The 54,387-nt window shown below is 68.8% G+C and carries 57 protein-coding genes (1 of these 57 only partly in view); 29 read left to right on the plus strand and 28 right to left on the minus strand.

Annotated features, from left to right (window positions below):
* Window positions 1-232: 232 nt before the first annotated feature.
* Window positions 233-1,249, minus strand: a complete 1,017-nt coding sequence (locus WG922_RS02745; protein WP_340280506.1) for a LysR family transcriptional regulator — start codon at window positions 1,247-1,249, stop codon at window positions 233-235.
* Window positions 1,250-1,561: 312 nt separating this feature from the next.
* Here WG922_RS02745 and WG922_RS02750 point away from each other — a divergent pair, with 312 nt between their 5' ends.
* Complete coding sequence (locus WG922_RS02750; RefSeq protein WP_340280508.1) at window positions 1,562-1,921, plus strand: hypothetical protein; 360 nt, start codon at window positions 1,562-1,564, stop codon at window positions 1,919-1,921.
* Window positions 1,922-1,971: 50 nt separating this feature from the next.
* Here the strand turns inward: WG922_RS02750 and WG922_RS02755 are convergent, their stop codons facing one another.
* Both WG922_RS02755 and WG922_RS02760 read right to left on the minus strand, forming a co-directional pair.
* The gene (locus WG922_RS02755) at window positions 1,972-3,042 is read right to left on the minus strand and encodes a GNAT family N-acetyltransferase (protein ID WP_340280510.1); all 1,071 of its coding nucleotides are present in this window, start codon (window positions 3,040-3,042) and stop codon (window positions 1,972-1,974) included.
* Between the two features lie 262 nt (window positions 3,043-3,304).
* Entirely contained in the window at window positions 3,305-3,526 is a 222-nt protein-coding gene (locus WG922_RS02760; protein ID WP_340280511.1) for a hypothetical protein, read from the minus strand.
* A 121-nt stretch (window positions 3,527-3,647) separates the two neighbouring features.
* Here WG922_RS02760 and WG922_RS02765 point away from each other — a divergent pair, with 121 nt between their 5' ends.
* Window positions 3,648-4,301, plus strand: a complete 654-nt coding sequence (locus tag WG922_RS02765) for a trimeric intracellular cation channel family protein (protein WP_340280513.1) — start codon at window positions 3,648-3,650, stop codon at window positions 4,299-4,301.
* Between the two features lie 8 nt (window positions 4,302-4,309).
* Here WG922_RS02765 and WG922_RS02770 read toward each other — a convergent pair whose 3' ends face one another.
* Both WG922_RS02770 and WG922_RS02775 read right to left on the minus strand, forming a co-directional pair.
* Entirely contained in the window at window positions 4,310-5,503 is a 1,194-nt protein-coding gene (locus WG922_RS02770; RefSeq protein ID WP_340280514.1) for a hypothetical protein, read from the minus strand.
* A 456-nt stretch (window positions 5,504-5,959) separates the two neighbouring features.
* Entirely contained in the window at window positions 5,960-7,003 is a 1,044-nt protein-coding gene (locus tag WG922_RS02775; RefSeq protein ID WP_340280515.1) for a hypothetical protein, read from the minus strand.
* A 530-nt stretch (window positions 7,004-7,533) separates the two neighbouring features.
* On the opposite strand from WG922_RS02775, the gene glgP reads away from it, so the two are divergent.
* Together glgP and WG922_RS02785 are read left to right on the plus strand one after the other, a co-directional pair.
* Window positions 7,534-9,210: an alpha-glucan family phosphorylase gene (glgP, locus tag WG922_RS02780; protein WP_340280517.1), complete on the plus strand. Its 1,677-nt coding sequence runs from the start codon at window positions 7,534-7,536 to the stop codon at window positions 9,208-9,210.
* Between the two features lie 90 nt (window positions 9,211-9,300).
* On the plus strand, window positions 9,301-10,098 hold the full coding sequence (locus WG922_RS02785; RefSeq protein ID WP_340280519.1) for a 2-keto-4-pentenoate hydratase: 798 nt from the start codon (window positions 9,301-9,303) through the stop codon (window positions 10,096-10,098).
* Window positions 10,099-10,255: 157 nt separating this feature from the next.
* Here WG922_RS02785 and WG922_RS02790 read toward each other — a convergent pair whose 3' ends face one another.
* Window positions 10,256-11,287: a TRAP transporter substrate-binding protein gene (locus WG922_RS02790; RefSeq protein ID WP_340280521.1), complete on the minus strand. Its 1,032-nt coding sequence runs from the start codon at window positions 11,285-11,287 to the stop codon at window positions 10,256-10,258.
* Window positions 11,288-11,457: 170 nt separating this feature from the next.
* On the opposite strand from WG922_RS02790, the gene WG922_RS02795 reads away from it, so the two are divergent.
* The 4 genes from WG922_RS02795 (at window position 11,458) to WG922_RS02810 (ending at window position 13,756) form a co-directional block, all read left to right on the plus strand.
* Window positions 11,458-12,171, plus strand: a complete 714-nt coding sequence (locus WG922_RS02795) for a haloacid dehalogenase type II (protein ID WP_340280523.1) — start codon at window positions 11,458-11,460, stop codon at window positions 12,169-12,171.
* Window positions 12,168-12,452, plus strand: a complete 285-nt coding sequence (locus WG922_RS02800; protein WP_340280525.1) for a GNAT family N-acetyltransferase — start codon at window positions 12,168-12,170, stop codon at window positions 12,450-12,452. Before WG922_RS02795 ends, WG922_RS02800 begins: the two co-directional genes overlap by 4 nt.
* Before the next feature lie 117 nt (window positions 12,453-12,569).
* Window positions 12,570-13,400 carry a class II aldolase/adducin family protein gene (locus tag WG922_RS02805; protein WP_340280527.1) on the plus strand — a complete coding sequence of 277 codons (831 nt, stop codon included), beginning with the start codon at window positions 12,570-12,572 and terminating at the stop codon, window positions 13,398-13,400.
* Window positions 13,346-13,756, plus strand: a complete 411-nt coding sequence (locus WG922_RS02810; RefSeq protein WP_340280528.1) for an HU family DNA-binding protein — start codon at window positions 13,346-13,348, stop codon at window positions 13,754-13,756. The genes WG922_RS02805 and WG922_RS02810 overlap by 55 nt, the downstream gene beginning before the upstream one ends.
* A gap of 45 nt (window positions 13,757-13,801) precedes the next feature.
* Here WG922_RS02810 and WG922_RS02815 read toward each other — a convergent pair whose 3' ends face one another.
* Window positions 13,802-14,977, minus strand: coding sequence for a serine hydrolase domain-containing protein (locus WG922_RS02815; RefSeq protein ID WP_340280529.1), 1,176 nt, complete (start codon window positions 14,975-14,977; stop codon window positions 13,802-13,804).
* A 291-nt stretch (window positions 14,978-15,268) separates the two neighbouring features.
* On the opposite strand from WG922_RS02815, the gene WG922_RS02820 reads away from it, so the two are divergent.
* Window positions 15,269-15,451, plus strand: a complete 183-nt coding sequence (locus tag WG922_RS02820; RefSeq protein ID WP_340280530.1) for a nickel-binding protein — start codon at window positions 15,269-15,271, stop codon at window positions 15,449-15,451.
* A 15-nt stretch (window positions 15,452-15,466) separates the two neighbouring features.
* On the opposite strand, the gene WG922_RS02825 is transcribed toward WG922_RS02820, so the two are convergent.
* Window positions 15,467-15,679 (minus strand): DUF3606 domain-containing protein, encoded by a 213-nt coding sequence (locus WG922_RS02825; RefSeq protein WP_340280531.1) that lies wholly within the window; start codon window positions 15,677-15,679, stop codon window positions 15,467-15,469.
* Window positions 15,680-15,998: 319 nt separating this feature from the next.
* On the opposite strand from WG922_RS02825, the gene WG922_RS02830 reads away from it, so the two are divergent.
* The 6 genes from WG922_RS02830 to WG922_RS02855 all read left to right on the plus strand — a co-directional run bounded on the left by WG922_RS02830 (window position 15,999) and on the right by WG922_RS02855 (window position 22,232).
* Window positions 15,999-16,649 carry a TetR/AcrR family transcriptional regulator gene (locus tag WG922_RS02830; protein WP_340280532.1) on the plus strand — a complete coding sequence of 217 codons (651 nt, stop codon included), beginning with the start codon at window positions 15,999-16,001 and terminating at the stop codon, window positions 16,647-16,649.
* A gap of 85 nt (window positions 16,650-16,734) precedes the next feature.
* A complete protein-coding gene (locus WG922_RS02835) occupies window positions 16,735-17,721 on the plus strand; it encodes a tripartite tricarboxylate transporter substrate binding protein (RefSeq protein WP_340280534.1) in 987 nt (328 codons plus the stop codon).
* Between the two features lie 27 nt (window positions 17,722-17,748).
* Window positions 17,749-18,924, plus strand: a complete 1,176-nt coding sequence (locus WG922_RS02840) for a Gfo/Idh/MocA family protein (protein ID WP_340280535.1) — start codon at window positions 17,749-17,751, stop codon at window positions 18,922-18,924.
* 18 nt (window positions 18,925-18,942) lie between these two features.
* Window positions 18,943-20,130, plus strand: coding sequence for a dihydrodipicolinate synthase family protein (locus WG922_RS02845; protein ID WP_340280537.1), 1,188 nt, complete (start codon window positions 18,943-18,945; stop codon window positions 20,128-20,130).
* A gap of 11 nt (window positions 20,131-20,141) precedes the next feature.
* Window positions 20,142-21,020, plus strand: a complete 879-nt coding sequence (locus tag WG922_RS02850) for a sugar phosphate isomerase/epimerase family protein (RefSeq protein ID WP_340280539.1) — start codon at window positions 20,142-20,144, stop codon at window positions 21,018-21,020.
* Between the two features lie 66 nt (window positions 21,021-21,086).
* On the plus strand, window positions 21,087-22,232 hold the full coding sequence (locus WG922_RS02855; protein WP_340280540.1) for a YeeE/YedE family protein: 1,146 nt from the start codon (window positions 21,087-21,089) through the stop codon (window positions 22,230-22,232).
* Window positions 22,233-22,417: 185 nt separating this feature from the next.
* On the opposite strand, the gene WG922_RS02860 is transcribed toward WG922_RS02855, so the two are convergent.
* The 12 genes from WG922_RS02860 to WG922_RS02915 form a co-directional block, all read right to left on the minus strand.
* A complete protein-coding gene (locus WG922_RS02860) occupies window positions 22,418-22,960 on the minus strand; it encodes a GlcG/HbpS family heme-binding protein (RefSeq protein ID WP_340280542.1) in 543 nt (180 codons plus the stop codon).
* A gap of 3 nt (window positions 22,961-22,963) precedes the next feature.
* A complete protein-coding gene (gene soxB, locus WG922_RS02865) occupies window positions 22,964-24,706 on the minus strand; it encodes a thiosulfohydrolase SoxB (RefSeq protein ID WP_340280544.1) in 1,743 nt (580 codons plus the stop codon).
* Between the two features lie 211 nt (window positions 24,707-24,917).
* Window positions 24,918-25,583, minus strand: coding sequence for a sulfur oxidation c-type cytochrome SoxX (gene soxX / locus WG922_RS02870; RefSeq protein WP_340280546.1), 666 nt, complete (start codon window positions 25,581-25,583; stop codon window positions 24,918-24,920).
* An 18-nt stretch (window positions 25,584-25,601) separates the two neighbouring features.
* Complete coding sequence (soxA, locus tag WG922_RS02875) at window positions 25,602-26,405, minus strand: sulfur oxidation c-type cytochrome SoxA (protein WP_340280548.1); 804 nt, start codon at window positions 26,403-26,405, stop codon at window positions 25,602-25,604.
* A gap of 61 nt (window positions 26,406-26,466) precedes the next feature.
* Entirely contained in the window at window positions 26,467-26,778 is a 312-nt protein-coding gene (soxZ, locus tag WG922_RS02880; RefSeq protein ID WP_340280550.1) for a thiosulfate oxidation carrier complex protein SoxZ, read from the minus strand.
* Window positions 26,779-26,804: 26 nt separating this feature from the next.
* Window positions 26,805-27,260: a thiosulfate oxidation carrier protein SoxY gene (gene soxY, locus WG922_RS02885; RefSeq protein WP_340280552.1), complete on the minus strand. Its 456-nt coding sequence runs from the start codon at window positions 27,258-27,260 to the stop codon at window positions 26,805-26,807.
* A 102-nt stretch (window positions 27,261-27,362) separates the two neighbouring features.
* Window positions 27,363-28,499 carry a c-type cytochrome gene (locus WG922_RS02890; RefSeq protein WP_340280554.1) on the minus strand — a complete coding sequence of 379 codons (1,137 nt, stop codon included), beginning with the start codon at window positions 28,497-28,499 and terminating at the stop codon, window positions 27,363-27,365.
* Window positions 28,480-29,841 (minus strand): sulfite dehydrogenase, encoded by a 1,362-nt coding sequence (soxC, locus tag WG922_RS02895; protein ID WP_340280555.1) that lies wholly within the window; start codon window positions 29,839-29,841, stop codon window positions 28,480-28,482. The genes WG922_RS02890 and soxC overlap by 20 nt, the downstream gene beginning before the upstream one ends.
* A gap of 357 nt (window positions 29,842-30,198) precedes the next feature.
* Window positions 30,199-30,678, minus strand: a complete 480-nt coding sequence (locus tag WG922_RS02900; RefSeq protein WP_340280557.1) for a hypothetical protein — start codon at window positions 30,676-30,678, stop codon at window positions 30,199-30,201.
* Complete coding sequence (locus WG922_RS02905; RefSeq protein WP_340281158.1) at window positions 30,675-31,634, minus strand: MBL fold metallo-hydrolase; 960 nt, start codon at window positions 31,632-31,634, stop codon at window positions 30,675-30,677. Before WG922_RS02905 ends, WG922_RS02900 begins: the two co-directional genes overlap by 4 nt.
* A 52-nt stretch (window positions 31,635-31,686) precedes the next feature.
* Window positions 31,687-32,052 (minus strand): ArsR/SmtB family transcription factor, encoded by a 366-nt coding sequence (locus tag WG922_RS02910; protein ID WP_340280558.1) that lies wholly within the window; start codon window positions 32,050-32,052, stop codon window positions 31,687-31,689.
* A 70-nt stretch (window positions 32,053-32,122) separates the two neighbouring features.
* Window positions 32,123-32,548 (minus strand): DsrE family protein, encoded by a 426-nt coding sequence (locus WG922_RS02915; RefSeq protein WP_340280560.1) that lies wholly within the window; start codon window positions 32,546-32,548, stop codon window positions 32,123-32,125.
* A gap of 174 nt (window positions 32,549-32,722) precedes the next feature.
* On the opposite strand from WG922_RS02915, the gene WG922_RS02920 reads away from it, so the two are divergent.
* The gene (locus tag WG922_RS02920; RefSeq protein WP_340280561.1) at window positions 32,723-33,046 is read left to right on the plus strand and encodes a c-type cytochrome; all 324 of its coding nucleotides are present in this window, start codon (window positions 32,723-32,725) and stop codon (window positions 33,044-33,046) included.
* An 11-nt stretch (window positions 33,047-33,057) separates the two neighbouring features.
* Window positions 33,058-34,335 (plus strand): NAD(P)/FAD-dependent oxidoreductase, encoded by a 1,278-nt coding sequence (locus WG922_RS02925; RefSeq protein ID WP_340280562.1) that lies wholly within the window; start codon window positions 33,058-33,060, stop codon window positions 34,333-34,335.
* 58 nt (window positions 34,336-34,393) lie between these two features.
* Here WG922_RS02925 and WG922_RS02930 read toward each other — a convergent pair whose 3' ends face one another.
* Window positions 34,394-35,947 (minus strand): sensor histidine kinase, encoded by a 1,554-nt coding sequence (locus WG922_RS02930; protein ID WP_340280563.1) that lies wholly within the window; start codon window positions 35,945-35,947, stop codon window positions 34,394-34,396.
* A gap of 11 nt (window positions 35,948-35,958) precedes the next feature.
* Window positions 35,959-36,546, minus strand: a complete 588-nt coding sequence (locus WG922_RS02935; protein WP_340280564.1) for a methanogen output domain 1-containing protein — start codon at window positions 36,544-36,546, stop codon at window positions 35,959-35,961.
* Window positions 36,547-36,721: 175 nt separating this feature from the next.
* Here WG922_RS02935 and WG922_RS02940 point away from each other — a divergent pair, with 175 nt between their 5' ends.
* The 5 genes from WG922_RS02940 to WG922_RS02960 all read left to right on the plus strand — a co-directional run bounded on the left by WG922_RS02940 (window position 36,722) and on the right by WG922_RS02960 (window position 41,323).
* Window positions 36,722-37,621, plus strand: a complete 900-nt coding sequence (locus tag WG922_RS02940; protein WP_340280565.1) for a LysR family transcriptional regulator — start codon at window positions 36,722-36,724, stop codon at window positions 37,619-37,621.
* Window positions 37,622-37,791: 170 nt separating this feature from the next.
* Window positions 37,792-38,946, plus strand: coding sequence for a mandelate racemase/muconate lactonizing enzyme family protein (locus WG922_RS02945; RefSeq protein ID WP_340280566.1), 1,155 nt, complete (start codon window positions 37,792-37,794; stop codon window positions 38,944-38,946).
* A 66-nt stretch (window positions 38,947-39,012) separates the two neighbouring features.
* Window positions 39,013-39,999 carry a tripartite tricarboxylate transporter substrate-binding protein gene (locus tag WG922_RS02950; RefSeq protein ID WP_340280568.1) on the plus strand — a complete coding sequence of 329 codons (987 nt, stop codon included), beginning with the start codon at window positions 39,013-39,015 and terminating at the stop codon, window positions 39,997-39,999.
* Window positions 39,996-40,718 carry an arylmalonate decarboxylase gene (locus tag WG922_RS02955; RefSeq protein ID WP_340280570.1) on the plus strand — a complete coding sequence of 241 codons (723 nt, stop codon included), beginning with the start codon at window positions 39,996-39,998 and terminating at the stop codon, window positions 40,716-40,718. Before WG922_RS02950 ends, WG922_RS02955 begins: the two co-directional genes overlap by 4 nt.
* Before the next feature lie 110 nt (window positions 40,719-40,828).
* Window positions 40,829-41,323 (plus strand): metallophosphoesterase family protein, encoded by a 495-nt coding sequence (locus tag WG922_RS02960; protein WP_340280571.1) that lies wholly within the window; start codon window positions 40,829-40,831, stop codon window positions 41,321-41,323.
* A gap of 44 nt (window positions 41,324-41,367) precedes the next feature.
* Here the strand turns inward: WG922_RS02960 and WG922_RS02965 are convergent, their stop codons facing one another.
* Both WG922_RS02965 and WG922_RS02970 read right to left on the minus strand, forming a co-directional pair.
* On the minus strand, window positions 41,368-42,873 hold the full coding sequence (locus tag WG922_RS02965; protein WP_340280573.1) for a tripartite tricarboxylate transporter permease: 1,506 nt from the start codon (window positions 42,871-42,873) through the stop codon (window positions 41,368-41,370).
* 13 nt (window positions 42,874-42,886) lie between these two features.
* Window positions 42,887-43,357, minus strand: coding sequence for a tripartite tricarboxylate transporter TctB family protein (locus WG922_RS02970; RefSeq protein ID WP_340280575.1), 471 nt, complete (start codon window positions 43,355-43,357; stop codon window positions 42,887-42,889).
* A gap of 157 nt (window positions 43,358-43,514) precedes the next feature.
* Between WG922_RS02970 and WG922_RS02975 the strand changes: the two genes are divergently transcribed.
* Window positions 43,515-43,946: a MarR family winged helix-turn-helix transcriptional regulator gene (locus WG922_RS02975; protein ID WP_340280577.1), complete on the plus strand. Its 432-nt coding sequence runs from the start codon at window positions 43,515-43,517 to the stop codon at window positions 43,944-43,946.
* Window positions 43,947-44,092: 146 nt separating this feature from the next.
* Here the strand turns inward: WG922_RS02975 and WG922_RS02980 are convergent, their stop codons facing one another.
* Window positions 44,093-45,601, minus strand: coding sequence for a UDP-glucose dehydrogenase family protein (locus tag WG922_RS02980; protein ID WP_340280579.1), 1,509 nt, complete (start codon window positions 45,599-45,601; stop codon window positions 44,093-44,095).
* Between the two features lie 201 nt (window positions 45,602-45,802).
* Between WG922_RS02980 and WG922_RS02985 the strand changes: the two genes are divergently transcribed.
* From WG922_RS02985 to WG922_RS02995, 3 genes are all read left to right on the plus strand, one after another.
* Window positions 45,803-46,969, plus strand: coding sequence for a DNA topoisomerase IB (locus tag WG922_RS02985; RefSeq protein WP_340280581.1), 1,167 nt, complete (start codon window positions 45,803-45,805; stop codon window positions 46,967-46,969).
* A 115-nt stretch (window positions 46,970-47,084) separates the two neighbouring features.
* Entirely contained in the window at window positions 47,085-48,059 is a 975-nt protein-coding gene (locus WG922_RS02990) for a UDP-glucuronic acid decarboxylase family protein (protein ID WP_340280583.1), read from the plus strand.
* Complete coding sequence (locus tag WG922_RS02995; RefSeq protein ID WP_340280584.1) at window positions 48,052-49,011, plus strand: hypothetical protein; 960 nt, start codon at window positions 48,052-48,054, stop codon at window positions 49,009-49,011. Before WG922_RS02990 ends, WG922_RS02995 begins: the two co-directional genes overlap by 8 nt.
* A 64-nt stretch (window positions 49,012-49,075) precedes the next feature.
* On the opposite strand, the gene WG922_RS03000 is transcribed toward WG922_RS02995, so the two are convergent.
* The 3 genes from WG922_RS03000 to WG922_RS03010 form a co-directional block, all read right to left on the minus strand.
* A complete protein-coding gene (locus WG922_RS03000; protein WP_340280585.1) occupies window positions 49,076-49,726 on the minus strand; it encodes a histidine phosphatase family protein in 651 nt (216 codons plus the stop codon).
* A gap of 99 nt (window positions 49,727-49,825) precedes the next feature.
* Window positions 49,826-50,776 (minus strand): beta-xylosidase, encoded by a 951-nt coding sequence (locus WG922_RS03005; RefSeq protein WP_340280586.1) that lies wholly within the window; start codon window positions 50,774-50,776, stop codon window positions 49,826-49,828.
* A gap of 14 nt (window positions 50,777-50,790) precedes the next feature.
* Window positions 50,791-51,924, minus strand: coding sequence for an inositol-3-phosphate synthase (locus WG922_RS03010; RefSeq protein ID WP_340280588.1), 1,134 nt, complete (start codon window positions 51,922-51,924; stop codon window positions 50,791-50,793).
* 192 nt (window positions 51,925-52,116) lie between these two features.
* Here WG922_RS03010 and WG922_RS03015 point away from each other — a divergent pair, with 192 nt between their 5' ends.
* The 3 genes in view from WG922_RS03015 to WG922_RS03025 are tightly spaced (at most 46 nt apart) and all read left to right on the plus strand, a layout consistent with a single transcriptional unit that may run on beyond the window.
* Entirely contained in the window at window positions 52,117-53,232 is a 1,116-nt protein-coding gene (locus WG922_RS03015; protein WP_340280589.1) for an NAD-dependent epimerase/dehydratase family protein, read from the plus strand.
* Window positions 53,229-54,299 (plus strand): NAD-dependent epimerase/dehydratase family protein, encoded by a 1,071-nt coding sequence (locus tag WG922_RS03020; RefSeq protein WP_340280590.1) that lies wholly within the window; start codon window positions 53,229-53,231, stop codon window positions 54,297-54,299. Before WG922_RS03015 ends, WG922_RS03020 begins: the two co-directional genes overlap by 4 nt.
* 46 nt (window positions 54,300-54,345) lie before the next feature.
* Window positions 54,346-54,387 carry the start of an MDR/zinc-dependent alcohol dehydrogenase-like family protein gene (locus WG922_RS03025; protein WP_340280591.1) on the plus strand. It continues 912 nt past the right edge of the window, so only the first 42 of its 954 coding nucleotides appear in the window; its start codon is at window positions 54,346-54,348; its stop codon lies beyond the right edge, outside the window.

Here is a 54,387-nt window from a genome sequence, read left to right on the forward strand (position 1 = left end):
ACCGCAATCGCCGTTCAGCGACCAACTCACCACTTTTCAATGACTCGCCGTTTTCAGCGGAGCCTGCGATTATCACTCGCCTGAGAATTCCCAGTCAACCATCAGGGCATTCAACCTCTGCAGGCATCCCCTCTGGCAGCAGAGGACTGCGAGCGAATTTTGCGCAGCCCATGATTATCGGTCGGGCCCGCGCGCGGAGTCAACCAGTGCCGCCTCCACGCTAGACCGGCCGTCAGCTCACGAGGTGCACGTAGCTCACACACGATGCCGCACCCTCGGCACGTCCCGCAATCCAGCGTTCACGCCGCAGGGGAACTGATCGCTTCGTGGGCTCGCCCTGCCGTAGCTGCGCTGCGGCTGCGTGATCGACGAGAAAGTCCAGGAAGGTGCGCGTACGCAGCGGTATGAACTTCCGGCTGGCGAGGACCGCTACCAGATTGAGGTTTCCGGCACGCCATGCCCCAAGAACGCGGCGGAGGTGTCCCGAAGCCTCCAGTGCCCCGACGACCTCGGCTGGCTGAGCGCTGATCCCGGCGCCTGCAAGCGTTGCGCACAGCAGCGCTTCGATGTCGTTGGATTCAACGGCAGGCGCAAATTCCAGATCCACGCTCCCGTTGTCCGCCGGAACGCACGGCCGGAGGGTCAAGAACCCAGCCTTTCCAGCCGGGCTTCTGAGGTGGAGAAGGCGATGCGCGGCGAGCTCCTGGGGCGAGCCGGGGACGCCACAGCGCGCCAGATACGACGGCGAAGCACATAGTACGAAGTCACTGCGGATGATGGGGCGCCGGATAAATTCGGGGTCGATGCGCGTGGACTCGGACATCAGGGCAAGGTCGTACTTGTGCACCGGCGGGTCCGCCGCCTCTTCCACATGAATTTCAATCGACACGCCCGGGTGCACTCGCTGAAAGCCGGCTGCCGCCGACGCGAGCAGATGCGATGCAGCGTTCGACATCGCGAGCAGGCGCAACTCGCCGTCAATGGACGCAGCCTCCGCACGCACTTGCCTCTCCGCCTCTTGCAGATCCATCAAGATCGGCCCCAGGCGCGACAGGAAAGATGCGCCCGCAGGAGTCAGGGACAGGTGCCGCGTGGTTCGTTGAAGCAGGCGCACGCCCAAGTACCGCTCCAGGTCGCTCACCAGCCGCGTCACGGCTGTGGGCGGAAGGTCGAGCTTGCGCGCGGCCGCCGAGAACCCGCCTTCTTCGGCCACTTGCTGGAAGACGCGCAACGACTGAAGCCGGTCCATTGTTGTGATTCGACGTAGGGACAAGGGCATTCTGCGACTCGATCGGCCTGGTTTGCTTCGAAGTGCGAAGTAGCAGCCTGGTTCGCCAACTCCCGCACGAAACGTGAGGCGGTGACGCGCTCGCGCTCGAGGAACTGCAGGAACTCTGTTGCTTGCCACGCAATAGTGCATGGCGCGCAACGCTGTTTGCTGCGCGCCCGCCGCTTCCTACAGTGGCGGCGCTGCACCAGAAGGACGGATTCTTCGGTGCGGTAGCGCCGTGCGACGCATCGCTCGCCGCCCGGCAATCATTGCCAACACTGGAGCACTGCCATGAACAGCCGACTCGCTCTTTCCCTCATCCTCGCGGCCGTACCGATCGAGAGTGCCCTGGCAGACGGTCCGATCGGGGACTCGCCTAGCTACATGTCCACCGCCGCGCGAAGCGACGTACTAGCGGAGCTTGCGAGCTTCAAGCGCTCGGGACCGAATCCGTGGGCGGCCGGATACGACCAGCTACGCGCCTCGAAGTCGAGCCGCAGCCGTCCCGAAGTTGCAGCCGAATACGTGACACTGCGAGAAGAGGTCCGCGCGCGCACCGGCGAGGATGGAGGCTCCGGCTACTTCATAGGAAACGGGATGCGCCAGCAAGACCAACGACGGTTTGCGCGCGCGCCGCGGGATGCTCGATAGCCGGCATACCACCACCGCCATCCGTGCCGCGTCGCTGCTTGCCACTGCATTCACCGGCGCACCGGTTGGCGCCACCTGCGAATCCCCTGCACCAGGGGCCGCAGCGGCTGCAGTATCGGCAGCGTCCGCAGCCACCGCGGACCCTCGCGTCTGACGCGGCAGAACGCCGTGGCGAAACCCGCACCGGCAACGAACCCTTCGGCCACGGGCGCGCTGGCGTTGACGAGCGCAGCACTTTCGCCGCCGTCATCGGCCCGGCCGAAGTCGGCATGGTCGCAGCCGCTGAGCGCCGCGGTATGCAACACCCGCAGCAGCAACTGCGTGCCCGGCCAGTACTCCTCCCATTGGAGATCCTGGCCTGCCAACCACCGGTGCCACACCCGTTCTGAACGAATGCCGAGATGTGCTGCCACCAGCGTATCGCCGGCGTACAGGGCCGACAGCCGAGGGGCGCAATGCGGCGACTCGGTCGCCAAAAGGTGGTCCAGCAGTGCATGCAGCCACCGCTCCTCATTCAGGCAGTCGCGCTGCCCCGCTCGGCGCAACTGCCTGGAGCGCAGCCGCAGCACGGCGGCCAGGCCGTCGGAAGCATCCGAATGCGGATAGAAGCGTAGCGGCCCACAAGCATCCGCCATTCGGGCCGCGTGACCCTCGAGCCGCACGAGGCACGCAGCGCCCGCCGGGCCGAGTGACGCGCTGAAGTGGTCAAACTTTCGCGACAGCTTCGCCGTCGGAGCGAAGGCCTGCACGCAAGCGCCGCGAGGCGCCTGTGACAGGGGGAGCCGGTCAAAACGCCAGGACGCCAAGCCGGCGTTGCGCAACAGATGCTCCCAGCTCCAGCGCAGCCCTGCGGTGCAGACCATGCCATGGTGGTCGGACAGAGGTGCCCCGACGGGCTCGCCATGACCCCATTGCTGCTGGAACGGCAGCAGACCAACGACGTCGTGCTGCGCATCCTCCAGCACCGCGACACGCACATCCTCTCGCACCGCACCGACCGCGAGAGTGAACTCGGGAGCGAAGAACGGGCTGGCGAGCTCGTGGTTGAACCGCTGCAAGGCGCGCCAGCGTGTCAGCAGCCCGCCATCCAGTTCGGCCACGGAGATGATGCTGACCTTCATGGGGGCCCTCGTCAGTGGTGACAGTTACGTCATAACCGCGAGTTCATCGGGAATGCATTACCTCAGGAAACAACCGCAACTTCTCCTGCACCGCTCCGCCCGCAGACGCCCGTGCCGAACCTGTCGCCTGCCTCCTCGTCTCCACCGCCCGTTGGCTACGCCTCTACCGCTGCCGGTCGTGCAGACACGGGAAGCCAGGCATTGCGCGGCCAGTTGCCGAAGGGCATGAGTCAGCCTCGCAAGCGGCAGGATGCGGGCTGCGTCAGGATTTGCCGGACCTGGGCGACATGATGCCCAGCATCAGGTCGGTGTTCAGCTTGGCCATCTGCTGGACCAGGGACCACTGGCGGGTCATGAGCTGGACAAACTGCGGATTGGTCGGGTTCGCCTGTGCGGACGTCGCCATCTGCACCGTGGCCTGCGCGATCTCCTGCTGCTCGGACATGATCTGTTTCACGGCTTCGTTGTACTCGTCGATGGTCATGGATGCTCCTTGTGTCGGCCCCGTGCCACGCGGTTGTGAGGGCCACGGAGCGCCGTCTGCATCTTAGGGGACGCCTTGCGGCCGCGCAGCTTTTCCAGCCCAGCGGGACACAATCGCGAGCATGCCCGATGCACCGCTCCTGTCCCTGCTGCACATTGCAATGGAAGCATGCGCCACCCTCGCCTTCGCCGTCTCCGGGTTGCTGGAAGCCGCCCGCAAGCGATTGGACGCGGTCGGCGTGTGCATCGTCGCGGGCCTCGCCGCCTTCGGTGGTGGCACCCTGCGTGACATCCTGCTGGATCGACGGCCGTTCTTCTGGGTCGTGCATGCCGACTGGCTCTGGGGACTTCTGCTGCTGTGCGTGCTGGCGATGCTGTTCCTTCGGGCGCACCACTTCGCGCCGACCGAACGTGCGATGCAATGGCCCGACGCGCTCGGCCTCGGCCTCTTCAGCGCCAGCGGCACGCAACTCGCACTCGCGCAGGAGCTGCCCGGCATCGTCGCCGTGCTGATGGGGGTCATCACGGCCACTTTCGGCGGCGTTTTGCGCGACATCGTGTGCAACGAGATTCCGACGGCGCTGCGCGATCACCGGCCGTACGCGCTGTGCGCGTTCGTGGGCGGCTGGCTGCTGGTGCTGGCCACGCACGCAGGCGTGCCGGCTGGCTGGAGCCTGGTGCTGGCCGCGGGCTCGACCTGCGGCCTGCGGGTGGTGGCACTCGTGACCAACTACTCCCTGCCGCGCTGGTCCTCGGGTGCCTTGCCCGGAGACTGAGCCTTCGCTCAGTCCATGCACTGGTCAAGCAACTGCTGGCGGCGCTGCCCCTGGGTGCCGCGCGCCTGGGTCAGGCACGACTGCCACTGTGCGCGTGCGGCCGCAGTAGGCCGTGCCGGCGTCTCGAAGTACAGCTGCGTGAATGCATCGACGCCTGCTCCCCTCGCATCCGTCCATCCCACGGCGAAGCCGCCCTCGCGCAGCGCCGCCAGTTGCGCAGCCGCGGCCCCCGGCTCCAGGGCAAATGCACCTGCAAAAGCTCGCGCGTCACGGTCGAAGAGCTGGGCGCTGGGGGCCACCTCGCCAGGCCACAGCACCACGAAGCTTCCGTCGGCCAACTCACGCGCGGCAATCGGCAGGGCCGGCGCCGCCCGGCGCTCGCCCATGCTGCCGTCGGCGCCGGCGATGCGCATGAAGCTGCCTTGCGCATCCCGGTCGAACAGCACGTAGCGTGTGCCCTCGAGCGGCAACAGCCAGGCGCCGTCCGAACGGCCCGCCATGCGCACGAGGTCGGCACCCCGGTAGTGCACCAGCACGTTGTCCGGTTCATAGGTTTCATCGAGCTGGTTCACGGCCGCTCCCCACCCGCCCCAGGCGTCCGCAAAGAGGCGGTAGGACGCCGCACCCGGAGAATTGGCTTTGCCCAGGACCACCCGTTCGCCCAAAGCCGCCCCGACCATGTCGAACCGCTGTGCCTGGAAGGTGGTGCGCACGGTGACGGAGGAGGGCTGGACAATGCCCCAGCCCACCACGAAGCCACCGTCGGACAGCGCGACCACACGCGGTGCCATCAAGCTGGGAGAGCGGTAGTTGGGCTCGAAAGTGATCTCGGCGACTGTCACTTCACCCGCTGCGGCGGCGGTGCCGTCGGCGCCGAACGCACGGTAGTGCACGGCAGCGATCGCAAGTGGGGGCAAGTTGGTCCGCTCGACCATGCGCAGCGTCGTGTAAGCCACCACCACGCTGCCGCTGGGCAGCACGGCAAGGTCCAGCTCCGACACCCCCTCGCCGGGCGCGAAGGGCAACGCGATCGGAGCTCCGGCGTCCGACTCACCTGCCGCGTCCAGCCGCCGCAGGTGCAGCGCCCCGTCAGACTGCCAGGCGAGAGCCCAACCGCCATCCGCGAGCGCACCGACCGCGCGAACCGTCTGCTCGGTCTGCACATCGCCGTGTACGCGGATTGCTCCGCGGGTAGCGACCACCAGATGCGGAGGCTTCTGTGACTTCACCGAAACGCCGGGCTCGAAGGAGGCCGGGGGCTCCGTTGGGGGGGTGCCTGCAGTTGCCCCGCCGCCGGCCGCAGACCCGCCACCCGCATCGGGCGGCGCTGCGGGCGCTCCGCCATCGGAGCCGCCTGCCGTATCGGGCACTGCGCCAGCGCCATCCGGCGCCACGCCGAGTGCCGGATTGTCCGAGCCACTACCGCTGCCGGCCGATGCGCTGCCGGAGCCACCGTCGCCACCTCCGCCGCCACATGCGGCGAGGGCCAGGGCCACGATCATGGCCGGGAACGCGCTCCTCATACGTCACCTCTTCTTGGCAGTTGCTGGCCCATTCTTGATCCGGACGAGCGGCCGGACCGATGGGCAATCGTTTGCCAGAGGTAACTTGCGCGCTTGCGCGTAAGGCCCGGGAACCTCGCGCCCCGCCGAGCACGTTCAGAGCATGCTCTTGAGCGTCCTGCCCCAGCCGCCGCCGCCGGCCAGCATGGTCTGCGCACTCCAGCAGAACGCGCCCCGCACGCTCGGATACTTGCGCTTGACCGCGTTCCATTCGCGGATGCAATCGGCCATGGAAGGACCGTTGGAGTAGTTGGCGGACAGGCCCACCAAGGCGCGCGACGGGCCACCCAGCAGCTCGACCCAGTTGTCCATGCGGCCCTCGATATAGCCAGGAGCGTTGAAGCCCGACCAGTCGTAGAACTGCGGCCCCGCGCAGTCGAGCACGCCGGCCTTCGCCATCGCGGCCATCAGCGCCTGCTGCTCGGGCGAGTTCGGCTGCGGCGGAGACGTCACTGCGAAGGACGATCCGTACATGCCCTTGAGCTGGCTCGCGATCCAGATCATCTCGGTGCTCACGGCACCGATGTTCGACTGGTTCAGGATGGTCGCTTCGTAGTTGTTGAAGTCGATGCCATCGACGCCGCCGAGGCGCGCATACATGGTCTTGAACGACTCGACGAAGTTGTGCGACTTGGTGCGGGTATCCCATGCATAGCCGGCGTGCGCGCCGCCCACCGTGAGGATGACGCGCTGGCCTCGACGGCGGCATACCTGGATCTGCTCGGCCGACACGGCGCTGTAGTGCTCGAACATGAACGAGCCGTTGCCCACGTTGTTGAAGCTGCCGTTGACGGCTGCGCCATTCGGCTTGGAATGGAAGAGGAAGATCAGATTGAACGCGTCGGGTACGTCGGTGATCTTGTAGGTGCCGGTGTCCCAGGTTGTGTAATAGCAGCCCAGGATCTTTTCGGGCAGCGCAGACGCGGTCGGCGCGCTCGTGACGTCCTGCGCTTCGGTCGGGTTCGGGGTCGGGGTCGGAGATGGGTCCTGGCCGCGCAGCACGTCCGGCTCTTGCGCAGCACCCACGGTCGGCGCCGGCGCGGACAGCTGGTCGGCGGTATCGCCGCCTCCGCCACCGCATGCGGCCAGGGTGGAAACTGCAGCGGCAGAGCCGGCGTGAAGAAACAGGCGTCGTTTCATATTCAACAAGTTCGTTAAGGGCTGCGTCGTACGCAGGCTTGTTTGAAGATGAGCTTCGGTCAGCGACCCAACCTCAGCGAGAGGCGCCAATGTAGTAGTCCAAGTCCCACAAACTCGTAGGCATCCGACTACAGAAGTAACGAAGCATGAGCTTGGCTTTTCGCGAAATTCATCACGAACGAAGGCGTTCACGGTCCTACGCGCGTAGGACGCGTCGCACACCCTGATGGCGCGCTTGCCCTGCAGTTGCAGGGAATCTGATGGGCTTGGGCGGCCAGACGGCATCCGCATGCGCAGCCGATCGAAAGGCTCATCCGCTGCGTAAACGGGCTCTCACGTTCGTAAAGCGTTACGTTTTTCCGCCCCGCCAGGGCTCAGCGACGCGCCGCGAAACGGAAGAGCCCTGATCACGGCAGCAGCTCCGTAGCCCGGAAAGCGTCGGCGTGCCCATCCGCCCCTCGCAGGCGCACACACTGGTACGCTGGCCCGGCCAGCCCCCGCGCCCAGGGGGCTGCTGAAGGATGCTGCGCATGAGCCCTGCCAAACTGCCCCGTGTCGCCTACCTCTCGATGGAGATCGCGCTCGCGAACGACATCCCAACCTACAGCGGCGGGTTGGGCGTGCTCGCGGGAGACACCCTGCGCAGTGCGGCCGACCTGGCGCTGCCGATGGTCGGCGTCACCCTGGCCAGCCGCAGCGGCTACTTCCGCCAGCGCCTCGAGGGTGGCAACCAGCACGAAGCGCAGCAGCCCTGGTCGCCGCACGAGCACGCCCAGGCGGTCCCGCTGAAGGTTCCGATTCAGCTTTGCGGGCGCGAGGTCTGGGTCGGCGCATGGGACTACCGGATTGGGGGCCGTTGCGAAGGCTCGCAGCCGGTTCAGGTGCTCCTGCTGGATACGGACCTTCCGGAAAACCACCCGCAGGACCGGGCGCTCACCGCCAACCTCTACGGCGGCGACGCTGCCTACCGGCTGGGGCAGGAGCTCGTCCTGGGGGTCGGCGGCGCCCGCATGCTGGCCGCGCTCGGCCTGCAGATGGACAAGTACCACCTGAACGAAGGGCACGCCGCCTTTCTCACGCTCGAGCTCCTGCGCCAGCAGCTGCTGCCGGGCGACAGCCCGGCTGCAGCGATCGAGACCGTGCGCGCGCGCTGCGTATTCACCACCCACACACCGGTTCCGGCGGGCCACGACCAGTTCGACTATGACCTGGTTCTGCCGAGCCTGGGCGACCTGCTTGCGCATGACCTGGTGCGCTCGCTGGGCGGCGCCGAGCGGCTGAACATGACCTTGCTCGCGCTCAAGCTCAGCGGATGGGTCAACGGGGTGGCCCGGCGCCACGCCGAAGTCTCACGCGGCATGTTTCCCGGCTACGAGGTGCACGCCATCACCAACGGAGTCCACCCCTGGACCTGGACCTCCGATGCGCATCGCGCCCTCTACGACCGCCACGTTCCCCATTGGTGCCACGAGCCGGAACAGCTGATCCATGCCACCCGCATCCCGCTCGACGCGCTCGCTCAGGCGCATGCCGCGGCCAAGTACGCCCTGCTCGAGTTCGCCGCGGCAGCCACCGGCCGGCGCGTGCTGAGACAGGAGCGCCTGACACTCGGGTTTGCCCGGCGGATGACGGGCTACAAGCGCCCGCTGCTGCTGTTCAGCGACCTCGAGCGCCTGCGCGCGATTGCCCGTCGTTTTCCGCTGCAGGTGGTCGTGGCCGGCAAGGCCCACCCGCGCGACGAGGATGGCAAGCGCCACATCGCCGCGCTGCACGAGCTGGCCGCGCAGCTGGAGCAAGAGGTGCCGATCGTCTTCCTGCCCGACTACGGCATGGACTTGGCGCGCCGCATCGTCAGCGGCGTGGATGTGTGGCTGAACACGCCGCAGCGCCCGCTGGAGGCCTCCGGCACCAGCGGCATGAAGGCTGCGCTGAACGGTGTCCCCAATCTGAGCGTGCTGGACGGCTGGTGGCTGGAGGGATGGGAGGAAGGCATCACCGGCTGGGCCGTCGGGCCCGACGGCCCGCACGATCCCGCGGCCGATGCCGCATCGCTGTACGACCAGCTCGAGCGCGTCGTTGCGCCGCTCTACTACGAAGACCCGACGGGATGGCTGCACCTTGCGCGCGAGGCCATCGCGCGCAACGGCTCGCAGTTCAACGCGCACCGCATGCTGCGCCGCTACGTGCTGGAGGCGTACGCGCGCTGAGCGGACGATGCTCACGCGCGAAGTGGAAACTGCCGCCCGGACACGCAACGTCTGGGACACTTTCGCCGTCTCCATCACCTCTGCGAACCCATGCGTCCAGACGACATCCTCGCTGCCCTCGACAGCGCCACCCTCTGGCCTGCCGGCCGTGGCGGCGCATCCGACACCGACCTCGCAGCCGCCTATCGGTGCGCCCTGGCCGTGCGCGAGCGCCGCATCCGCCGCGGTGAGAAGCCGGTGGGCTACAAGATCGGCTTCACCAACCGCATCATCTGGCCCCGCTACAACGTGTGGGCACCGATCTGGGGTGTGGTCTGGGACTCGACTCTGTCGTTCTGCGACACCGAGGCCACGCTGGATCTGTCCGGCGCATGCCAGCCCCGGCTGGAGCCCGAGGCCGTGTTCGGCTTCCGCGAGCCGCCGCCGCCGCGGCCCGACATGGATCAGCTCTTCGACTGCCTGGAGTGGGTGGCGCCGGGATTCGAGGTGGTGCAGTCCCACTGCCCCGACTGGAAATTCACCGCTGCGGATACCGTGGCCGACGGCGGCCTGCACGCCCACCTGGTCGTCGGCCAGCGCAGCCCCGTCCGAGCGATCGCCAACGACGCCGCGGCACTGGCCCGGACACTATCCGCCTGTACGGTGCGCCTGCTGTGCAACGGCCGCCTGGCCGAAGAAGGCCGCGGCGCAAACGTGCTCGACGGGCCGCTGCAGGCGCTGCACCACTTCGTCCACGAGCTCGCGCAGCTGGACGGCGCGCCACACATCGCCGCCGGCGACGTGGTGACTACCGGCACCTGGACGGACGCCTGGCCGCTGCAAGCGGGTGCGTGCTGGCGCGCGGAGTTCGACAGCCCGCTGCACTCGCTGCAGCTGCGCGTCCGGTGAGCGGCGACGCACCGAAACTCAGCCGTGCGCGTGCGGGCCGCCTAGTGCGTCGCGCGAGCGCTCGCCGAGAGCCGCACGGCCGCGGCGGCTCCGTGTCGCCGCCGCTGGTGCAGGCGCAGCGGCTGCCCTGAGACCGCCGCCGCTTGCATCCGCCGCCTCAGTTCGCCTTGCGGCTCTCGAGTTCCTTGCGCAGTTCTTCCAGCGCCTGCTTGCCATTGGCGCCGGTCTTGTCGACCGCCTGCATCCACTGCGCATAGATCGGCTCGGCGGCCTTTTTCCACATGTCGATCTGTGCCGGCGTCACCTGCACGATGGTGTGGCCCGGCGCCTTCGCGAGCTTTTGCTGCCCCGAATCCTCGAGGTCGCCCCACGCTGCTCCGACGCGGCCCGCCCACTCGTTGCTGCAGTGGTCGTCGATGACCTTCTTCTGCGCCGCGCCGAGCTTGTCGTACCAGTTGCGGTTCATCACCCAGACGAAATCCGAGGCATACATGCGCATGTCGCTGTGGTGGCTCACGGCCTTGTCGATGCCGAAGCTCACGATCGAATCCCAGGGAAACGTGATCGCGTCGGCCACACCTTTTTCCAGGGCGTCCCGCGCTTCGGGCGCAGAGACCTGCACGTTGGTTCCTCCCAGCTGGGACACGTAGGCAGCCACCGTGCCGTTGGCCGAACGGATCTTCATGCCCTTGATCTGGGACGGCTCGGTGATCGGCTTCTTGCTGTGGATGGTGCCCACGTGCACATGCGCGAAGCAGAACTTCACGTCCTTCATTTCCTGGCCGGCGTACTTGCGATACCAGCTGTCCAGCGCTGCGGAACCGGGGCCCGGCTTGCCGATGAGGAACGGCAGTTCACCAGCCGCGATGATGGGGAACCGCCCCGCCTGGTAACCCGGGTTGACCCAGGTCACATCGGCGATACCGTCGCGCACCATGTCGTAGTGATCGGCCGCCTTGCCCAACTGCTGTGCCGGGAACATCGAGATCTTGATGGACCCCTTCGACGCGGCCTCGACGGACTTGGCCCACGGCTCGAAGCCGGTCTTGGCCAGCGAATGGGTCGGCGGCAGCCAGTGCGCGAAGCGCAGCTCGACCGGACGGTCCTGGGCGCTGGCGACCGAGGCCGCGACCAGCAGGGCGCCGGTGGCGGCTGTGGTGAGCGTGAAGCGAGCGAATTTCGTTGCCAATGCAGGTCTCCTGTATCTCATGGATTGGTGGTCGAACATTGTGTGGGTCCGGCGCCTGCGCGTGGGTCGGTGTTTGCCCACGTGAGGATTTCCCGCCCGGCCGTCGCACGGGCGGCACCACGGATGCTGCGGCCGCCATAGACTGCCGCCTGCACAGGAAAACTCACTTCATGACCCATCCGTTCGCACGTGAGATCGAGGTGCTGGCCTTCGACGTCTTCGGCACTGTCGTCGATTGGCACGCCAGCATCGTGCGCGAGATGCAGGAGCGCCACCCCGAGGTGGACGGCGACGCCTTCGCCCGCGCCTGGCGGGCCGGCTACAAGCCGGCCATGGCACGCGTCGCGCGCGGCGACTTCGGCGGCTGGACCTCGCTCGACGCGCTGCACCGCAGCGTGCTCGACGAAATCCTTCCCCGCTTCGGCCTGGCCGCGTTGGACGAGGCGCAACGCCAGGAACTCAACCGCGTCTGGCACCGGCTCTCGCCCTGGCCCGACGCCGTGGCGGGCATCAGCCGCCTGAAGCGGCGCTTCACGGTCTGCACCCTGTCCAACGGCAACATCGGGCTGCTCACCGCCATGGCCAAGCGCGCAGGCATTCCCTGGGACTGCATTCTCTCGGCCGAAGTGTTCCGCGCCTACAAGCCGGACCCCGCCACCTACCTCGGCGTCGCACGCGTGTTCGACGTCCCACCCGAGCGAGTGATGCTGGTGGCTGCCCACCACGACGACCTGGCGGGAGCGCGGGCCTGCGGCCTGCGCACCGCCTACATCGAGCGGCCCGCGGAGTTCGGCGCCGCCCACCCGAAAGATGTGAGCCCGCGGCCCGAAAACGATCTGCACTGCGAAAGCCTTCTGGCGCTCGCCCAACTGCTGGACACATGAAAAACGACGATCTCGAATTCAGCGACAACGCTGCCGCGCAGCGCTACGAACTGCAGCGCGGCACCGAGGTGCTTGCCTCGGCCGCCTACCGCCTCGAAGGCGGGCGCCTGCACTTCACCCACACCGAAGTCCCACCGCAGCAACAGGGGCAGGGCCTCGCGTCGCGCCTTGCGCGAGACGCGCTCGACGACGTGCGCCGGCGCGGGCTGAAGGCCGTGCCGGCCTGCGCATTCATCGCTGCCTACGTGCGCAGGCACCCCGAGTACGCCGACCTGTTGTGAGAGCCGACCTGGTGACAGAGCCAACTTGGTGTAGAGCCGACCTGGTGCAGAGCCGGCCTTGCAAGCATCCTGTCGTGAGCGGTCCGTTTCCCGAAGCGTCCACTGAGTGAGTTGCCCATGTCCACGCCCACCGCCGACCCGTCCTCGTCGTCCGCCAGCGCCGCCCACGCGCTGCCGCCCATCACCAGCCTGCGCGGCCGTGTGCCCGAAGCGCAGTGGCAGTTGCGGGTGCAACTGGCCGCGTGCTATCGGCTGGTGGCCCACTTCGGTTGGAGCGACCTGATCTTCACGCATATCAGCGCCAAACTTCCCGACGTCGATGGCGAACCCGAGCGCTTCCTGATCAACCCCTACGGCCTCATGTTCGACGAGATCACCGCCTCCTCGCTGGTCGTGGTGGACCAGCATGGCGCGCACGTGGGCGGGCCACCCTTCCCCGTCAACCGGGCCGGCTTCGTCATCCACAGCACCATCCACGAGGCGCGCCCCGACGTCGTCTGCGTCATCCACACCCACACCCGTGCCGGCGTCGCCGTGAGCGCCCAGGAAGCGGGCCTGCTGCCGCTGTCGCAGCAGGCGACGCTGGTGCTGCCGACGCTCGGCTACCACGCCTACGAGGGCCTTGCCGTGCACGACCATGAGCGCGCGACGCTCGCTGCCGACCTCGGCCGCAAGAGCCACCTGATCCTGCGCAACCACGGCCTGCTCACCGTGGCGCGCAGCATTCCCGAGGCCTTCCTCGGGATGTACTTTCTCGAGACCGCCTGCCAGATCCAGATCGCCGCGATGGCCGGCGCCCGCGTGCGCCCGGTGCAGGCCGAGGTGCTCGCCGGCGTCGGCGAAGCAGTCCGCATCATCGGCGGCAGCGCACCGCAGCCGCCCAGCGAACTCGCATGGGCCGGCCTGCTGCGCCGCCTCGATCGCATCAGCCCTGGGTACGACACCTGATCGTGCCGGCGCAGGCCCGCGGGCCTGCGCCGGCACGCAGCCCGGTACACTCACGCCCTTTTGTACAGGAGACATGCATGAAGAAAGGCGAACTCGTCGAAGCGCTGGCTGAAGCCACCGGTGAATCCCAGGCTGCCGCATCGCGGCACCTCGATGCGCTGATCGACGTCATCAGCAAGCAGATGGCTGCGGGCGATGAAGTCACCATCACCGGCTTCGGCAGCTTCAAGGCCAGCAAGCGCGCAGCGCGCACCGGCCGCAACCCGAGCACCGGCGCAGCCATGGAAATCCCCGAATCCACGGCCGTGCGCTTCACCCCCGGCGCCAAGCTCAAGGCCGCAGTCAACGGCCAGTAAAGCACGCCACGTCGGGCGCTCCGCACGGGCACCAGGCCGCTGCGCTCACTGCCCCAGCGCCCGATACGCCTGCCGCTTGAATTCGACAGCATACGGGTGCCCGGTGCCCAGCCACCGCTGGGTCATGAGCACCCCCGCGGTGCCCAACCGCGGATGAAGCCACCACACGGTTCCAGCCAGCCCACCCCAGCTCACCTCGCCAGCCACCTGCGCAGGCTCGCCGGGCGCCGGGCGCAGGGCGATCGAAGAGCCCAGGCCGAATCCGCGGCTGTCGGTACGCGGCGTGCCGGCGATATGCACGTGCACGCCCGGTGGCAGCTGGTTGGCCCACATCGCATCGATCGTCTCGGGGCGCAACAGCGTTGCGCCTCCGGGGATCAGGCTTCGCAGCAGTCGCACCATGTCCCACAAGCTCGAGACGAGGCCACCGCCGCCCGACTCGCGCACCGGCGTGTGCACATAGGCACCCGGATAGGGTCGATCGTCCACGCGCACCAGGCCCGCCCCGTTCGCATCGGTCGGATCGGGGCTCGCATAGAGCGCACACAGGCGTTCGCGTCGTGACTCGGGCACCCAGAACGCCGTGTCCGCCATCTCCAGCGGCTCGAAGATGCGGGCGCTCAGGTACTGCCCGAACGTACGGCCGCTGACCACCTCCACCAGGCGGGAGAGCACGTCGGTTCCCACGGAGTATTCCCAGCGCGTGCCCGGATGGAAGGCAAGCGGCAGCGGCGCCAGCACCTGCGTCAAGGCGGCCAGCTCCATGTGCGGCGACATGACCTTCGCCCGCCCGTAGGCCTCATACAGCAGCGACCCCGGATCGAAAATGCCATAGGACAGCCCGGACGTGTGCGTCATGAGGTGGCGCACGGTGATCGGCTCGCGCGCCGGCTCGGTGTCGTCCAGCCGCATGGCGCCCGGGCGCAGCACCTGCCGCTCGCCCAGCTCGGGGATGTACGCCGCGATGGGATCGTCCAGCGCAATGCGGCCCTCCTCGATCAGCTGCATCACGGCGCAGGAGGTCACGAGCTTGCTGTTGGAAAAGATGCGAAAGAGGTGGTCTTCCCGCAGCGGCACACGCGCCTCGCGGTCGGCCATTCCGTGGCAGAACACGTCCACCACTTCGCGTCCGCGCAGCAGCGCAGTGGACACGCCGGGAAGAATGTCACGATCGACCTGCGCGCGCAGGGCTGCATGCATGGCATCGAAGGGCAGGGACACGGCACTCCTTTTTGCGATATCGGGCGGCGCATTATTGGCCGCACGAGACAGCTCCGGCTGAGTCGGCGCGCACGCCGCGCAGGCAGACCGTTGCAGCGCCAGCTGTGCGCCACCTGAGTCCAAGGCACTACTGTTGGGGCGAACACCTTTCGCAGCGCAGGCACCGGAATCGAGTTCGCTTCCCCCGTGCAGGAGGCCGCCATGCCCAGATTCGTGATCGAGCGCCAGATTCCCGGTGCCGGCGCCCTGTCCGGCGAGCAGCTGCGCGCCATGTCGCAGTAGTCCTGCGAGGTGCTGCGCCGGATGGGCACGCGGGCGCAGTGGCAGCAGAGCTATGTCACCGACGACGAGGTCTACTGCGTCTACATCGCCGACAGCGAGGCCGACGTGCGCGAGCATGCGCGCGAAGGCGGCTTTCCGGCCGACCAGGTATCCGTCGTGCGAGCCGTCATCGACCCGGTGACCGCCGAGTAGTCTTGCGGGCCGCGCTCAGCCGCCGCCCGCCTCCCGCACGCGGTCCGAGTTGGTCGTGCTGCGCGAACCCTTCAGCCATGCTTCCACGTCCGTCGCGCGGTTGCCGACGGCATCGACCGCCTCCTGCAGCTGCTCGCCGCTGCAGTCCAGCTTGCGCTTCCAGTGGGCGGTAGCCTCGGAATCGTTGAGGTCGATGCGGTCGGGCTGGGCGCCGGCAGGCGAATTCATGGTGGAGACTCCTCGATGGAAAGGCTCCACACGCTAGCGGCCCCGTGGCGGCGCGGATGTAGGCCGCAGCCGCCCGCTCCCGTCGCGGCTTGCTGCACGCAGCAAGCCACACTGCGGGTTATCCCCAGCGCCTGTGGCTGAAGCTGTGGACAGCTCGTTGAACAACTCCGCAAAGCCGCGCCAATACTGGCTCGGCGGAGCATGATTAAACTTTGGGCAGCCCTGCGGTCGCGCTGCCGTCCCGCTGCGCGATGCCGGCAGACAGCCCCTCGGCCCCGCCGGCGTGGCGCCGCCTTATTAACCGGAAAGATAATTAGCCATGGCCCGCCCCACCCCCATCGCCAGCGAGGAGCGCCTGCGCGACGCCGACCGGTCGCAGTCCACCATCCTGGCCGCCGCGCGGGACGAGTTCGCCGAATTCGGGCTGGCCGGCGCGCGCATGGACCGCATCGCCGAGCGCGCCGGGCTGAACAAACGGCTGATCTACTACTACTTCGAGGACAAGGAGAGCCTCTTCGGCGCCGTGCTCGAGCAGGCCTACCAGGACATCCGCAGCGCCGAGCACGCGTTGCACCTGCTGGAGCTGCAGCCGGGCGAGGCGCTGCGGCGGCTGGTCGAATTCACCTGGAACTACTACCTTGCGCACCCGGAGTTCCTGACCCTGCTGAACAGCGCAAACCTGCACCGCGCCCGGCACCTGCAGCAGTCCGAGCGCGCCCGGGCCTTGAACTCGCCGCTGATCGATCTGCTCGGGCAGATCCTCGAGCGAGGGCGCAAGGAAGGCATCTTCCGCGGCGGCGTGGATCCGCTGCAGCTGTACGTCACCATCGCCGGCATGGCGTACTTCTACCTGTCCAACAACCACACCCTCTCGGCGATCTTCGGGCGCGACCTGATGACGCCCAAGGCGCGCAACGAACGGCTCACCCACATGTGCGACGTGATCCTCGGGTATGTCCTGAGGGATTGACGCTCGCGGCGCGCGCCACGCAGGGGTATTCTTGCGCGCAATTCACCAACGGGTGAATAATCTTAATCGGTCCTCAGGAGACGCCATGCCACAGAACCGCCGCGCCATCTCGGTCGCACTCGCCCTTGCTGCGTTCACCGCGCTCGCGCCCCTTGCGGCGCAGGCGCAGGGCAGCTACCCCAGCAAGCCGATCAAGGTGATCGTGCCCTTCGCTGCCGGCAGCACCACCGACATCATCGCCCGCGCCATCTCCGACAAGATGAGCCAGAGCATGGGGCAGCCGGTCGTCGTCGAAAACCGCGGCGGCGCGAGCGGCACCGTGGGGCAAGCCGTGGTGGCCCAGGCGGCACCCGACGGCACCACCATCATGATCCACAGCTCGTCGCACACGGTGAGCCCGTCCACCTTCGCCAAGCTGCCGTTCGACACGCTGGCCGACTTCGCTGCCGTGACGCCGATCTCCAGCACGCCCAACGTGCTCGTGATCTCCCCGTCGAAGAACATCAAGACGCTGCAGGAGCTGCTCTCCGCGGCCCGTGCCAAGCCCGGCAGCATGAACTTCGCCTCGGCCGGCCAGGGCAGCGCAACGCACCTGAACGCCGAGAAGTTCAAGCTCGCCGCGAAGATCGAAGCCACCAACATTCCGTTCAAGGGATCGGCCGAAGCCGTCAACGAGGTGATGGCCGGTCGGGTGGACTACTACTTCTCGCCCATCGCGCCGGTGATCGGCCAGATCCGCGCCGGCCAACTGGTGCCGCTGGCGGTCGGCTCGCCCCGCCGTGCCAGCGCACTGCCCGACGTGCCCACCACCGCCGAGGCGGGCGTCCCGGGCTCGGAGTTCAATTTCTGGATCGGCATGTTCGTGCCGGGCAAGACGCCCAAGGAAATCGTGAACCGGCTCCACGCCGAAGTCGTGAAAGCCCTGAACACGCCCGAGGTGAAGCAGCGCTTCGCCACCCTCGGCGCCGACGCCTGGACGCTCGCACCGGAGCAGTTCGAGGCCTACGTGCGCGACGAGATCAAGAGCAACGCCGTGCTGGTCAAAGCCGCCGGCTTGCAAGTACAGAACTGACCCACCCTCATCGTCGAAAGCGCGGCCATGCCCACCCAACGTCTCGGAATCATCATGCACGGCGTCACCGGACGCATGGGCATGAACCAGCACCTGATCCGCTCCATCGTCGCCATACGCAACCAGGGCGGCGTCACGCTCTCGAACGGCGACACGGTCATGCCCGACCCGATCCTGATCGGGCGCAACCCCGAGAAGATGGAGGCGCTGGCGCGCGCGCAGAAAATCGAGCGCTGGGGCTGCGACCTCGACAATGCGCTGGCCAATCCGGACGACACCGTGTTCTTCGACGCCGGCACCACGCAGATGCGCCCCACCTTGCTGGCCAAGGCGATCCGCGCCGGCAAGCACGTCTACTGCGAAAAGCCCATCGCGACCAACCTGAACGAGGCCGTGGAGATCGCGCGCCTCGCGCAGGAGGCTGGCGAGCGCAGCGGCCTCAAGCACGGCGCCGTGCAGGACAAGCTGTTCCTGCCCGGGCTGCGCAAGCTGGACATGCTGCGCCGCGCCGGCTTCTTCGGCCGCATGCTCTCGGTGCGCCTGGAGTTCGGCTACTGGGTTTTCGAGGGCGACCTGCAACCCATCCAGCGCCCGAGCTGGAACTACCGCGCCGAAGACGGCGGCGGAATGATCCTGGACATGATGTGCCACTGGCGCTACGTGCTGGACAACCTGTTCGGCGAGGTGAAGTCCATCTCCTGCCTGGGCGCCACGCACATCCCCGAACGCTGGGACGAGGCCGGCAAGCCCTATCGCGCCACGGCCGACGACGCCGCCTACGCGATGGCAGAACTCACCGGCCACAACGGCGAGCCGGTCATCGCGCAGATGAACATGTCCTGGGCCACGCGCGTGCGCCGCGACGACCTGGTCACCTTCCACGTCGATGGCACGCACGGCTCGGCCGTCGCGGGCCTCACCGACTGCCGCGCGCAGAGCCGCGTGACCACGCCGCGTCCGGTGTGGAACCCGGACGTGAAGCAGACCATGAACTTCTTCGACCAGTGGCAGGACGTACCGGACACGCAGGTCTACGACAACGGCTTCAAGATCCAGTGGGAGCACTTCATCCGCCATGTGGTGGAGGACGCGCCCTACCGCTGGACCTTGCCGGAAGGGGCGAAGGGCGTGCAGCTGGTCGAAGCCGCGCTGCAAAGCTGGCAGGAGCGGCGCTGGGTCGATGTGCCGCCGTTGACCGTCTGAGCGCAAGGAGCACGATCCATGGCATCCCTCAGCCTGCGCCTGCCCATGGCCGGCGGCGCCCTCGAGACCTACACCCTGCGCGGTGACACGCCGGTACAGCCGGCACGCGGCGTCGCCTTCGACCGCATCGCCTATTCCGCCGCCCACGTGGTGGCCGATCCGCGCGCCGCCGTCGATCCCTGGCTGCAGTGCGCCCTCGACTGGGACGCGACGATCGCCTACCGACAGCGCCTGTGGTCGCTCGGGCTGGGCGTGGCCGAGGCGATGGACACCGCCCAGCGCGGCATGGGCCTGGACTGGCCCACCTCGCTGGAGCTGATCGCCCGCTCGCTCGACGCGGCGCGCGACGTGCCGGGAGCGCTGGTGGCCTCGGGCTGCGGCACCGACCACCTCGCGCCCGACGCGGCGCGCAGCGTGGACGACGTGATCCGCGCCTACGAAGAACAGATGGCCGCCATCGAAAAGCTCGGCGGCAAGCTGATCGTGATGGCCAGCCGCGCGCTCGCGCGCGTGGCGCAGGGGCCGGCCGACTACGAGCGCGTCTACGACCGCATCCTGTCGCAGGCCAGGCAGCCGGTGATCCTGCACTGGCTGGGCGACATGTTCGATCCGGCGCTGGCCGGCTACTGGGGCTCGCGCGACACGCAGGCTGCGATGGACACCGCGCTGGGCGTCATCGCCGCCCACCCCGACAAGGTCGATGGCATCAAGATTTCGCTGCTGGACAAGGACCAGGAGATCGCCATGCGCCGGCGCCTGCCCGCCGGCGTGCGCATGTACACCGGCGACGATTTCAACTACGCCGAGCTGATCGCCGGCGACGCCTTCGGCAGCGACCCCGTGCACGGCAAGAGCGACGCCCTGCTCGGCATCTTCGACGCCATCGCGCCCGCTGCCAGTGCCGCCCTGGGCGAACTGGCCCACGGCAACCTGGAGCGCTTCCACGCGATCCTCGGGCCCACGGTGCCGCTGTCGCGGCATATCTTCGCGGCGCCCACGCGCTTCTACAAGACGGGTGTGGTGTTCATGGCCTGGCTCAACGGCCACCAGAGCCACTTCACCATGGTCGGCGGCCAGCAGAGCGCGCGCAGCCTGCCGCACTTCGCCGAGCTGTTCCGGCTGGCCGACGCGGCCAACCTGCTGGAGCAGCCCGAGCTGGCCCTGCGCCGCATGCGCACGCTGCTGGCGCTGCACGGCGTCGAATGAGCGGGGCAGGCATGAGGGATTTCTCGCAGGACCACCGCTGGCTGTCGATCAACACGGCCACGGTGCGCCGCAGCGGCGGCCAGGAGCTGCCGCTTCCGGCGATCATCGAAGCCTGCGCCGAGCGGGGCATCCGCGCCATCTCGCCCTGGCGCGACCAGGTGCACGCCGCCGGACTCGCCGACGTTTCGCGCATGGTGCGCGAGCACGGGCTGGCGCTCTCCGGCTATTGCCGCGGCGGCATGTTTCCGGCGGCCGACGCGGCCGGACTGCAGGCGGCGCACGACGACAACCGGCGCGCAGTCGATGAAGCACGCGAGCTGAACGCGGCCTGCCTGGTGCTGGTGGTGGGGGGCCTGCCCGGCGCGCTGCAGGGCCGGGCCGCGCACAAGGACATCGCCGGCGCGCGCGAGCAGGTGCGCGAGGGCATCGCCACCCTGCTGGAGTACGCACGCGGCGTGGGCATGCCGCTGGCCATCGAGCCGCTGCATCCCATGTATGCCGCCGACCGCGCCTGCGTCAACACGATGGAGCAGGCGCTCGATCTCTGCGACGCACTGGATCCCCGGCGCAGCGGTGCACTGGGCGTGGCCGTGGACGTCTACCACGTCTGGTGGGACCCGAAACTCCAGCAGCAGATCGCCCGCGCCGGCAAGGAACGGCTGCTGGCGTTCCATGTGTGCGACTGGCTCACGCCCACCACCGACCTGCTGAACGACCGGGGGATGATGGGCGACGGCGTGATCGACATCCCGCGCATCCGCGGCTGGGTCGAGGCCCAGGGTTTCGCCGGCTTCAGCGAGGTCGAGATCTTCTCCACCGGCAACTGGTGGCAGCGCCCGCACGCAGAGGTGCTGGACACCTGCATCGCCCGCCATCGCAGCGTGGTCTGAAGGAAGGTCGGCGGGGGAGCAGCCGCTACACTCGGCCGCTTCACCGCACCCCATCCGCGCCAGCCCATGAGCCCCGAAGCGTCTCCTGCCAGCCTGATCCAGTACGTTCTCTGGGGGGGCCTGTTGATCGGTCTGGCCTTCGGCGCGGTCGGGCAGGCCTCCCGCTTCTGCGTGCGCGGTGCCATCGCCGACTGGGTGATCTTCCGCGGGCCGGCCCGCATGGTGGCCTGGTTCACGGCGATCGCCGTGGGCGCCCTCTGCGTGCAGTTGCTCGTCGCGGGCGGCGCTCTCGACGCCACCCGGACGCTGGCCTGGGCCAACCGGCTGCCCTGGGCATCCTGCCTCTTCGGCGGCCTGCTGTTCGGCTACGGAATGGTCCTGTGCGGCGGGTGTCCGCAGCGCAGCCTGGTCAAGGCCGGCGCCGGCAACATGAAGTCGGTCGTGACGCTGGTCGTCGTGGCCATCGCGGCGCTCATGACGCTGCGCGGCATCCTCGCCACCGTGCGGGTCTCGGTGTTCGACCCCTGGGTGATCGAGCTGCAAGGCCCGCAGGACCTCGGCTCGCTGCTCGCACCCATGCTCGCGATGTCCGCCGAAGCGATCCGCTGGGCGCTCGCGGTGCTGTTGCTGCTTGGAGTGGGCGCCCTCGCCTGGCGTGTCCGGCGCGCACTCGACGCCGCCACGGTGCTGGGCGGCGCCGCCGTCGGCCTGCTGCTGGGGGCGGCTCTGTTCCTCACGGGCCGCATCGGCTTCCTGGCCGAACACCCCGAAACGCTCGAGCCGGCCTGGCTCGCCACCCAATCGCGACGGCCTGAAGGATTGAGCTTCTCGGCGCCCATGGGTCACCTGCTGGACCTGCTGACCCTCTGGTCCGACAAGAGCACCGTGCTCAGCTTCGGCGTTGCCGTGGTGCTGGGCGTGGTGGCGGGCAGCTTGCTCAACGCCCTGCGGCGGCGCGAGTTCCGCTGGGAAATGTTCGCCTCGCCGCGTGAATTCGGCGAGCACGTGGCCGGCGGCCTGCTGATGGGATTCGGCGGCGTCACCGCGCTGGGGTGCTCCATCGGGAACGGCGTCACCGGCCTCGCGCTGCTGTCGGCCGGCGCGCTGCTGGCGGTCCTGGGGATCGTCGGCGGCGCCTGGCTGGCGCTGTGGGTGCAGTCGCGGCGCGCGCTGCGTCCCGACGCCGGCGCGGCACGCTCGGTCGCGGCATAGCGCGGCATCGCGTTCTCCCACTCCCATCCTCCAAGCGCGTCGAGCCCGGCGCGGTTGCGCTTCGGTTGCAGGACTGCTTGCGAACGTGCCCCGCGGCCGCCAGGGGCCCACCGATAGTCAACGTCTTCGCCTGGGTGTGCGGCCAGGGCCCTGCACGGCCGGTGGAGGCGCTCAGGCGCCCGCGCTCAGAAGTCCAGATCGTCCTGGATCGCTGCGATGCCGGCGCGTGCGCACACATCGTCGGCCTCGCCGCCCGGCGCGCCCGAAATGCCGATTGCGCCCACCGTCGCGCCGGCCGCTTCGATCGGGCGCCCGCCGCCGATCGCCACCACCCTGGGCAGGTGGCGGATGCCCGAGGCGCCCTCGCCCGCCTGCGTGGCCTTGGCAAAGGCGAGCGTGTCCATGCGAAAGCTCAGCGCCGTCCAGGCCTTGTCGATGGCGGTCTGCGGCGTGTGCGGGCCCGCCAGGCGGTCACGCAGCATCACCAGCGCGTTGCCGCCACGGTCGGTCACGGCAACGGCCACCTGGTAGCCGGTGCCGGCGCAGCTGCGCAGGGCGGCTTGCGCCGCCCGCAACGCTGCCTCGGGCGTGATCGAACGCAGGTTGTAGGTGGCTGCGGCAGCAGCTGCGGCGCTGGGCTTCGACTGCTGGGCCGCCGCACCGAGCGGAAGCGACAGCAGCACCGCGGCTGCGGTCGTGGTCAGTGCGAGGGTGCTCGTGCGGTGCATGGCTCAGGCTCCTGAGGGGGCATAGCCCGGATTGGGCAGGGCGCCGGTCAGGCGCGGCGTGTTCGGCGTACGGGGCGTCACCTTGCCGCCGCGCGCGCGCAACCACTGCTCGACCACGTCCCACACCGGTTTGTTGCCGGCGTTGCGGGCCTCCTCTGCCACCGGCGCCCAGCCGGCCACCTTGTAGCTACGGGAGGCTTCCAGCGGCTTGCCGTTCAGGCGCATGTTCGCGATGCGCTTGCCCATCGCCGCGGTCGGGTCGCAGCTGTACTGCAGCCCGCCGACGCGCACCATGTCGCCGCCCTGCTGGTAGTACGGGTCGGGGTTGAACAGGTTGTCGGCCACGTCTTCGAGGATGGTCTTGATCATCGCCCCGGAGAGCTCGCTCACCGTGGCGTAGGAGTAGGTGGTCGCGGTCATGTCCATCAGCCACTCGCGGGTGATCGCCTGGCCCGCGAGCAGCGAGGTGCCCCAGCGAAAGCCCGGCGAGAAGGCGATCTCGGCCCCCTGCACGTCCATCAGCGCGTCCAGCAGCAGCTGGTCTCCGGTGCCGTTGAAATTGCCGCGCCGGTACAGCGTGCCCTCGGTTACCGCCAGGGTCTCGGCCAGCTTCGCCTCGTAGGGGGCCCGCACGCGCGTGATGAGCGCGTCCATTTCGCGGTCGACCGGCAGCATGTTGGCGAACACCGGCAGCAGCCGCCAGCGGAAATCGACCACCTTGCCCTGCGTCACCTGCAGGTCCATCACCCCGAGGAACTTGCCGTTCGAGCCGGAGTTGACCACCAGCGTCTTGCCGCCGGGATTGGCGACCACGCTCGCCACGGGCATGCCGTCGTGCGTGTGGCCACCGAGGATCGCGTCGATGCCGGTGACGCGGCTGGCCATCTTGAGGTCGACGTCCATGCCGTTGTGGCTCAGGAGCACGACCACCTGCGCGCCTTTCGCGCGGGCCTCGTCCACCACCTTCTGCATGCTCTCGTCCTGGATGCCGAAGGCCCAGTCGCTCACGAAGTAGCGCGGGTTGGCGATGGGCGTATAGGGGAAGGCCTGGCCGACGATGGCGCAGGGCACCCCGTTGATCTCGCGCAGCACGTAGGGCTCGAACACCGGGTCGCCGAAGTCGGCGGTCTTGACGTTCTGCGCGACGAAAGACACCTTGCCCTTGAAATCGTTGTCGATGATTTCCTTGACACGCTCCATGCCCAGGGTGAACTCCCAGTGGCCGGTCATCACGTCCACCCCCAGCAGCTTGCAGGCATCGACCATGTCCTGCCCCTTGGTCCAGAGCGCGGTGGCCGAGCCCTGCCAGGTGTCGCCGCCGTCGAGCAGCAGCGCGCCGGGCCGGCTCGCCTTCATGCGCTTGACCAGGGTGCACAGGTGCGAGAAGCCGCCGACCTTCCCGTAACGTCGTGCCGCCTTGTCGAAGTCGAGGTAGGTCAGTGCATGGGCCTGGGCTGTGCCCGGCGGTACGCCCGCCACCTTCAGCAGGTGCTCGCCCACCAGGTGCGGCAGCCGGCCCTTCATGTCCCCGACGCCGAGGTTCACGCTGGGCTCGCGGAAATGGATGGGCCGCAGTTGCGCGTGGCAGTCGGTCATGTGCAGGAGCGAGACATTGCCGAAGCGCGGCACGTCGTACAGCCCCTCGGCCGCGGTCGCCGCATCGGCGTCGGCCCAGCGCCCCAGCGCCAGGCCTGCCACGGAGGCGGCCCCCAGGGTCTGCAGGAAATCGCGTTTGCTCAGGTTCATGGGAGTCGGCAGCCGCGAGCGGCAGAAGTGAGACGTTGGATCAGCGAGGCGACAAGGCGACGAGGCGGAAATCGGGCGATGCAGTCGATACAGCCGGTGCGGCAGCGCCGAGGTGCGCCCCGCACGGCCCTTTGCGCAGCGTCCTTCGCGGCGGCTGCGCGCACGAAGCGGGGCGACAAGGCGCCGGCCCCATGGACCGGCGCCGTGCCGCTTACTTGTTGACGGGCGAGTTCGGATCCAGCAGCAGCGCCATCAGGTGACGCACCTGCTCCTGCGTGAGGTTGCCCATGTGGCCGGAGCGGGGCATGTTGGAGCAGGCGTTGTAGGCCTTCGCATTCCAGATCTTCCCCCAGGTGTATTCGACGATGGGCTTGGCCGCGGCACTGGAGGGGTCGGTCACGCCGCGGATCTTGCCGTAGTGGTACAGGCTGGGGCCGATCGTGCCGAAGGAAATCTCCTCCTTGGAGATCTGGTGGCAGTTGTAGCAATTGCCTCCGTTCACGGCTTCGGCCTTGTCGGTCCAGGTCATGCCGCGGCCGCTCTGGGCGATGTTCTCGCCCTGCTTCCAGTCGCCGAGATACTTGCCGTCGGACGGCCACTTCACCGTCTTCAGGTTGGCTTCCTCGAAACGCTTGGCGAGTGCCGGATCCAGCGGCTTGCCGGCGACATCGGCCGCATTGCAGGCCTTGAGCGTCTCGTCGATTTCGGTGACGCGCTCGACCTTGGCGATGCCCTGGCTGCGGAACGAGGCCTTCACCATGTCGGCCGCCATCTTGTCCAGATCGACAGCAGCTTGTTGTTGCTGCGCGCTGCCGGCACAGCCGGCCAGGACCACGACCGCAACCGCTGCGGCCAGGCGCTTGTATCGCGTGTTCATCTGCATGTGCTCCTTGGTTCAGCGCTTGATGGCGGGTGCGGCCGACTTGGCGCCCTTGGCGTTGACGCCAAGGTAGGTGCTCAGGGCCGTCAGCGCATCGCTGCCGAACTCCGGGTAGGGGAAGCGCTGCTGGCGGAAGCAGTCGTTCAGGCGCAGCTGCATGGTCCACATCTGGCCGTTGGAGACACGGTAGGCCGGCCAGGCGGCGAAGCCGATGCCGTCGCCGGGGTTCTTGGTGAGGTTGGGCAGGTCCTGCAGCCGGATGCGCTTGTTGTCTTCGCCGTGGCAGGAGGCGCACGAGAAATCGTGCGTGCCGCCGCGCATGAAGAACATCCGCTTGCCGGCCTCGTAGTAGTTGCGCTCCATGGGGTGCGCCTGCGGCAGGTTGAACGGCTGGCCCCTGCTCTCGGCGGCGATCCAGGTCGCCAGCGCCGTCACGTTCGCCATCTCACCCTTGCCGAAGGGCGTCTTGGCGATCTCGGCGGAATTGAACCCCTGCAGGCGCTCCATGCAGCTGACCAGGCGCGTCTCGAGGTCCTGCATCTTGCCGGTGTCCGCGAAGTAGCGCGGCAACTCGACGAACGCGCCCTTCACGACGCCCGGCCCCTTGCCCAGGTCGCACTGCTCGAGCGAGGCATTCTTCGGGCCGCGCTTTTTCTTCCAGAGCTCCTCGCCCTTCATCTCGAACAATTCGGCCGGGTTGCCGTCGGCCAGCATGGCCCGGTACTCCTCGATCGCCTCGATCGTGGACTTCTGTGCCCAGGCGGCCGACGCCGCCAGCAGTCCGGCGCCCAGCACCACGGATGCGTGGATGGTCCTCATTGATGTCCCTCCAGATGGTGAATGGGGCCCGGTCGCGCGCCGGCGCCGGGCCGGGAAGCCGTCAGGAGACGGTCGCCTCGTCGGTGCGGGTTTCGCCCTTGTTGTCTTTCCAGGTCACTGCGATCTTGTCGCCGGCCTTGGCGTTCTTGATCGAAAACTGCAGGAAGGGATTCTTGGACACCGCCGGGCCCCACTCGGCCGTCATCACGGGCTTGCCGTTGTGGGCGACGGTCACATCGGTGATGTGCCAGGCCGGGATGACCTTGCCGCTGGAATCCTTGCGCTGGCCGGTTTCCATTTCGTGGCTCATGAGAACGCGAACGAGCGCGTTGCCGTTTTGCGCTTGTGCGCGGATGCGCATCGGGTCTGCCATGTCTGTCTCCTGTGTCGATCGATGCTTCAGCCGCCGCAGCCACCGAGGGTGACCTTGACTTCCTTCTTGGCGTACAGCGCCTTGCCGTCGTTGGTGATGGCGACCGCATAGACGTCGGAGGTCTGGCCCATCTTGGCGCGGGTGCCGAAACTGGGAACCACGGCGTCGCTCACGTCGAACTTGGCGACCAGCGCGTTGGGGTTCTTTTCCACCAGCAGCAGCAGGTGCTTGACGCCCGCAGCGCTCGTAGCGGCGGTGAGGGGCACGACGGCACCGTTTTCGGCGATGTCCGGCCCCTGAATGGTCACGTCCTTGCTTTCGACCAGCGAGTTGCCGCCAAAAGCCTTGGCGGCGTCGCCGATGCTCTTGGCCTCGAAGGCGGCCTTGTTGAATGCGTGGGCCTGCAGGGGAAGCAGGCTGCCGGACGCGAGCACGCCGGCGACGGCGGCGCCCTGCTTCAGGGCTTGGCGACGGGATTGCATGACAGGTCTCCTAAATGTAAGTGCATGCTAATGAATGGATTCTAGAGGGCCAACAGGGTTATCCCTGTCGGTGGCGCAGAGCGGACCGCACGGCTGCGCGCCTCATCGAGCGCCCGTGGCCAGCCAACCGGCCAGCACGCGGGCGTCCGCCTCGCTCAGCGACTGCGGCGGCATCGGTATGCCGCCCCAGACACCCGATCCGCCGGCGCGGATCTTGCCGCTGAGGTAGTCGATCTGGCCGGCGTGCCGCGTGGCGATTTCGTTCCAGCTCGGACCGACCAGCCGCTTGTCCGGCGCATGGCAGGCGGTGCAGCTGTTCGACTGGGCCAGGGAACGCGCCCGCGCAGCGTCGGACGGCTTGCCGGGTGCGTCCGCTGCAGTCGCAGTCGCAATAGCCGTCGCCGTAGCGGGCGCGCCGGCCTGCCCTGGTACGGGTGGCGCGCCCGCAGCGGCCGCCTGCACCTTCGGCCCCGCGGTGCGCGCACCGCGTTGCGGGCCCACGTTGCGGTTCTGGTCGGCCAGGTTGCCGTGTGCGTCGCGAGCGAAGTCCGGCAGCATCGAGGCTACCCGGGGCTCGACGGGGCAATCCTGCATGCACGCCGCGGCGCGCACGTCCGGCGCAGGCGCGCCGCCGAACTCCTTGCCCGGCCACAGCGCGTGCGCCGTGCTCATGCCGTTGCGATTGGGAAGGCGCTGCTGCACCTGAGCGATGTTCGCATCGCTCAGCACGAAGTCCGCCGGCAGCACTTCACCAAGGTGCAGCAGGTAGGCCGTGACCGCATAGACCTCCTCCACGCTCAGCGATTTGGGCGCGTTCCAGGGCATCGCGCGGTTGATGTAGTCCCAGAGGGTCGAGACCTGCGAGAGCTTCATCAAGGTGGTGCGACCGGGAAAGTCGCTGCGCCGCAGGTTGGCCACCCGGCCGGTGCGGATGTCCTCCGCCGTGGTGCCACCCACCAGCGGCGCGAACACCTCGTTGGATTCGCCGAACACGCCGTGGCACGAGGCGCACTTGGCCTCCCAGACGTCCTGCCCCTTCGCCACCGAGCCGCTGCCCTTGGGCAAGCCCTTGAAGTCCGCCCGCACGTCGATGTCCCAGGCCTGCACCTCGGCGGGGGTCGCCGGGCGCCCCAGTCCGGTGTAGCGCTGGCTGGAGGCGGAGGCCTGCGCCAGCGCACCGGCGCCACACACCGCCAGCAGCAGCCCGAGCAGCGTTTTCTCAAGCCGCCAGCTGGACATTGCGCACCTCCCCGTCTTCCTGCACCAGCCACGACTGGATGGCGTTGTTGTGATAGATCGAGCGCGTGCCGCGCACCTCGCGCAGCTGACGGTAGCTCGGCTGCACATAGCCTGTGTCGTCCGTCGCGCGGCTCTGCACGATCGCCGGCTTGCCGTCCCATACCCAGTCGATGCTGAAGCGGGTGAGGCACTTGTCCATCACCGGCCCCTGCAGCCGCGCGCGGCGCCAGTTGCGCCCGCCATCGACCGACACGTCCACGTGCCGGACCTTGCCGCGGCCCGACCAGGCCAGTCCGTTGATGCTGTAGAAGCCCTTGTCCAGCAGCACCTGTCCGCCCGACGGCGTGGTCACGACGCTCTTGCACTCCTGGATGCTGGTGTACTGGCGGTGCGTTCCGTCGGGCATCAAATCGACGTAGTGCAGCACCTCGTCCTTGGCGGCATAGGGCTGGTCGCCGAGTTCGATGCGGCGCAGGTACTTGACCCAGCTCACGCCCTGCACCCCGGGCACCACCAGCCGCAAGGGATAGCCGTTCTCCGGGCGCAGCATCTCGCCGTTCTGGCCGTAGGCGACCAGCACCTCACCCGAGCGCACGAGATCCATCGGAATGGTGCGGGTCATCGACGAGCCGTCGGCTCCTTCGGCCAGCACGAAGCGCGCTCTGCGCAGGTCGGCGCCGGCCATCTCCAGCAGCGCGATCAGCGGCACGCCGGTGAACTCGCTGCACGAGAGCATCCCGTGCGTGTACTGCACCGTCGGCACCGCCACGTTGCCCCATTCCATGCCGGTGTTGGCGCCGCACTCGATGAAGTGGAAGCGTGACTGCGCGGGCAGCCGCATGATTTCGTCGATGGTGAACACCATGGGCGTGCGCACCATGCCGTTGACCATCAGGCGGTGCTTCGAAGGGTCGATGTCCCACCAGCCCTGGTGGTGCCGCTCGAAGTGCAGCCCGCTGGGCGTGACGATGCCGAACAGCGACTGCAGTGGCGCGAACGAGACCGAGGCCTGCGCAGTCTGGGTCAGCCCGGGACTCTGGCGGCGCTGCACGTTCGATTCGTACTTGGACGGCTTGCCGTAGCCGTCGGTGACCACCGGCTGGCCCAGGCCGCGCGTGTGTTCGGGCAGTTGCAGGATGTGGGGGTCGCCCTCGCGTGCCGCCGCCTGCGCCAGGGCCGCAGGCGCGGCCACGCCGGTTGCCGCGGCTGCGAAGGCACCGCGCAGGAAGTCGCGCCGGCCGCCCCGCGCCTCGCGCGCCACCACGGCGACGTCCGCGGGTCGCAGGAAGTTTTCGGGTGCCTTGCGCAGGCGGCCGCGGTGCGGGTCTGGGCTGCTGTCCATCAGGAGGTCCTTCGATGGGCGGACGCTGCGGCGGGTGCCGGCGCCCATCCATTAAATTCGAATATCGTCATGTCCGAATATATCGACTGCCGGCGGTGCGCGGCAGCTCCTCGGCATCGGTGCAAACCCGCATGCGGTGCACACCCGCATCGGCACCTGCAACCTACGGAACGCAGGCGAACGAGGCACCGCTCGCAGTGCGGCGTGGCGCCGCTCCAAGGAGCCGCCATCCAGGATCCGGCATGCAGACGCGCCCTGCAGCTCGGCGAGCGCGGTGGCTCATGCGCCGCACCCCACCACGGACGCAGCGGCTGGTCCAGGCGCCCGGAGCCCGAGAGATCCCACGCGCCGCCAGCTTCAGCTTCGCACCGCGTCCATGGCCTGCTGCAGGCGCTGCTCGAGGTAGGCGCCGTAGAAGTCGCTCGAGGCGCCTACCAGGCGCGGCGCCACCTCCCGGCCCTCACGCCCGAAGAACAGCACGGTAGGCGCGGTCTTCACGCCCCAGGCGCGTACCAGCTGATCGTGCGTGCGCGGCTCACCCGCGAAGTCGCGCACCGCCGCAGCACTGCGCATGTCCACCTGCACCACAGGCAGCTGCTGCGCATGGCGCAGGGGCACCAGGTAGTGCTCGCGCACCATCGCGCACCATGGACAGCCGGCCAGACTCACCATCACGACCAGTGGCTTGCGGTCTGCCAGCGCGGCCCCGAGGTCCAGCGCCAGCGAGCGCGGCACCGGCAGGGGCGCCCCGGGATGTCCCTGGGCTGCGCGGATGGCGGGCGCGATGGCCGCGATCGGCGCGAGCCCCACGAAGGCGAGGGCAGCACGCCGGTTCACTGCACCTCCCGCTCCATCAGGAGGTAGGTGTTGTAGGCATTCATGCGGTTGGCCGCGCCGAACAGCGGCAGGTGCTGGAAGCGCGACCAGTCGGTGCGTGCATATGCCTCGTCGAAAGGCTCCATCTCGCGTGCCGCGCGGCCCATCACCTGCCGCAGGTAGGCGAGGTAGTCGCGGGTGGTGCGCATGTCCTCGCGCGCCGAGGTCGATAGCGCGCCGTGGCCCGGCACCACCACCTCGGCCTCCAGAGCGAGCAGCACGTCGAGCGCCTTGATCCAGTGGCCGCTGTTGGCCTGTCCGACAAAAGGAATGCGGCCGCGGAACACCAGGTCGCCGGCGAACAGCACCTTCTCGGCCGGCACATGCACCACGAGGTCCTCCGGCGTGTGCGCCGGTCCGACCGGCAGCAGCTCGATACGCGTGCCGCCGAGCAGCAGTTCGTACCGGCCCTCGATCCAGAGGTCGGCGGGAACCAGTCGCGTCTGCGCGTCGATCCAGGGCGCGAGCTCGGTACGCGAGGCTGCGAGGCGCAGCGCCGCGGTGTCCGAATGCAGGTACTCCAAGGCACCGCGGTGGGCCACGACACGTGCTCCGGCCTGCTGGAATTCCTGCAGCCCGTAGATGTGGTCGGCGTGGTAGTGCGTCAGCACCACGTGGCTCACGCCCTTGCCGGTGACGCGCCGGATCTCGGCGATGAGCTCGCGGGCCAGCTGGGGCGAGCCGAGCGCATCGATCACCACCGCGCCCTCGGGCGTGGCAACGAAGCCTGCGTTGGAGATGAAGTTGCGGTTGGCTGCGCTGCCCAGGGCCGACTCGCCCTGCACGTACCAGCACGAGGGCGACACCCGGCGCGCCCGCACGGTGGCCGGCGGCGCGGCCTGGGCCAGCGCACTGCCGGGCAGCACGGCCGCCAGCCCCAGGGCAGCCAGCCACCCGCGACGCGAGATGGAGGGCATGTTCACCGCCGCGCTCTCCTGCACCGGATCGCCGTCTCGCACGCCGGCGGCCTCACCGCTGATCGGTTTCGATCGCGATCTGCGTGCAGACCGCGCGGCACAGCGTCACGACCCGGTCGTTCACGATGCGGTAGTAGATCTGCACGCCTTCGCGCCGCTTGCCGAGCACGCCGGCCTGGTAGAGCGTGTTCAGGTGCTGCGACATGTTGGGCTGCGTGGTGTCGATTTCCTCGAGCAGCTGGCTCACGTTCTTCTCGCCGTTGCACAGGCTGCTGATGATCTTCAGGCGCATGGGCGCGGACATGACGCGAAACACCTCCGCGGCGAGTTCGAACACTTCGTCCGACTCGGCTACGGCGCTGCTGCTGTTGCTTCCGCCGCGCCTGGCGGACGGCTCCACGGTCTTGGTTGCGGGCATGTCGTCTCGGAGGAATCGGGTGGCGCTCGGGCGCGGGAATCGGGTGCCGCGCCGGTGGGCGCGGCAGGCATCAGGGCTTGATGTACGCGTAGCCCTCGCGCGCCTGCAGACGGCCGACGCGGGCCACGCCCGAGGGAGTGAACTCGGCGTCCATGATGAACTGCTCCTTCTTCAGATTGCGGTTGCGCAGGGTGATCTCGCAGATCTCGAAGCGAACGCCACGCGCCTTGAGCGCACTCACCAGAGCCGCGTAATCGATGTCGGGGTTCTTCCTGTCCTTGGCGCCCTCCATGAGGAAATCGACGCCGTCGGCATGCGTCACCACGACGATCTGCGTGTCGGGCGCCACGTCGAGATGGTTGCGCACATTGCGCAGGCCCTTGGTCGCCTGCGTCTCGGCGCTGTCGATGTGGTAGACGACCTTGTCCTGCGCCCAGGCGGCGGCGCCGAGCGCCAGGCCGACGCCGAGGACCAGCGCGCGGTTGAATCTGTTCATGGAAGCGGCTCCTGCAAGGCCGCCGGCGAGGGCCGCGGCCGGGCACCATTTCACCAGAAATATCGCTACTTCATTGAGTACGGATTTCCCACCGGGCCAAGGGTTTACCCTCTGCGTGCCTGCCTCGGCCGTTCGTAGAACCGTCCGTGAACCGGCAACACGGAGACCGCCGCCATGCCCCTACCCCATCGCACCACGACCGCTCTCGCGGCCTGGGCCCTCTTGCTTCCGCTGGGCGCATCCGCCCAGACGCCCGAGGCGCTGTACCTTGCCAGCGTGGCGGCGACCTGCGCCAACTGCCACGGCACCCAGGGCCGACCTGTGCCGGGCTCCGCCCTGCCGCCGCTGGCCGGCATGCCGCAGGAGCAGATGCTCACCCAGATGCGCGCCTTCCGCGATGGCAGCCGGCCCGCGACGGTCATGCACCAGCTGGCCAAGGGCTTCAGCGACAGCCAGCTGCAGCAACTGGCCGGCTGGTTCGCCGCGCAGCCGCGCTGAGGAGCCGCACCATGCAACGACGCAGCTTCCTGCATTCCTCCGCGGCCGCAGCCCTGCTGGGCCTGGGCGCCTGCGCCTCGCCGCGCAGCATTCCCGACCGCGCCCGCGTGGTCGTCATCGGCGGCGGCTATGGCGGAGCCACCGCCGCCAAGTACGTGCGCCTGCTGTCCGACCACAAGATCGACGTTGTGCTGGTCGAGCCCAACCCCGCATTCGTCTCCTGCCCCCTGTCCAACCTGGTGCTGGGCGGCAGCCACCAGCTCGCCGAGCTCACGACGCCCTACGACGCGCTGGTGCGCCGGCACGCAATCACGCTGGCGCGCGACACGGCCACCGCCATCGACACGACGGCGCGGCGCGTGCGACTCGCCGGCGGCGCTTCCATCGGCTACGACAAGCTGGTGGTGGCCCCCGGCATCGACCTGCGGCTCGACGCCATCGAGGGCCTGGCCGCAGCCCACGCGTCCGGCGCGGTGCTGCACGCCTGGAAGGCCGGGCCCGAGACCACGCTGCTGCGGCGGCAGCTCGAAGCCATGCCCGACGGCGGCGTCTTCGCCATCACCATTCCCGAGCAGCCGTACCGCTGCCCGCCCGGCCCCTATGAGCGGGCATGCCAGGTGGCGTGGTACTTAAAGCAGGCCAAGCCGCGCAGCAAGGTGCTGGTGCTGGACGCCAATCCCGACGTGACGTCCAAGGGCGCGCTGTTCAAGAAGGCCTGGGCCGAGCAGTACCCGGGCCTCATCGAGTACCGGCCGCAGCACAAGCTGGAGGCGGTGGACGCGCGCGCGGGCGTGCTGCGCTTCGAGGTCCAGGATGCGGTGAAGGCGCAGGTGTTGAATGTGCTGCCCCCGATGCGTGCCGGCCAGATCGCGGTGCAGGCGGGGCTCAACAACCAGGCCAACAACCGCTGGTGCGGCGTGGACTACCTCACCTTCGAATCGACGGCCGCGGGCGACGTGCACGTGCTGGGCGACGCGATCCAGATCGCCCCCGGCATGCCCAAGAGCGGGCACATGGCCAACAACCACGCCAAGGTGGCGGCCGCGGCCATCGTCGCGCAGCTGGCCGGCTGGGCGCCCAATCCGGCGCCGATGCTCACCAACACCTGCTACAGCTTCGTCGATGACCGGCAGGTGATGCACGTGGCCAGCGTCCACGCCTGGGATCCCAAGGACCGCACGTACCGCACGGTGCCCGGCTCCGGTGGACTCAGCCCGGCGGCCAGTGCGCTCGAAGGGACCTACGCCTGGAACTGGGCCCGCAACATCTGGGCCGACGCCCTCGCCTGATTCCGGCAGGCGCGCCCTCCCCCGTCAGCAACCCCGACGGTGGGGCGGGCGCAACGGATCACGCCTCCAGCAGCGGCAGCCGCAGCACGAACTCGCTGCCCTGGCCCGGCCCGCGGCTGCTCGCCTCGATGTCGCCACCATGCATGTGGGCGATCGACTGCGCGATGGTCAGGCCGATGCCCAGGCCGCCGCTGCTGCGCTCAAGTGTCGCGTCGCCCTGCACGAAGAGCTCGAAGATGCGGGGCAGCAGCTCCGCCTCGATCCCCGCGCCGGTGTCGATGACCGAGACCACGGCCTGCCCCCCTTCGCTCATATAGCCCAGTTGCACCGACCCCCCGGGCGGCGTGAACTTGGCGGCATTCGACAGCAGGTTGGAGACCACCTGCACGAGCCGCGTGCGGTCGCCATCCACCCACACGGTGGGCGGCGGCAGGGCCACGGTGAACCGCAGGCCCCGGCTGTCCATGTGGGGGCGACTCATCTCGGCGGCCTGCTCGATCGCATCTGCCAGCCGCATGTGCTCTGTCTGCAGGCGGATGGCTCCGCGTGTCAGGCGGGCCACGTCCAGCAGGTCATCGACCAGCCGCACCATGTGCTCGATCTGCCGGCCCATCATGCCGGCGAGCCGGCCGACGCCCTGCACCTGCGCATAGCGGGTGGACAGCAGGTGCACTCCGTTGCGCAGAGGGGCCAGCGGGTTGCGCAGTTCGTGCGCCAGCATCGACAGGAATTCGTCCTTGCGGCGGTCGGTTTCCTCCAGCCGCCGTGTCTTGTGCACCAGCTCGCGTTCGAGCCGGTAGCGCTCGCTCAGATCGCGGAACACGAGCACCACGCCGCCGAGCGTGCCGTCCGCCGAACGGATGGGCGCCCCCGAATCGTCGATGGGCAGTTCGCTGCCGTCGCGGCGAATGAGCAGTGTGTGGTTGGCGAGCCCGACGATGCCCCCGAGCCGCAGCACCTTCGACACCGGACTCTCGACGCTCGCGCGGGTCTCGTCGTTCACGATCACGAACACCTCGTCGAGGTGGCGACGCTCGGCATCCTGCAGGGGCCAGCCGGTCAGCTCCTGTGCCACCGCGTTCATGAAAGTCACCCGGCCCTCGCGGTCCGTCACGACGACGGCGTCGCCGATGCTCTCGAGCGTGACGCGGTACCACTCCTTGGCCTCCAGCAGCGCCGCCTCGGCCATGCGGCGGCGCGAGATCTCGCGCGACAACTGCTCGATGCGTTCCTTGAGGAGCAGGAAGCGGTCGGTCGCGGAGGCTTTCACCGCCACCCGCAGCAGCACCTGGGCGTCCCCCGACGCGGAGCGCGGTCGCGCTACCGCGCCCTGGCAGGTGCAGGCCAGCGGCTCGCCGGCCGGCCCGACGAAGGTGAGGCTGGACGGAAGCATGGATCGGCTGCGCGAGCAGCTCGTGAGCAGTTCCTGCACGGCCTCTTCGCTCTCCAGCACCAGTTCGGCAAGGCGCCGGTTCGCCAGCGACTGCGCGGGCACGCCCAGAAGCGCCGCGGCGGCGCGGTTGGCCGACAGAAGCGTGCCGCGCGAACTCACGAGCAGCAGCGGCTCGGGTAGCGCGTCCGCAAGTTCGCTCGGCGACAGGGCGTCGTGCACAGGGGATCCGCTCAGGATTTGAAGTACTCGCGCCCGCCGACGCGCTGATGCTCCAGGCGGCGGTCGTTCAGGTGCAATACCACCCGGCATTCGCCGTGCCCCTGCGCGATGGTCTTCTCCAGTTCGACGCGCGCGTAGCCGAGGTTTTCGGCTGCGATCACGCCGAACACGTTCGAGGTCATCATGCACATCGCCGGGCGATCGAGCACCTTCTCCGCGAACGGGCAATCGTGATTGCCGAAGACGATCTTGTCGGCGTCTTCCTCGATGACGTAGAAGCTGCCCTGGATGCGCCGCTTCAGGTCGACCAGCACCTGGCTCACCTGCTCGCGCGAGAGGGTGGAAACGTCGAGTGCGGCCTTGTAGCTGGCATTGATCTGGTCGCCCACGCGCTGGCCCACCACGCTGATGAAACCGGAGGCCTCATCGAGGCCCACCACGTCCTGCAGCGTTCCGGAGAGTTCGCGGATCAGGTTGCGCAGGAAGAGGTCACGCTCCAGGGGAACATGGGCCTCGGAAACCGGGATGAGCCGGTGCCGCTGCTGGTCTTGCTGTTGTTGCTGCTGTTGCTGCTGCGGCTGTTGCTGTTGCTGGGACATGCATCTTCCCTCGAAGTGGATGGGGAAACGAACGGCGTGCGGTGCAAGCGGCACGGATGGAGGGACGCAGGACGGCTATTGTGCGTCACGACACGCGCGCCGTGGCCGCCGTGGCCGCTATGGCCGCTATAGCCGCTATGCGCGGCACCCCGAGCGCCCCGCCAATAATGACGGCATGACCGAGCCCCTGGATCTGCAGACCCTGCGCGTGGTGATCGCCGTGGCCGAGTCCGGCTCCATCAGCGCTGGGAGCGACCGGCTGCAGCTCGCGGTCGCAGCCGCCAGTGCGCGCATCTCGTCGCTGGAGGCGACGCTCGGCATCCGCATCTTCGAGCGCTCGTCGCGCGGCGTCGCGCTCACCACCGCCGGGCGCATGCTCGCCCAACGCGGCAGCGCACTGTTGACCGATGCCGAGCGGCTCACCACCGACCTGCGCGCCTGGCGCGATGGACTGGCGGGGCACGTGCGCCTGCTGGCCAACGCGTCGGCGCTGCTGCAGCAGCTGCCGCAGCGCCTGGAAGAGTTCCTGCGGGTGCACCCGCGCATCCTGGTCGAGGTCGAGGAGCGCATCAGCCCGCAGATCCTGGGCGAGCTGCTCGAAGGCCGCGCGGACGTCGGCGTCGTCGATGCCGCAACGCCCGCCCACGGCCTGGCCTTCTTTCCATTCTTCCGCGACGAGCTGGCGCTGGTGGTGCCCCAGGGGCATGCCCTGGCGGGTTTCACGCAGGTGCGGCTGCCGCAGCTGCTGGACCAGCACTTCATCGTGCTGACCGGTGCCAACGCCCTCTCGACCCGGCTTTTCAACGCGGCCGCCGCACTCGGCCAGACACCCCGCGTGCGCATGCAGATGCGCAGCTTCGACGCGGCCTGCCGCATGGTTGCGGCCGGCCTGGGGGTGGCGGTGCTTCCGCGCCAGGCCATCGCGCCGCAGCTGGCGCACCTGCGCATCCGTGCAATAGCCGTCGATGAGGACTGGGCACAGCGCACCCACCATCTCGCCCTGCGCACCGGAGCGGACGCGTCGGCCGCGGCACGAACGCTGGTGGACGCGCTGCGCGAAAGCAGCGGCACCTGAATGCCGAGGCGCGAGCGCATTCGGCGCGGCGCACCGCCGCCCACCGCGCACGGCGGCTTTCGCCATCCGCGAAAGCGCCCTTCGCGCCAGGGACTTGCGGGGCCGGCGTGGCAGCCACAGACTGCGCCTGTCCCCTTTTCCCATTGCAGTCGATCGACTCCGTGCATCCCATGCCCATCGCTTCCGTTCGTGCCACGCCGCTGAACCTGCCCGTTACCGTGTCCGCGTCGGGCACCACGAAATCGACCTCGCTGTCGCTGTGCATCGTCGAAATCGAACTGGACGACGGCCGCGTCGGATGCGGCATGACCGCGATCACCGAAGAGGAGGTGGTCGGCAGCATCGTCAACGACATCGCCAGCCACGCGCTCGTCGGCATGGACCCGCTGCGCCACGAGCAGATCTGGGACAAGCTCTACTGGCTGCTCACCCCGCGCGGGCAGACGGGTTACGCCAGCCATGCCATCGCTGCCATCGATCTGGCGCTGTGGGACCTGAAGGGGCAGATCCTCGGCCAGCCGGTGTGGCGCCTGCTGGGCGGAGCCCGCTCGCAGGTGCCGGTGTATGCCACCTTCGGCTTCGCCTTCTTCGACCGCGACGAACTCGCCGCGGCTGCGCGCAGCTGGGTCGATCGCGGCTTCAAGCGCCTGAAGATGACCGTCGGGCATCACGGCCTGCAGCGCCGCGACGAGCCCCGGCCCTTGGCCGCGCTCATTGCCGAGGACGTGCGGCGCATCCAGGCCGTGCGCGAGGCGGTCGGCCCCGACGTGCAGATCTACATCGACGCGAACTGCAGCCTCGACTACTTCCACGCTCTTTCGCTGGCGCAGCGCGTCGAGGAGCTCGACATCAGCTTCTTCGAGGAGCCGGTGTCTCAGAACGACATCCCGAACCTTGCCAAGCTGCGCGCCAAGACCCGCATTCCGCTGGCCGCCGGGCAGAACGAAGGCCTGGCCAGCCGATTTCGCGACATGCTCGTGGCCCAGGCGGTGGACGTGGTGCAGCCCAACGCCTGCATCAGCGGCGGCTACACGCAGTGCCTGCGCATCGCCGGCATGGCCGCCGCATTCAACACCCAGTTTGCCAACGGCGGCGCCTGGCCGCACCACAACATGCACCTGCACGCGGGCCTCGCCAACGGCACGCTGGTCGAGTACCACTCGGTTGCCGTCGAATGCTGCAAGCTCGTCTTCGACGGCCTGCCGGAACCGAGCCAGGGCGTGCTGGATCTGCCGCAGGCACCCGGCCTGGGCTTCACCGTCAACCGCGACCGCATGGCCGAACTGGCCAAGCGCCCCGGCTCGCGGGGCGTCGGCAAGGCCTGAGCACGCGCGCCGGAGCAAGCGCACCGGCGGCACCGATCACGAAGAGACCACACCAGGAGACACACCATGAGCATCCGTCCCGACACCCTGCGCCGCGCCCTGCTGGCCGCCGGCCTCGCCCTCGCCGCGACGCCCGCGCTGCACGCCCAGTCCGCCGCCACCTACCCCGAGCGCCCGATCCGGCTGCTGGTGGGCTATTCGGCCGGAGGCGGCGTCGATGCCATCGCGCGCATGCTGTCCTCGCGCCTGCCCGAGCTGCTCGGCCAGCAGGTGGTGGTCGAAAACAAGGCCGGCGCGGCCGGCGTGATCGCCGCCGACACAGTCGCCAAGGCCGCCCCGGACGGCTACACCCTGCTGCTCAGCGAAAGCGGTCTGCTGATCGGCAAGCACCTGAACCCCAAGATGCCGGTCGATCCGATCTCCAGCTTCACGCCGGTCGCCAGCGTGTTCCAGCTGCCGCTGATGATCGTCGCCAACAACGAGGTGGCCGCGAACAACGCCAAGGAGCTGGTCGCCCTGGCCCGCAAGACGCCCGGCCGCTTCTCGTACGCCACCTCGGGCGTGGGCACCGTGCACCACCTGGGCATGGAAACGCTCAAGGGCGAGACCGGCACCCACATCGTGCACATCCCCTACCGCGGCGCCTCGCAGATCGTGCCCGACGTGATCAGCGGCCAGGTGCCGCTGGGCGTGGTCAGCGCCACGGCCGGCCTGGCCCAGGCCCGGGCCGGCAAGCTGAAGGCGCTGGCGATGATGAGCGACGACAAGCTGCCCGGCGCCGAGAACGTCGCGGCGCTGTCGCAGGCCGTGCCCGGCCTGAGCGTGGCACCGCGCCTGTTCGTGCTGGCACCGGCCGGCACGCCGCAGCCCATCGTGGACAAGCTGAACGCCGCCATCCGCAAGGTGGTCACCAGCCCCGAGATGGCCGACGCCGCCGCCAAGCAGGGCGCCGTGCCGGCCTATCTCGGCCCTGCCGAGCTGAACAAGGAGATGCAGCGCGAGTCCAAGCAGTGGGCCCGCGTGATCGAGAAGCAGAAGGTGACGCTGGAATGAGCGGTGCCGGCGCGGCGCCCTGCCTCGGGCTGATCGTTCCGCCGGCATCCGGCGCGGTGCCCTCGGACGGCGCGGTGCTCTATGGCGAGCGCGTGCGATTCATCGCACGCGGCCTGGGCATCGCGGCGATTTCGCCCGAGGGCTTCGCGCCCGTGGTCGATCGCATCGTCGGCCATGCACTGGCGCTGCGCGACGAAGGTGCGCAGGCCATCTCCCTTATGGGTACCTCGCTCAGCTTCTACCGCGGAGCGGCGCGCACCGAAGCGCTGCGCGCGCACATGGCCGAGGCGACCGGCCTGCCCTGCACCACCATGAGCCACGCCGTCGTGGCTGCGCTGCGCCAGCTCGGCGTGCGGCGGGTGGCGGTCGCCACCTCCTACATCGACACCCTGAACGAGCGGCTGGAGAGCTATCTGCGCGACTGCGGCTTCATCGTCACCGCCATCGCGGGCCTGTCGATCACCGGCGTCGAAGCGGTCGGACAGGTCTCGACCGAGGCCCTGGTGGGCTTGTCCGAACGCGTGTGGCGCCAGGACCCCTCGGCCGAAGGCATCTTCATCTCCTGCGGCGGCCTGCTGACTTTGGACGCCATCCGCACGCTGGAAGACCGCCTCGGCGTGCCGGTAACGGCCAGCTCGCCCGCCGGCTTCTGGGATCTCGTTCGGCTGTCGGGCGACGATGCGTCGTCGCCGGGGTTCGGCCGGCTGTTCGCGCGCTGAGCCTCCGGGCCGACCCGTCGGCCAGGCCCTTTCGCACCCACTGCCCGGATCGCAGCGGCAAGGCCCGCCCCGCCGCACCCGCGCGAGCAGCGGCGCACTACAGTGCCCCGATGACCTCGTCCCGGTATCGCCGCATCGGCCTCATCTCCGACACCCACAAGCTCCTGCGCCCGCAGGCGCTGGACTTCCTGCGCGGCTGCGAGCTGATCGTGCACGCGGGGGACCTGGTGACACCCGACGCGCTGGACGAACTCGGCGCGCTTGCCCCCGTGGTGGCCGTGCGCGGCAACAACGACCGTGGGGACTGGGCCCGCGCACTGCCGGAAACCGCGCGCGTGCGCATTGGCGAGGTCGAGCTGCTGGTCGTGCACGACCTCGCCACCCTCGCGAAGGACGAGCCCCTCGGCGAAGGCGTGCGCGTCGTGGTGTCGGGGCACTCGCACAAGCCGGGCGTGGAAGAACGCGGCGGCGTGCTGTTCGTGAATCCCGGCAGTGCGGGGCCCCGCCGCTTCTCGTTGCCGATCAGCGCCGGCGAACTGCTGATCGGCCCCGGCGGCGCCGTCGATGCGCGCATCGTGCAACTGGTGCCGCCGGCTGGCGCCTGAACCCTGCGCGCCGCGCGCGGCGGCCGCGACCGCTGCCCTCGGGCTCAAGCCTCCTGGAAGGCGTCTTCGCGCGTGCGCTTGAACGCAGGCAGCAGCACGATCAGCAGCAGCAGCGCGGTGGCCGCGAGCAGCCCGGCGGAGAGTGGCCGCGTGACCAGGGTACTGAACTCGCCGCGCGAGAGCAGCAGGGCCCGGCGCAGGTTCTCTTCCATCATCGGCCCGAGCACGTAACCCAGCAGCAGCGGTGCCGGCTCCATGCCGCAGCGGATGAAGACGTAGCCGATCAGCCCGAAACCGGCCGCCATGTAGACATCGAAGGTGTTGTTGTTGATCGAATAGACGCCGATGCAACAGAACACCAGGATCGCCGGGTACAACAGCCGGTAGGGCACCTTCAGCAGCTTCACCCACAGGCCCACCAGGGGAAGGTTCAGCACGATCAGCATGGCGTTGCCGATCCACATGCTGGCGATCAGTCCCCAGAACAGGTCGGGGTTGCTGGTCATCACCTGCGGGCCGGGCTGGATGTTGTGAATCGTCATGGCCCCCACCATCAGCGCCATCACCACGTTGGACGGAATGCCCAGCGTGAGCAGCGGCACGAAGGAGGTCTGCGCGCCCGCGTTGTTGGCCGCCTCCGGCCCCGCCACGCCCTCGATGGCTCCCTTGCCGAACTCCTCGCTGCGGCTCGAAAGCTTTTTCTCCAGCGTGTACGAAGCGAAGGCGGAGAGTGTCGCGCCGCCACCGGGCAGGATGCCGAGCGCGGTGCCGAGCGCCGTGCCGCGCAAGGCTGCCGGGATGAAGCGCTTGAAGTCCTCGCGCGTCGGGAACAGCTTGGTGACCTTGTTGGTGAAGGTCTCGCGCGTGTCGCGCTGCTCGACGTTGTTGATGATCTCGGCGAAACCGAAGAGGCCCATGGCCAGCGCGACGAAGTTGATGCCGTCGGTCAGCTCGGGCACGTCGAAGGAGTACCGCGCCACACCCGAATTGACGTCGGTGCCCACCAGGCCGATCAGCAGGCCCAGCAGGATCATGCCCACCGCCTTGATCAGCGAACCCGACGCCAGCACCACCGCGCCGACCAGACCCAGCACCATCAGGGAGAAATACTCGGCCGGCCCGAACTTGAACGCCAGTTCGGCCATGGGCGCAGCGAATGCCGCCAGCATCAGCGTGGCGAAGCATCCGGCGATGAAGGAGCTGATCCCCGCCGTCGCAAGGGCCGCCCCGGCGCGGCCCTTGCGCGCCATCTGGTAGCCGTCGATCGCCGTGACGACGGACGACGCTTCGCCCGGCAGGTTCACCAGAATGGCCGTCGTCGAGCCGCCGTACTGGGCGCCGTAATAGATGCCCGACAGCATGATCAGCGCCGCCACCGGCGGCAGCGTGTAGGTGATCGGCAGCAGCATCGCGATGGTGGTTGCCGGGCCGAGCCCGGGCAGCACACCGATGAGCGTGCCCAGCAGGCAGCCGAGCAGTGCATAGGCCAGGTTCTGGAGGCTCAGCGCCGTTTCGAAGCCGAGCGCCAGGTTGGAGATGAGTGTTTCCATGGACGGCTGCTCCTCAGCGCATGAATGCGGGCCACAGGGGGATCAGCAGGTCGATGCCCCAGATGAACACGGCGATGCTGAAGGAGACCAGCACCACGCCATTGATTGCCGCAACCCACCACTTGAACTCGTGGCTTGCCATGCTCGAGACCATCACCAACACGAAGAGCGAGACGACCAGCCCGGCGGGGTAGAGCAGCACGCCGAACAGGACCACGGAGCTCAGGATCCAGAGGATCGATGGGATATGCGGGCGGCGCAACTGCTCGGCGACCGCCTTGCGCGACAGCGAGCTCAACAACGTGAAGATGCCGACGACGACGAGGAGGCCGCCCACTGCCATGGGAAACCAGCCCGGCCCCATCCGCGAGGCGTCACCGATGTTGTAGTTGAAAGCGCCCAGGCCGAACGCCGATCCTGCGGCGACGTAGATCACGCCGGCGGCGAAATCCTTCTGGTTGCGGATGCGGGATCCGGACTCCATGCTGTGTCTCCTTTTCTGTGCGGCCATGCCGCTGAACGGTTTGGGTTTATATCACCGCATGAGTCAATAGCCTCACGCCATGACATAGGTGGAGAGTAGGAGCTGCCGTCGCCGTGTACAGTTCCCACGGTCGAGGACGAGAGGCAACAGGCACGCCATGGAATCAACAGGACCGGTCACCCCAGCGAAGAAGCTGGACAAGCCCCAACTGGAGCGGCTCTCGCTGTTTCGCTGGCAGCTGCGGCGCTTCCTGCGGTTCAGCGAGGACGCCGCGCGCGAGGCGGGCATCACCGTCCTGCAATACCAGCTGCTGCTGCACACGCAGGGGTTCGCCGAACGCGACTGGGCGAGCATCGGAGAGCTGGCCGAGCGCCTGCAGGCGCAGCCGCACGGGGTGGTGGCGCTGGTCACGCGCTGCGAGCAGGCCGGGCTCGTGCGCCGCCGCGAGAACGTGCAGGACCGCCGCCTGGTCGAGGTCCACCTCACGGCCAAGGGACGCCGCCAGCTCGAGCGCGTAGCACTGCGCCTGGAGTCCGAGCGGGTCGCGCTGGCACGGGTGAGCGAACTCGCCCGCACCGCGGCCAAGTAGCGCCCGCGCTGGCTGGCAGGCGTTCGCGGCAGCGAGAGGCCGCCCGACCGACGCCCTGCGACCTCCGGGCTCAGGCACCTGGGGTCGGGCACCCGCTTGCGGCGTCGGCCGGTCGCCTTCACCTTCGAGCCTTCAGGTTCGACCCGTCACCCGGTTGCGGCCGGCAGCACACCACCGCCACCGGCGGCACGCTCCGCGCCGGATTGGCGGCGCGTGCCGGAGCGCAGCTTCTGCTTGGGCAACGAAAGCTGGCGCGGAACCGGTGTCGCAGGCGCCGGCTCGCGCAGCAGGTCCAGGTTGTTGCGGCCCACGCCCACGTAGGCGATGCCCGCTGCAGCGAACTGGTGGGGATCCCACAGGTTGCGGCCGTCGAACACGATCGGCGTGCGCAACGCCTGCTTCATGGCGCCGAGGTTCGGCACGCGGTAGTGTTTCCAGTCCGTGAGCAGCAGCAGCGCGTCCGCGCCGTGCAGCGCGTCCGCGGCCCGGCCCACGAAACGCAGCCCGTCCAGTAGACCGGGACGATCGGCCAGGTCCTGCTCCAGCACGCGCAGCGCCGCCTCCTGCGCCACCGGGTCGTGCGCTACCACACGGGCACCCGCCCGCAGCAGGCCACAGACCACGGCGCGGCTGGGCGCTTCGCGCATGTCGTCGGTCTCCGGCTTGAACGCGAGCCCGTACACCGCAAACACCCTTCCCGCCAGGTCGGCGCCGAAGTGCGCCTGCACCTTCTCCAGCAGCACGAACTTCTGGCGCTGGTTCACCTCCTGCACCGACTCCAGCACTGCCAGCCGCTGCCCGTTCGCCTGTGCAGTGCGGCAGAGCGCATCGAGGTCCTTCGGAAAGCAGCTGCCGCCGTAGCCCGCGCCGGCCTGCAGGAAGCTGTAGCCGATGCGCGGGTCCGAACCGATGCCCTGGCGCACCAGCTCGATGTCGGCACCCAGCCGGTCGGCCAGGTTCGCGAGTTCGTTCATGAACGAGATGCGCGTGGCCAGCATCGCGTTGGCCGCGTACTTCGTGAGCTCGGCGCTGCGCACGTCCATCACGCGCATGCGCTCGTGGTTGCGGTTGAAAGGGTGGTACAGCTGGCGCAGCAGGGACAGCGCGCGACGGCCCGGCAGGTCGTCCTCGACGCCGAGCACGATGCGGTCGGGCTGCATGAAGTCTTCGACGGCCGCGCCTTCCTTCAGGAACTCGGGGTTGCTCACCACGGAGAAGTCCACATCCCTCGAGCGCGCCTGGAGCTCGGCGCGGACGATGCGCGACACCTGCTCGGCGCTCCCGACCGGCACGGTGGATTTCTGCACGATCACCCGGAAGCGGTCCATGTGCCGGCCGATGGCCCGCGCAGCCGCGTGCACGTACTGGAGGTCGGCACTGCCATCTTCTCTCGGGGGGGTGCCCACGGCGATGAACTGGATGTCGCCGAACGCGACGCTCGCCTTCACGTCGGCAGAGAAGCACAAGCGCCCCTCCTCCACATTGCGTGCCACCATCTCCTGCAGGCCCGGCTCGTAGATGGGCATGCCGCCCGCGTTGAGCATCGCCACCTTCGCCGCATCCGAGTCCAGGCAGAACACGTTGTTGCCCAGCTCGGCAAGACAGGCACCGGTGACCAGACCCACGTATCCGGTGCCGACGATGGTGACATTCATGAACTCCACTCCCTGTTGTTCGCCGTTGTTCGCCAGCAGCGGCGACTCACCTTGAGCGTACGGAGCCGGACCTCGACCGTTTGGGCGGGGTTGGCTCGTGTGCGCGTAGGGTCCTTCCTACCCCTACTCGGGTGTGATCGGTGCTTGCAAAGCGGCTTGCTCTGCGCTGCGGCAGCAGGGCTGCTCCGCACCATCGCGCCCATGCCCCAACGCGAACCGGACAGCTCGGATTCACGCACCGCCGATGCCCAGGAGGCGGCACGCGCCGCCGGATTGCGCTACGTCTCGCCCGACCGCCCCGGCATCCGGCGCGAACGCGAGGGCGAGGGCTTCGCCTATTTCGCGCCTGACGGCACGCGCATCGACGACGAATCGACGCTGGCGCGCATCCGCTCGCTCGCGGTCCCGCCTGCCTGGACCGATGTCTGGATCTGCCCGCGGGCCAACGGGCACCTGCAGGCCACCGGACGCGACGCCAAGGGTCGCAAGCAGTACCGCTACCACGCTGATTTCCGCGAACAGCGCGAGAGCACGAAGTACGAGCACATGCTCGAGTTCGCTCGCGCCCTCCCCGGCCTGCGCGCGACGGTCGCGCAGCACATGGCGCTGCGCGGCCTGCCCCGCGAGAAGGTGCTGGCCACCGTCGTGCACCTGCTCGAAAACACGCTCATTCGCGTGGGCAACGACGACTACGCGCGGGACAACAAGAGCTATGGGCTGACCACGCTGCGCAACCGCCATGTGCAGGTCGAGGGCTCCGAACTGCGCTTTCGCTTCACCGGCAAGAGCGGCAAGAGCTGGCAGCTTCGCACCAGCGACCGACGCGTCGCGCGCATCGTTCGGGCCTGCCAGGAACTGCCGGGCCAGGAACTGTTCGCCTACCTCGACGAGGACGGAACGCCGCGGGACGTGAGTTCGGACGACGTGAATGCCTACCTGCGCGAGATCACCGGTCGCGACATCACCGCCAAGGACTTCCGCACCTGGGCCGGCACGGTGATGGCCGCGATGGCCCTGAACGCGCTGGATCAGGCGGGCACCGCTGCCGGCATCAAGAAGAATCTGAAGGCCGCCGTCGAGCGTGTCGCGTCCCGGCTCGGCAACACGCCGACCATCTGCCGCAAGTGCTACGTGCACCCGGAGATCTTCAGCGCCTACAGCTCGGGCCAGCTCCTGCTCAAGCTCAAGAACGACGTGGAGGACGAGCTCCAGCACGCAGGCACCGACGGCACCTTCTCGCCCCAGGAGCGAGCCGTGCTGCGGCTTCTGGACCAGCGCCTGGGCCAGTCGCTGGAAGAGCGCCTCGGCGACAGCCTCAGCGTCCTCGCCAAAAGGCGGGGCACGGCGGCGACGGCACGGGCGGCGTAGAGGGCAGCCCACCAACCGCGACGGCGCCTCCACCGCCGGCGGGGCGCCCACGCCTCGACCGTTTCTCGGTATAACCGCTCGACAAGCGGACGACACGCGCAAGGGAGTGCACGGCATGCGAGCGAAAGAGCAAGGGCAGGATGGACAGCGCATCCTGGTGACCGGTGGCGCCGGCTTCCTGGGCAGCCACCTGTGCGAGCGGCTGGTCGGTCAGGGCCACGCGGTCACCTGCATCGACAACTTCTTCACCGGCAGCCGCGCCAACATCGCACACCTGCTCGACCACCCGCGCTTCACGCTCATCGAGCACGACGTGACCGAGCCGATCGACCTGGAGGTGGACGCCATCTACAACCTGGCATGTCCCGCCTCGCCCCCGCACTACCAGCACGATCCCGTGCATACGACGAAGACCAGCGTGCTGGGCGCGCTGCATCTCCTGGAGCTCGCACGCCGCCGCGCTGCGCGCATCTTCCAGGCCTCTACCAGCGAGGTCTACGGGGACCCGCAGCAGCACCCCCAGTCCGAGACCTACTGGGGCCACGTCAACCCCATCGGCCGGCGCAGCTGCTACGACGAAGGCAAGCGCTGCGCGGAGTCTCTGTTCATGGACTATCACCGCCAGTGGGGCGTGGACGTGCGCATCGTGCGCATCTTCAACACCTACGGGCCACGCATGCACCCCGAGGACGGGCGCGTGGTGTCCAACTTCATCGTGCAGGCGCTGCGCGGCGAGCCCATCACCGTCTACGGCGACGGCAGCCAGACACGCAGCTTCTGCTATGTGGACGATCTCATCGAAGGTTTCGTGCGCTTCATGGCCGTCGAGGACGCTTTCCCGGGGCCGGTCAACCTCGGCAATCCGGGCGAATTCACCATCGCGCAACTGGCCGAGCAGGTGATAGCGCTCACCAACTCCGCCTCGCCGATCGTCCACAAGCCGCTGCCCGCGGACGACCCCACCCAGCGCCGGCCCGACATCCAGCTGGCCAGGGACAAGCTCGGATGGCAGCCCGCCGTGCAGCTGCGCGAAGGACTGCTGCGCACCATCGCGCACTTCGAGCAACAGCTGACCGTGCCCCTTGCCTGAAGACCTGGCGTCCGACGTGGCCACGCGCTGGACCGCGGCGATGCGCGCGGGCGACTGGGAAGGCGCATGGCGCCAGACCGACCGCATCGAACTGCCGCGCCGCGTGCAGCAGGCGCTGCCCGGCTTCGCGCGCGGGCCGCAGCACCTGGTGTGGGACGGCAGCGCGCCCGACGACCGCGTGGTGATGGTGCGCTGCCTGCACGGGCTCGGCGACACCCTGCAGTTCATGCGCTTCGTGCCGGCGCTCGAGGCACGCGCGCGCCTGCTGCATTTCCTGGTGCAGCCTTCGCTGCTGCAACTGCTGCACGACGCGCCGGGGCTCGGCCTGGTGTCCAACGCCTGGACCGACGAGCCGCCGGCGCACGAGGTGGAAATCGAGGTGATGGAACTGGCCTACGTCCTGCGCACGACAGCGCAGTCGCTGCCGCCGCCCTATCCCGCGCTCGCGGACGCGGTGCGCGAGCGCAACGGCTTCGTGCTGCCCGCCGAGCCGCACCAGCTGCGCGTGGGCCTGGTCTGGGCGTCCAGCGGCTGGGACCGCACGCGCTCGATCCCGCTGGAGGCACTCGCGCCCTTGCTGGCCGTGCCGGGCGTACGCTTCTACGACCTGCAGCAGGAGACGCAGGCGCGTCCGGCGCCGGCCGTCGCGCTATGGCGGCACACGGCGGACGCCGCATCGGCCGCCGCGGCGATGCTCGAGCTCGATCTCGTGGTCACGGTCGATGGCATGCCGGCCCACCTGGCCGCCACCCTCGGACGTCCGACCTGGCTCTTGCTCAAGGAGGATGCCGACTGGCGCTGGGGCGAGTTGCGCCCCCACACGCCCTGGTATCCGTCGATGCGCTTGTTCCGCCAGCGCGCGGGCGAAGGCTGGACGGCCCTGGTGGGCGAGGTGGCCGACGCGCTGCGTGAGCAGGTGGCGGCCTTCCAGGCGGCTGAGGAACGCGGCTGAGGAACGCCGCGCAATGCCTCGCGTACCTCCAGCGGACGCATGGGACGCGTGACCGACCACCTGCTCAGAATGAGCCGTTGACCAGGCGCACCCGCGACCAGCCCGGCTCCCAGTCGAGCACGCTCACCGAGGCGCAGCCGATCTCGAAGCGTTCCAGTTCGTCCAGCGGAATGCCCAGATGCGCGGCGAGCACCGCGCGGATCACGTCGGCATGCGAGACCAGCAGCAGGTTCTGTCCCGGATGCGCCGCGGCGAGTCGGGCGAGCCCGGCGGCCGCGCGCAGCGGCACCTGCGCGAACGGCTCGCCCCCGGGCGGCGTGGCCTGCGAACGGCGATCGCACCATCGGGCCCACGCCTGCGGCTCCTGCACGCGCAGCGCCTCGAATGCCTGCCCCGTCCAGGCGCCGAAGTCGATCTCGTCGAACTCGGGCGCCAGGCCGACGGACAGCCCCAGCCGCTCGGCAATGGGCTGCGCCGTCTGCAGCGTGCGCGGCTGGGGACTGCTGTAGATGCCGTCGAGCGGCAGCGTGCTCGGGTTGCAGCCGCCGCCCTCGGGTACGCCCTTGCCACCGCCGCGGGCCGCGGCAAACGCCTCGGCCAGTGCGCGAGCCTGCGCGGTGCCCAGGGCATTGAGCCCCAGACCGGGCAGCCGTCCTGCGAACGCGCGGCCGGCGAGGTCGTGCGCCGCGTGCCGCAGCAAGAGGAAACGCGTCACACCGGCAACCGCATCACGCGAGAGGCGCAATCAGCGGGAATGCGCACCACGCGCGCCAATCGCACCAGTCCAGGAACCCGCACGCACGCCGCGGCTCCGTCAGGCCGGCGTGGCCAAGGCCGCCGGCTCACCGGCGGCCGCTGCATCGGCCGGCGTCCCCGCGCCCGCCGCGTAGCGGCGCACCATCCGTGCGCAGAACTCCGCGTACTCCTCGGCCACCTGCGGCGCGCTGCTGTGGTGCGGCTGGATGCCCCGGTGCTCGGGGGTGAAGCACAGCGTCAGCGTGACATCGAACTCCTCCAGCGCGCGCATCTGCCGGTCGAACCAGGCATCGGCATCCGGGCGGAAGCTGTCGGCCCAGCTGAGCCCGGTGCGCAGCTTGCGCACCCCCAGCCGGCGCAGCCACTGCACCGCGTCGTCGAGCCGATGGTCCTCGAAATGGAACCACTGGCAGATGCCCAGCTCCGGCGTGAAATTGGCAAACTCGCGCGCCGCGAGCTTGGGCGTGCCGTCCTCGCGCAGCAGCCCCATGTGGAAGTGCCGGTAGTAGCTCGAGCCCTCGGCTTCGCGGTGGCGCGTGGTCGCCGGCCAGGCGCGCGGCAGGTCGTAGAGCGAATACCAGTGGATGCGCGGCGCGCGGCCCATGAGGAGCTCGGCCGATCGCTTGAGGCCCCAGGCCTGCACCTCCTCGGCGCCGAAGCTGGAGACCCCCACTTCGGTGACCCACACCGGCAGCGGCGTCACAGTCTGGATTTCGGCCAGCTTGGCCGGCCATTCGTCGATCTGCCAGAGGTTCCAGTCGAGCGGAAAACCATGCACCGCCACCGCGTGCAGCCCGCCCAGCACGCCCTCGTCGCGCATGCGCGCCATGAAGCCCGGATCGATGGGCGAGATGCCGCCCAGCACGCGCGTGAGGTGGGGGCTCTCGGCCGCGCAGGCGGCGCTCGCCAGCCGCGCCATGCGGCTGAAATGCGACCACTCGGGGTCGATCTCCAGATCCCAGTGCGACTTGTTGTTCGGTTCGTTCCAGAATTTGACGGCTTCGATCATCGTGCTGCGGGGGTTCAGGCGGTCTTCACGACCGTGGGCTTGGCGGCGGCATTGCGGCGGCGCGACTTGATCGGCACGGCATCGCCCCGGATGAAGGCCTCGACCAGCTCTCGGGCCTCGTCGTCGGTGAACTGGATCGGCGGCGACTTCATGAAATAGCTGGACGGTCCGTTGAGCGCACCGCCGATGCCGCGGTCGAGCGCGAGCTTGGCGCAGCGGATCGCATCGATGACCACGCCGGCCGAGTTGGGCGAATCCCAGACTTCGAGCTTGAGCTCGCACTGCATGGGCACGTTGCCGAAGCCCGTGCCTTCCATTCGGATGTGGCAGAACTTGCGGTCGGCCAGCCAGGGCACGTAGTCGCTCGGCCCGACGTGCACGTCCCTGTCGGCGAGCGCGTTGCCGAGTTGGCTCGTGACGGCCTGGGTCTTGGAGATCTTCTTCGAGGTGAGGCGCTCGCGCTCCAGCATGTTGAGGAAATCGGTGTTGCCGCCGAAGTTGAGCTGGTAGGTGCGGTCCAGGCGCACGCCGCGTTTCCTGAAGAGGTCGGTGAGGATGCGGTGCACGATGGTGGCACCTACCTGCGACTTGATGTCGTCGCCGACGATGGGCAGGCGGCGCTGGGCGAAGCGCTTGTTCCAGTACGGCTGGGAGGCGATGAATACCGGCACGCAGTTGACGAAGCCGCAGCCGGCTTCGAGCACCTGCTCGACATACCACTTGGTGGCCATCTCCGCGCCGACCGGCAGGTACGAGACCACCACGTCGGTGCGCGTGTCCTTGAGGATGCCCACGATGTCGTCCGTGTCGGCAGTCGATTTGGGAACCACGTCCTTCAGGTAGGTGCCCAGGCCGTCGTGCGTCATGCCGCGGTGCACCGGCACGCCCAGGCGCGGCACGTCGGCGAAGCGGATGGTGTTGTTCGGCTCGGCATAGATGGCCTCGCCCAGATCCAGGCCGACCTTGTGCGCGCTCACGTCGAAGGCGGCGCTGAACTCGATGTCGCCGGGCAGGTAACCGCCCAGATCGACGTGCATCAGGCCGGGCACGAACTCCTCGCCGCGCGCGTCCCGGTAGAAGTGCACGCCCTGCACCAGCGAGGACGCGCAGTTGCCCACGCCGATGATCGCCACGCGTAGCTTGCTCATGATCTCTCCTGCTCCCTCTCACGGTGGTCCGCACGGTCATGCGGACGGCAAGGGCATCCTACACAGCACGAGCTAAACGGTGTTGCGACCCTCGCTCAGCATTGAAAAAAATGGATTTTGCTGAGCACCACTCACCCCCATCCGCACACCAAAACCCCTAGGATGCGTCGGCGCAACAAGGGATTTAGTCACATGCAAAAAGTATTGATCACGGGAGGCGCAGGGTTCATCGGTTCTCACCTTGCCGATGAGCTCTTGTCGCAGGGTTACCAGGTCCGTGCGCTCGATTGCCTGAACCCCCAGGTGCACGGTCACGAGCGCCGCCGCCCCGACTACCTCAACCCCGACGTCGAGCTGATGGTCGGCGACGTCTGCGACGCCGATGCGGTACAGCGCGCGCTGCAGGACGTCGATGCGGTGTTCCACTTCGCGGCCGCTGTCGGCGTGGGCCAGAGCATGTACGAGGTGGCGCACTACACGCGCGTCAACAACCTCGGCACCGCCGTGCTGATGGAAGCCCTCATTGCGCGACCGGTCGAGCGCCTGGTGGTCGCCTCCAGCATGAGCCTCTACGGCGAGGGCCTGTACCGCAGCGCGTCGGGTCAGGTGCGCGAAGGCAGCGAGCGGCCGCTCGAGCAGCTGCGGCGCGCCGACTGGGAGCTGCACGACACCGACGGCTCCGTACTGCGCCCCGCGCCAACCCCCGAGACGAAGAGCCCTGCACTCGCGTCGGTCTACGCCCTGTCGAAGTTCGACCAGGAACGCATGGCGCTGATGACCGGCCGTGCCTACCAGATTCCCACCGTGGCGCTGCGCTTCTTCAACGCCTACGGCCCGCGCCAGGCGCTGTCCAACCCGTACACCGGCGTGCTTGCGATCTTCGCCGCGCGCCTGCTCAACGACAGCGCACCGCGCATCTTCGAGGACGGCCTGCAGCAGCGCGACTTCGTGAGCGTCTACGACGTGGCCCGCGCGTGCCGGCTCGCGCTGGAGACGCCCGAGGCAGCCGGCGAGGTGTTCAACGTCGGCAGCGGCGAGCCGCAGACGGTGCGCGCAGTGGCCGCGCGACTCGCGCGGGTCATGGGCAAGGAGGGCATCGATCCCGAGATCCTCGGCAAGTACCGCGTCGGCGACATCCGCCACTGTTTCGCCGACATCGGGAAGGCACAGCAGGTGCTGGGCTACACACCCCAGGTCCGGCTGGACGACGGCATGTCCGAGCTCGCCGAGTGGCTGGCCGGCCAGGCCGCCGAGGACCGCGTGGCCCAGGCCAGCGCCGAACTCAGCGCCCGCGGGCTGACCGTATGAGCGATCCGGTCACGCTCATCACGGGCGGGGCCGGCTTCGTCGGCTCCAACCTCGCACACCGCCTGCTCGGCTCCGGCCGGCGCGTGCGCATCCTCGACAGCCTCAGCCGCCCAGGTGTCGAGCAGAACCTGCAGTGGCTGCGCGGCACGCACGGTGACGCGCTGGAGGTGGTCGTGGCCGACGTGCGCGACGCCGATGCGGTATCGCAGGCGGTCGCCGGAACCGGCCAGGTCTTCCACTTCGCGGCGCAGGTCGCCGTGACCACCAGCCTGACCGATCCGCGCGAGGACTTCGGCATCAACGCGGCCGGCACCCTGAACGTGCTGGAGGCGGTGCGGGCACAGCCCAGCCCGCCGCCGCTGCTGTTCACGTCCACCAACAAGGTGTATGGGGGCCTCTACGACGTGCCGCTCGCGCTGGATGGCCAGCGCTACCTGCCCGAGGACGCGCAGTGGCGTGCATGCGGTGTCTCGGAAGCGCGCGCACTCGATTTCCACAGCCCCTACGGCTGCTCCAAGGGCACGGCCGACCAGTACGTGATCGATTACGCGCGCAGCTACGGCCTCACTACCGCCGTGTTCCGCATGAGCTGTATCTACGGGCCGCGCCAGTTCGGCACCGAAGACCAGGGCTGGGTCGCGCACTTCCTGCTGCGCGCGCTGCGCGGCGAAGCCATCACCATCTACGGCGATGGCCGGCAGGTGCGCGACGTGCTCTATGTCGATGACCTGGTCGATGCCTTCCTGCTTGCCGAAGCGCACGCCGCGCGCCTGTCGGGACGTGCCTTCAACATCGGCGGCGGCCCCGAGAACACCATCAGCCTGCTCGACCTGATTGATCGCATCGAAACACTGCACGGCAGCCGCCCTGCGCTGCACTTCGACGACTGGCGCACCGGCGACCAGCGCTACTACGTCTCCGACACCGGCGCCTTCGAGGCGGCTACCGGCTGGCGCCGGCGCATGCAGGCCGCCGCAGGCATCGAACGCCTGTACGGCTGGCTGGCCGAGCGCGAGAAGACCGGCGCCCCGGCTGCGTCCCGACCGGAAGTGGCCGAACACCACTGAAGCCGGTCGCCATGGGCCGGCCCACACCATCAGGAGAGAAGAAGGCATGCAAGCGTGCGTAATCGCGGCGCCGCAGCGGGCGGCACTG

It is taken from the genome of Ramlibacter sp. AN1015 (assembly GCF_037726105.1).
Classification (GTDB): domain Bacteria; phylum Pseudomonadota; class Gammaproteobacteria; order Burkholderiales; family Burkholderiaceae_C; genus Ramlibacter.

What these genes read in the sequence shown, in the direction of transcription:
- WG922_RS02950 (WP_340280568.1), top strand. Translation starts at nt 39,013, where the DNA reads ATGAGCATCCGTCCCGACACCCTGCGCCGCGCCCTGCTGGCCGCCGGC.
- WG922_RS02800 (WP_340280525.1), top strand. Translation starts at nt 12,168, where the DNA reads ATGAAAAACGACGATCTCGAATTCAGCGACAACGCTGCCGCGCAGCGC.
- WG922_RS02810 (WP_340280528.1), top strand. Translation starts at nt 13,346, where the DNA reads ATGGGCCGGCCTGCTGCGCCGCCTCGATCGCATCAGCCCTGGGTACGA.
- soxY (WP_340280552.1), bottom strand. Translation starts at nt 27,260, where the DNA reads ATGCAATCCCGTCGCCAAGCCCTGAAGCAGGGCGCCGCCGTCGCCGGC.
- WG922_RS02965 (WP_340280573.1), bottom strand. Translation starts at nt 42,873, where the DNA reads ATGGAAACACTCATCTCCAACCTGGCGCTCGGCTTCGAAACGGCGCTG.
- WG922_RS02955 (WP_340280570.1), top strand. Translation starts at nt 39,996, where the DNA reads ATGAGCGGTGCCGGCGCGGCGCCCTGCCTCGGGCTGATCGTTCCGCCG.
- WG922_RS02755 (WP_340280510.1), bottom strand. Translation starts at nt 3,042, where the DNA reads ATGAAGGTCAGCATCATCTCCGTGGCCGAACTGGATGGCGGGCTGCTG.
- soxB (WP_340280544.1), bottom strand. Translation starts at nt 24,706, where the DNA reads ATGAACCTGAGCAAACGCGATTTCCTGCAGACCCTGGGGGCCGCCTCC.
- WG922_RS02760 (WP_340280511.1), bottom strand. Translation starts at nt 3,526, where the DNA reads ATGACCATCGACGAGTACAACGAAGCCGTGAAACAGATCATGTCCGAG.
- WG922_RS02980 (WP_340280579.1), bottom strand. Translation starts at nt 45,601, where the DNA reads ATGAATGTCACCATCGTCGGCACCGGATACGTGGGTCTGGTCACCGGT.
- WG922_RS02855 (WP_340280540.1), top strand. Translation starts at nt 21,087, where the DNA reads ATGAGCCCCGAAGCGTCTCCTGCCAGCCTGATCCAGTACGTTCTCTGG.
- WG922_RS02835 (WP_340280534.1), top strand. Translation starts at nt 16,735, where the DNA reads ATGCCACAGAACCGCCGCGCCATCTCGGTCGCACTCGCCCTTGCTGCG.
- WG922_RS02945 (WP_340280566.1), top strand. Translation starts at nt 37,792, where the DNA reads ATGCCCATCGCTTCCGTTCGTGCCACGCCGCTGAACCTGCCCGTTACC.
- WG922_RS02750 (WP_340280508.1), top strand. Translation starts at nt 1,562, where the DNA reads ATGAACAGCCGACTCGCTCTTTCCCTCATCCTCGCGGCCGTACCGATC.
- WG922_RS02990 (WP_340280583.1), top strand. Translation starts at nt 47,085, where the DNA reads ATGCGAGCGAAAGAGCAAGGGCAGGATGGACAGCGCATCCTGGTGACC.
- WG922_RS02935 (WP_340280564.1), bottom strand. Translation starts at nt 36,546, where the DNA reads ATGTCCCAGCAACAGCAACAGCCGCAGCAGCAACAGCAGCAACAACAG.
- WG922_RS02905 (WP_340281158.1), bottom strand. Translation starts at nt 31,634, where the DNA reads ATGCCCTCCATCTCGCGTCGCGGGTGGCTGGCTGCCCTGGGGCTGGCG.
- WG922_RS02805 (WP_340280527.1), top strand. Translation starts at nt 12,570, where the DNA reads ATGTCCACGCCCACCGCCGACCCGTCCTCGTCGTCCGCCAGCGCCGCC.
- WG922_RS02860 (WP_340280542.1), bottom strand. Translation starts at nt 22,960, where the DNA reads ATGCACCGCACGAGCACCCTCGCACTGACCACGACCGCAGCCGCGGTG.
- WG922_RS02850 (WP_340280539.1), top strand. Translation starts at nt 20,142, where the DNA reads ATGAGGGATTTCTCGCAGGACCACCGCTGGCTGTCGATCAACACGGCC.
- WG922_RS02890 (WP_340280554.1), bottom strand. Translation starts at nt 28,499, where the DNA reads ATGTCCAGCTGGCGGCTTGAGAAAACGCTGCTCGGGCTGCTGCTGGCG.
- WG922_RS02765 (WP_340280513.1), top strand. Translation starts at nt 3,648, where the DNA reads ATGCCCGATGCACCGCTCCTGTCCCTGCTGCACATTGCAATGGAAGCA.
- WG922_RS02840 (WP_340280535.1), top strand. Translation starts at nt 17,749, where the DNA reads ATGCCCACCCAACGTCTCGGAATCATCATGCACGGCGTCACCGGACGC.
- WG922_RS03020 (WP_340280590.1), top strand. Translation starts at nt 53,229, where the DNA reads ATGAGCGATCCGGTCACGCTCATCACGGGCGGGGCCGGCTTCGTCGGC.
- glgP (WP_340280517.1), top strand. Translation starts at nt 7,534, where the DNA reads ATGAGCCCTGCCAAACTGCCCCGTGTCGCCTACCTCTCGATGGAGATC.
- soxA (WP_340280548.1), bottom strand. Translation starts at nt 26,405, where the DNA reads ATGAGGACCATCCACGCATCCGTGGTGCTGGGCGCCGGACTGCTGGCG.
- WG922_RS02825 (WP_340280531.1), bottom strand. Translation starts at nt 15,679, where the DNA reads ATGAATTCGCCTGCCGGCGCCCAGCCCGACCGCATCGACCTCAACGAT.
- soxZ (WP_340280550.1), bottom strand. Translation starts at nt 26,778, where the DNA reads ATGGCAGACCCGATGCGCATCCGCGCACAAGCGCAAAACGGCAACGCG.
- WG922_RS02960 (WP_340280571.1), top strand. Translation starts at nt 40,829, where the DNA reads ATGACCTCGTCCCGGTATCGCCGCATCGGCCTCATCTCCGACACCCAC.
- WG922_RS02940 (WP_340280565.1), top strand. Translation starts at nt 36,722, where the DNA reads ATGACCGAGCCCCTGGATCTGCAGACCCTGCGCGTGGTGATCGCCGTG.
- WG922_RS02975 (WP_340280577.1), top strand. Translation starts at nt 43,515, where the DNA reads ATGGAATCAACAGGACCGGTCACCCCAGCGAAGAAGCTGGACAAGCCC.
- WG922_RS02745 (WP_340280506.1), bottom strand. Translation starts at nt 1,249, where the DNA reads ATGGACCGGCTTCAGTCGTTGCGCGTCTTCCAGCAAGTGGCCGAAGAA.
- soxX (WP_340280546.1), bottom strand. Translation starts at nt 25,583, where the DNA reads ATGAACACGCGATACAAGCGCCTGGCCGCAGCGGTTGCGGTCGTGGTC.
- WG922_RS02785 (WP_340280519.1), top strand. Translation starts at nt 9,301, where the DNA reads ATGCGTCCAGACGACATCCTCGCTGCCCTCGACAGCGCCACCCTCTGG.
- WG922_RS02925 (WP_340280562.1), top strand. Translation starts at nt 33,058, where the DNA reads ATGCAACGACGCAGCTTCCTGCATTCCTCCGCGGCCGCAGCCCTGCTG.
- WG922_RS03010 (WP_340280588.1), bottom strand. Translation starts at nt 51,924, where the DNA reads ATGAGCAAGCTACGCGTGGCGATCATCGGCGTGGGCAACTGCGCGTCC.
- WG922_RS02915 (WP_340280560.1), bottom strand. Translation starts at nt 32,548, where the DNA reads ATGAACAGATTCAACCGCGCGCTGGTCCTCGGCGTCGGCCTGGCGCTC.
- soxC (WP_340280555.1), bottom strand. Translation starts at nt 29,841, where the DNA reads ATGGACAGCAGCCCAGACCCGCACCGCGGCCGCCTGCGCAAGGCACCC.
- WG922_RS02920 (WP_340280561.1), top strand. Translation starts at nt 32,723, where the DNA reads ATGCCCCTACCCCATCGCACCACGACCGCTCTCGCGGCCTGGGCCCTC.
- WG922_RS03005 (WP_340280586.1), bottom strand. Translation starts at nt 50,776, where the DNA reads ATGATCGAAGCCGTCAAATTCTGGAACGAACCGAACAACAAGTCGCAC.
- WG922_RS02985 (WP_340280581.1), top strand. Translation starts at nt 45,803, where the DNA reads ATGCCCCAACGCGAACCGGACAGCTCGGATTCACGCACCGCCGATGCC.
- WG922_RS02845 (WP_340280537.1), top strand. Translation starts at nt 18,943, where the DNA reads ATGGCATCCCTCAGCCTGCGCCTGCCCATGGCCGGCGGCGCCCTCGAG.
- WG922_RS02795 (WP_340280523.1), top strand. Translation starts at nt 11,458, where the DNA reads ATGACCCATCCGTTCGCACGTGAGATCGAGGTGCTGGCCTTCGACGTC.
- WG922_RS02970 (WP_340280575.1), bottom strand. Translation starts at nt 43,357, where the DNA reads ATGGAGTCCGGATCCCGCATCCGCAACCAGAAGGATTTCGCCGCCGGC.
- WG922_RS03015 (WP_340280589.1), top strand. Translation starts at nt 52,117, where the DNA reads ATGCAAAAAGTATTGATCACGGGAGGCGCAGGGTTCATCGGTTCTCAC.
- WG922_RS02830 (WP_340280532.1), top strand. Translation starts at nt 15,999, where the DNA reads ATGGCCCGCCCCACCCCCATCGCCAGCGAGGAGCGCCTGCGCGACGCC.
- WG922_RS02775 (WP_340280515.1), bottom strand. Translation starts at nt 7,003, where the DNA reads ATGAAACGACGCCTGTTTCTTCACGCCGGCTCTGCCGCTGCAGTTTCC.
- WG922_RS02910 (WP_340280558.1), bottom strand. Translation starts at nt 32,052, where the DNA reads ATGCCCGCAACCAAGACCGTGGAGCCGTCCGCCAGGCGCGGCGGAAGC.